Raw genomic sequence first — 56,250 nt, 5'->3', positions numbered from 1 at the left:
GCCGCGACGGCGCTGTCGGAAGGGCGCTGGTCGCTCGCCCGGCACGAAGCCCCGGTGGACTGGCGCCCGCGCGCGCCGCATTTCGCCAACGCCGCCAGGGTGTTCGGCTTTTACGCGCCCGACGACGCGATGGCGCCGCGCTTCATGGCCGGCGAGATCGTTTGGGTGGATCCGGCCCGGCCGGCCAGGCCCGGCGACGACGTTCTGTTCATCGAAAAGCGTCGCGGGGCAGGACCGGAAACGGTGATTCTCGCCGCGCTTCTGGCCGCCGGCCCCATCCGGCTCGAAGGGCGCCAGCACCGCGCGGGCGCCGCCGTTCGCCTCGACGCGCGCCGCTGGTCGGCGCTGCACGTCCTGCCGCGCTATTGATCGCGCGGCTGGCGCGGCTTTCGAATCGTTGAAATCGGCTGGCGGAGGGAAAGGACTCTTCGACAAACTCGCTCGAAGTATGCCCCACAGCGCGCCAGAACGCCTTCGTATTCTTAAGTGAATCTTCGCCACCGCAGAAATTCTCTGTTCAAGAATGGCAGCGCAGCGCCCTGTGTTTGGCGCTCCGGACAGTATTACCTTGATAGTGTTTTCCGCCCACGCCTTCGTCGTGTCGCAGTCAAACTGGCCTGAGCGAAAGGAAGCGGAAATGAAGGAAACTCATTTGAACCAACTTGAACTGGCAGTTCGCTGGAGGATCAGCCATCGCACACTTGAGCGGTGGCGTTGGACCGGTGAGGGGCCGAAGTTCCTCAAGGTGGGCGGCCGGGTGGTCTATCGCCTGTCCGACGTCGAGGAATACGAGCAGTCGATTATCCGTTCCAGCACCTCCGACCCTGGCCAGGCTCAGCAAGCCGACGCTTGACCGAGCTGGATGATGGCGGCCTCACCTGCGCCTGGGGGCCGTCATCATCAGCCGAAACACTCCATCAGCCATCCGACCAAATACAAGAAAACCGGGTCAAATCAGACTTCTTTTGGTTTACTCCTGCTTGTGTCGGTGAGATACTGGATGCTTGAATCATGCTGGCTGAAAGGGCCGCACCATGTCCGATCGCTGGGTCTCCGTGGAGGAGATCGCTGAATATCTCGGTGTCAGCAAAGACACGGTCTACGGCTGGATCGCGAAGAAGGACATGCCGGCCCACAAAGTCGGGAGGCTTTGGAAGTTCAAAACCGACGAAGTTGATGACTGGGTGAGGCACGGGAAAGCATCGGACGATCAAAAGGAAGGCGAGGCGGCCGAGGCCGATTCACAGAAGGGGGCAAATGCGGGGGGAGAGAAAGCTGATGGCTGATGTCGCGTGCGTCGACTTGTTCTGTGGAGCCGGCGGGCTTACGCATGGCCTGATCTCGGAGGGCGTTCGGGTCGTCGCGGGCATTGACGTCGATGAAGCCTGCCGCCACCCATTTGAAGCCAATAACGCAGCGCGCTTCATCAAGGAGGACGTGGGTCGCCTTGCTCCCAAGCGCCTCAACGAGTTGTTCGGCGACGCCGAAATCCGGGTGCTGGCCGGGTGCGCCCCCTGCCAGCCATTTTCCACCTACGCCCAGCGCTACGATGTCGTTGGAAGCCCTCGATGGGGTCTTCTCTATCAGTTCGGGCGGCTGATCAAAGCTACGCGTCCCGACCTGGTCACTATGGAGAATGTGCCTTCGGTGGCCAAACACACTGTGTTCGATGACTTCGTCGAGACTCTCCAGAAATCGGGGTACCACGTCCACCAAGCGATAGTCGATTGCTCCCTTTACGGATTGCCGCAGAACCGGCGGCGCATGGTGCTATTGGCCTCTAGACTCGGGCCAATTGAGCTGTTCGCCCCGACACACAGTCGCCCGAAGACCGTGCGCGAGGCGATCGGCATCCTCGCGCCGATCGCTCAGGGAGAAGCCCATCCCAAGGATGTGCTGCATGCCGCATCAAAGCTCTCAGACCTAAATCTTCAAAGAATTCGCGCCTCTCGACCGGGTGGAACATGGCGAGACTGGCCAAAACATCTCATTGCCGACTGCCACCGGCGTGAGACGGGGCGTACCTATCCGGGCGTCTATGGCCGGATGGTATGGGATGAACCCGCTCCGACCTTGACCACCCAGTTCTACGGATTCGGGAACGGTCGGTTTGGACACCCCGAGCAGGACCGAGCCATCTCTCTGCGAGAAGGCGCAATTCTTCAAGGCTTCCCCAAGTCCTATTCCTTCATACCCGACGGGGCCCCCGTTCATTTCAAGGCCTTGGGTCGGATGATTGGAAACGCCGTTCCGGTCACTCTGGGCGAGGTGATTGGCCGGAGCATCGCTGCCCATCTGGGGATCGAGGTCCAGAAGGCGAAGAGAAAGAAGAAGGGAGCCGTGGCGGATGACGCGCGTAAGTCCCTCGTCGCATGACGCCAGTCGTCGCATGGCTCGCGTGCGACAGAAGGGCACGCGTGCGGAGATCGACCTCCGCAGGGCTCTGCATGCCAAGGGGCTGCGTTATCGCCTCCACGTTCCGCTCCTGACTAAGCCCAGGCGCGTCGCCGATATCGTTTTCCCCAGCGCGAGATTGGCCGTGTTCGTCGACGGATGCTTTTGGCACGGCTGCCCCGAGCACGCATCCTGGCCGAAGAGCAACGCCGATTTCTGGCGGGAGAAGATCGAAACCAATCGATCCAGGGATGCCGATACCGATCGGCGGCTGACTGCTCTCGGTTGGGAGACGGTTCGGATCTGGGAACACGAAGACGCCACCCAAGCCGCGAACCGTATCGCCGGACTCGTCGACGCGCGCAGAAAGAACAGGGCCCATCTATGTCGATGATCGCAGATGAATTAGTGGCCGAGGTCGCCCACGCCACTGCTCCTGAGCCGGGCCAGCTAGTCGAGGCTCGCCGCCGCCAATGGATCGTCTCCGAGGTCGAAGGCGGTTCGGTTGCCCCTGGACTTCCTAAGCGGCATCTCGTTCGGCTGGCCTCGATCGATGAGGATGCGCTGGGTGAAGAGATCGAAGTACTCTGGGAGCTGGAGCCCGGAGCGCATGTGATCGAGCGAGCCGGACTACCGCGCATGACCGGGCTGGATGACCCCTCCACGCTTCAAGCCTTCTTGGATGCGGTGGTTTGGGGGGCTGCGACGAACGCGGATCGCGGCTATCTGCAGGCGCCATTCCGCAGCGGTGTCAGCATCGAGGACTATCAGCTGGATCCGCTCGTGCGCGCGATCGACATGGCGCGCACAAATCTTCTGATCGCCGACGACGTCGGCCTCGGGAAAACCATTGAGGCAGGGCTCGTCGTTCAAGAGATGCTCCTGCGTCACCGCGCCCGCACGGTCCTGGTGCTCTGCCCTGCCTCGTTGCAGGAAAAGTGGCGCGTCGAGATGCAGGAGAAGTTCGGACTCGAGTTCCGGATCGTCGATACGGACTACGTCAAGCGTCTGCGCCGTGAGCGAGGTCTCCACGCCAATCCGTGGACGTCTTTTCCTCGTCTCATCACGTCGATGGACTGGGCCAAGCAGGGTGAAGGCTTGCGTCTTCTGCGTGACGCATTGCCCCCGCACGTCAGCCATCCCAGGAAGTTCGACCTGCTGATCATCGACGAGGCTCACAACGTCGCGCCGACCGTCGGCCGCTACGCTGTCGAAAGCCTCAGGACCCGTCTGGTTCGTCTGGCCGCGCCACACTTCCAGCACAAACTGTTTCTCACAGCCACGCCGCACGACGGTTACACCGAGTCCTTCACCGCGCTCCTTGAACTTCTCGATGATCAGCGGTTTGCGAGAAACGTCCTCCCCAGCGACCCTCAGCTCGCCCGAGTGATGGTCCGTCGGCTGAAGAGCGATCTGGTCGATGCGAACGGCGAGCGCATTTACCCCGAACGGCGGCTCGAGGCGCTGCCGGTGGAGTATGGCGAGGACGAGAGGGACGCCAGGCGGGAGCTGGAGGCATACATCAAGAGCCGCGAAGGCGGTGCTGATGGAGGGCGAGCCGTCGATCACTTCGTGCACCAGTTGCTGCGCAAGCGCCTGTCATCGTCACCTGCAGCCTTCGCAGCGACACTGGAGCGGCATATCGCGACGATCGAAGGTCGGGCGGCTAGCGATCGCAGCCAGAAGAAATTCGATGACCGCATCCTTCGGCGGGCGATAGCGAAGACCGAGGAAGACTACGCAGACGACGCACAGCGGGATGCCGCCGAGGCTGAAGCGATCGAGGAAGCGGGCAAGCATGTCCGGCCACCGACCGACGAAGAACGCCGGATGCTAGACCGATTGCGATCCTGGGCCCAACAGGCGGCTCGTCGGGCCGATGCCAAGGCCACTGCCGTGCTGGGTTGGCTGGCCAGTCACCTGAAGGACGGTGACAGGTGGACGAACGAGCGGGTGATCCTGTTCACCGAGTATCGCGCCACTCAGCAATGGATGCAGGAGATCCTCGCATCTCACGGCTTCGGGGGCGAGCGATTGGCTCTCATCTATGGCGGCATGGACCCGAAAGAACGCGAGGGCGTGAAAGCCGCGTTCCAGGCCAACCCCTCGGAATCCCCGGTGAGGATACTGCTGGCGACCGATGCCGCCTCCGAGGGCATCGATCTCCAGAACCACTGCCACCTGATGATCCACCTCGAAATTCCGTACAACCCGAATGTGATGGAGCAGCGGAACGGCCGCATCGACCGCCATGGGCAACGCGCCAGCGAGGTCGTCATCTGGCACCCGGTGGATGCCGAGGGTGGCCACGGCGACGATATCCTGCGCGCGCTTCGCAAACTGGATGCGATGCGCGCCGACATGGGGAGCGTGAACCCGGTCATCGCGCCTCAACTGCCAGACCTCCTCGAGGGGCGCCGCCGCGATCTCGACACGAGACAAGCCGAAGCCCGGATGGAGAAATCTCGCCGCTTCGTGAAGGCGGAGCGCGACCTTCGCGAACGTGTGGCCAAACTCCATGAGCGGCTGAACGAGACCCGGCACGAACAGAGCCTCGTGCCCGACCACATCGAGCGGGCGGTACGCACGGCGTTGCGCCTTGCGGACAAACCCGACTTGGAGCCCGTTTCTCTGGCCGGTGCACCAGACGGCACGGTTTTTCGAATGCCGCCGCTCTCGGGTTCCTGGTCCCGATGCCTTGAGGGTCTAGAACACCCCTACACGCAGAAGGTCCGCCCGATCACCTTCGACCACGGGGTCGCCAAGGGCCGTGACGACGTCGTCCTCGTCCACCTGAACCACCGGCTTGTCCAGATGAGTCTGCGGCTCCTGCGCGCGGAGATCTGGGCCCGTGACGACGTAAAGAAGCTTCACCGCGTGACCGTCCGGTCGCTTCCGGATGGGCGGATCGAGGGACCGGCCGTGGTGGTGATGTCGCGGCTCGTCGTGACCGGCGGGAACCATCATCGTCTGCACGAGGAGCTCACGGAGGCTGGCGGCTATCTGCGCGATGCCGGTTTCCGGCGGGAGGAACGGGTCACGGAGGTCCGACGATGGCTGGAGGAGTCGCACCCCGCGGCCCTGCCGGATGCGACGTTTGAGGCCTTGAGGACGCGCTTCGACAAACAGCGTGATTCCGTTCTGGCAGCCGTCGAGGCACGCTCGAAAGACCGGCTACGCTTCCTCGTGAACACGATCGAGACCCGGAAGCGCAAGGAGGCCGAGGACATCCGCCAAGTACTGGACGATCTCGAACGAGCGCTGAAGACCGAGATCGCGGCGGAACAGCAACCCGTGCAGCTCTCTCTTTTCTCCGAGGACGAACGCACTCAGCTCAAGCGTGACCGAGCGGCCCTCGAAGCACGCCTGGCCCGGATCCCGAAGGAGCGCGAGCAAGAGCTACGCGCGATCGAGGAACGGCACTCCAATGCCGTCGAGCATACCTTCCCCGTGGCCGTGGTGCTGCTGGTTCCGAACTCCCTCGCGACGGAGAAGCGCGGATGAGCAACGATCACGAGTGGCTGAACCTCATCGAAGTCTCTGGGCCCTTTCTGGCGGTGCCCGTGCTGCGGGAGGTCTTCCCGCAAGGCCTTGAAGCTCTGCCTTCCGGGCGGCCTCAGCGGCTTCGTAGGACCTATGAGGAATGGCGCGATGCCGTCGACATGGACGACCTCGACCTTCCAGCGCTGCACGCGGCCTGGATCGACGACGTGCTGGTCACCGCGCTGGAAATGGATGAGACGGTGCTGCGCAAGGGCGCGACACTGCCTGAGCAGCTCACTGTCTCGATGCCCGAACACGGGGTCACGGTCGCGCCCGATCTGGCCGTCGTGAATCCGACGAACTCCGACGACCCGCTTCTGCTCATCCACGTCTATCAGCCGGACACCGATCTGGACGCGACGCGCCGTTTCGATGGCCTCGCGATCACCCCGGCCGACCGGATGGTCGCTCTGCTCCGGGCGACGGGATGCTCCACTGGCATCGTCACCAATGGTGAGCGCTGGATGCTCGTCCACGCGCCCCTCGGCGCCGTGGCAGGCTTCGCGAGCTGGTATGCGCGGCTCTGGGGCCAGGAACCCGAAACGCTGCGCGCCTTCGTCAGCCTTCTGGGCATCCGCCGCTTCTTCGGACCCGAAGAAGCAAAGCTGCCGGCGCTCTATGAGCGGTCCTTGAAGCACCAGGACGACGTGACGGAGGCGCTCGGAGAACAGGTCCGGCGCGCCGTCGAAGTGCTCGTTCAGGCCCTCGACCGCGCCGATCAGGATCGTAATCGCGAACTCCTGCGCGACGTCGATCCGCGAGAGCTCTACGAGGCCGGTCTGACGGTCATGATGCGGCTCGTCTTCCTGTTGGCGGCCGAGGAACGCGCCCTGCTGCTGCTCGGCGATCCCCGTTACGACTCCTTCTACGCCATCTCCAGCCTGCGAATGCAGCTGCGCGCGGATTCCGAGGAGATCCTCGAGCGTCGCCGCTCTGCCTGGTCGCGGTTGCTCGCCCTGTTTCGCGGCGTCTACGGCGGGATCGATCATCCGACGCTGCGCCTTCCAGCGCTCGGTGGTTCGCTGTTCGACCCGGATCGATATCCGTTCCTCGAAGGGCGAAAGAAGGGCACGAGCTGGCGGAGCGATCCAGCCGAACCGCTGCCGATCGACGACCGCACCGTTCTTCTTCTGCTGGAAGCGATCCAGACCTTCGAAGGCCGCACGCTGTCCTATCGCGCACTCGACGTGGAGCAGATCGGCCACGTCTACGAGGGTCTCCTCGAACGCACGGTGAAGCGCGTCGACGACGTGACGCTCGAACTCGATAGCGGCGCGAGGGCCAAGAGCCCGCGTGTGACCCTCGGCGAGATGGAGTCGGCCCGCCTTGATGGCACGGCAAGGGTCGCCGAGCTGCTGAAGGAGCGCAGCGAGCGTTCGGAGTCCGCGATCCGCAACGCCCTCGAGCGGGCGGCCGACGATCGTCTCGCCGCGCGCCTCCTCACAGTTTGCCGCGGCGACATCGGTCTGCGCGATCGCATCTTGCCCTACGCAGCCCTTCTGCGGACGGATCCGTGGGGCTATCCGCTCGTCCACCACAAGGGCGCCTTCGTCGTCGTGCTCGGCACAGACAGGCGCGAGAGCGGTACGCACTACACGCCCAAGAGCTTGACGGAGAAGATCGTCGAGGAAACGCTGACGCCGGTTGCCTATCGTGGGCCGGCCGAGGGCAAGGCGCCCGAGGACTGGGGACTGAAGAGCGCCGAGGAACTGCTGGATCTGAAGATCTGCGACCCCGCCATGGGATCCGGAGCATTCCTCGTTCAGGCGTGCCGTTGGCTCTCCGATCGGCTGGTCGAGGCCTGGTCGGCCACCGAAGCGGCCGGAAAGAAGATCGATAGCGAAGGTCGCATCCTTGGGGAGGGCAATGGCGAAGGCTTCGAGACTTTGTCGCAGGATGCTGAAGAGCGTGCCATCCTGGCGCGGCGTCTCATCGCCGAGAGATGCCTCTATGGAGTGGACCGGAACCCGCTCGCTGTCGAGTTGGCGAAGCTCTCGCTCTGGCTGACGACGATGTCCAAGGGGCGGCCCTTCGGCTTTCTCGACCACAATCTGCGTAGCGGCGACAGCCTTCTGGGCATCCACGATCTTGATCAGTTGGTCGAGCTCGACATGAACCCGAAAGGGAAGGCTCAGCTGCGATTGTTTGGTCGAACCATCCGGTCAGCGGTCAACGAGGCTCTTGAACTGCGCGCGCGTCTGCGGGAGATCCCCATTCGCGACATACGTGATATTGAGGCGATGACGGCGCTCGATGCGCGGTCGCGTGGGGAGCTGGAGCTGCCCACACGGATCGCCAGCGGGTTCCTCGGGGTTCTCCTTGCTGAAGAGAATTCGGGAGAGCGGGCTGCTCGGATTGAGACGTTGGCCGCATTCGCTGACGCCGCCGCGAGCGGCGATGTATCAGCCAAAGGTCGGCTCCTTCGGGATGCATTAGATGACTTGGCTAAAGATGCTCCTGACGGAGCGCCGCGACGGCCCTTTCACTGGCCGCTGGAATTCCCGGAAGTATTTCTCCGCGACAATGGAGGTTTCGATGCCTTCATCGGCAACCCTCCCTTTGTCGGAGGGAGGCGAATACGGAGTACAGCTGGCGCCTCTTACAATGACTACCTTGTCGAAGTGCACTCTGGGAGCGGGAGAAACGCAGACCTCGTTGTGCACTTCTTCCGTCGTGCCTGGAGCATGCTTCGGCTACAGGGTGGCAGTGGTTTCCTGGCGACGAATTCTATTGCTGAGGGCGATAGCCGGCAAAGCGGGCTGGAATGGTTGGTACGCGACGGAGCGGTCATTTATGCGGCATACCCAAGCGAGGCGTGGCCAGGGAAGGCTGCTGTGGTGACAAGCCGCGTCCATGTGCATCGAGGCACATGGACGGGAGATCGTGTGCTATCTGGGGAAACCGTCACTGAGATTTCTCCCTTCCTGACCTCTGGTGAGCAATGGAGCCAAGTGCCACTCAAGAGAAATCAAGAACTTGCTTTTCTTGGAACCCTAACTGTCGGTATGGGGTTCGTTCTCACGGAGGAAGAAGCTGCGCGAATGATGGCAGAAGACCCCTCTAATCAGGACGTTCTGTTTCCATATCTCAACGGCCAGGACTTGAACTCTAGTCCCACCCAGAGTCCGTCCCGATACGTGATTAACTTTTGGGACTGGCCAGAGGAACGAGCCCGAGAATACGAACTCCCGTTCGAATGGATTCAAGAAAGGGTCAAGCCTGAACGACAAAGACGAAAGGCAAATGGAGATTACGCGCTGCGCCGTCCTCTCCCGCAAAGATGGTGGCAGCATGGTGACAAGCGACCGGCCCTCTATCATGCCATCGGCCGTGGACACCACTTCGAAAATCATCCGCCCGGTTGGCACGCAGACCAGGAGGCTTTGAGGCGTGTGATTATCGTGACGAGGGTCAGCAAGACCCTCGCCTTTACTTTTGTGTGTTCAGACTGGATCTACTCGGATGCAACGGTCGTATTTGCGAGCGATCAAGGGTCTACACTTGCGATTCTTCAAAGCAGTATCCACGCCGTCTTCGCATGGCAACACGCCTCAAGATTGAAGAATGATTTGCGATACTCGCCTACGGATGCGCTGGAGCCGTTCGCCTTTCCGACGTCCTCTCTGTCGAATTCCCTGGAAGCGCTAGGCAACGAACTTGATCAGGCTCGTCGCGAGGTCATGACTGCCCATGGTATTGGCCTCACGAAGCTGTATGGCCGGGTTCACTTAGAAGCCGACAGATCCAAGGAGATCAACCGGCTCCGTGAGATACAGCGAGAGATCGACCACGCACTTGCGGCCGCTTATGGATGGGGCGACCTGGATCTCGGTCATGGTTTCCATGAGGTGCCCTACCTTCCAGAGAATGACCGAACTCGATTCACGATCTCAGAGCCTGCCCGTCTAGAAGTTCTACGTCGCTTAGCCGAGCTGAATCGTCAGCGTTACCAGGAAGAGGTCGATCAGGGTCTACATGGCGGGACGGCTGGCTCAGGTAAAGCGCGCGCGCGCAGATCGCGCGCTGCTTCTGGGTCCGAATTGACACTCGACCTCGAAGACATTCTTCCGACGACCTTTGAGGGGAGCGATTGACCATGGCCGATCTGACCGCGACTACCGAGCAATCCGTCAGCGCCTGGATCGTCAAGCGGCCGTCTAGCTCACCACGCTATTCCGTGCGTATCGCCGTCGGGTCGACCACCCACGGCGCAATTGAAGAGGGTCACTGGGTCGTCGTTTTGGACGACGACGGCAACGTCGCTGAGGTGGGTCGTATCCTTCGCATTCGCTCGGACCTCGACGGCGCCACGATCCATTTTGACCATTGGCACGCCGTGGATCCATCCGTGCCGCTCGCGGCCCTCGGCCTAACCGCGCCGACTGGACCAGCCGCGCGGCTACCATGGGACGAATTCCTCCGCATCCTGCCGCCGCTCGGTGTTCCTGACCCCGCCGCAGTGCCTCGGATCGACGATGTCGTCTACACCCGCGATCTCCTGGAACTCGCGGTGCGTGACGATCTGCTCGGCCCCGCCGGTGGCCCCCATGAGCTGATCAAGGACATGAGCGTCCGCGATCGCTACCTCGTCGGCAAGCTGGCGCCGCGCCGGCCGGATGACGACCATGCGGCCGGGGTCGAACCAGCTTCCGCAGCCGAGGAGGCTGGCGACCTCGAGGACGAACGGACGGCGCCACTCCACGAGCCCGGCGCCGAGTTCGCCAGTGCATCGGGCCGAGTGGAGCCCGAAGACGACGCGCTCGACGAGATCGACACGACGAACAACCAGTCGCTGGTTCCCTCCAGCATGGGCCTTACCTTCTGCGTGGCGCCCGATGTCGGGAAGCTGGCCGTCGATGCACGGTGGGGACGCTACGAGCGGGTCCCGAACGATGAACACGACATCGTCAAGACGCGAAAGAATCGCCAGACCGGTCACCAGGAGGAGGTGAAGGTCAGGGTCTGGCAGCGCATCCCGTGTGGTGGCGTCGTCACGGTTCCGCTCGTCGACGGGCCGATCAAGCCGTCCACTCCAGACCCCGATCAACCGGACGTCCGCCTGCAGGGGACGGTTCGGACGAACAACAAAGGGGAGCGCCTGGTCACTTTGTTCCTCGTCAACGGGCAGTTGGAACCCGAAGACAACAAGGACCGCGCCTGGCTGTTCCAGCCGGAGATCACCGTAGAGGCCCCCGAAGATCACGGGGACAGGTCGGTTTTTCTGCGTCGCCCCTCCAACGAAGTGGTCGTCGACGACCCGGAACGCGACCGTCTCGCGCTCATCTATCGCAACAGGCTGGAGTTCGCGGTCGGACACGGGGTGTCCGTTCACGCCGATACGACGCCCAAGGACCCTACGAAGGCCCATCGCGTCAGAACCGAGATCATCCCGCGCTACGAAGTCGCCGTCACCGAAACGCCCGGCCTCGATCCCAGGGACCGCCCTGCCATGCGGCGCATGGTCGACGAGGGCTGGCTCGACATGACGCGGCTGGCGGAGATGGCGCCAGACGCGCTGCGCGACGCTCTCTCGTGCCTCGTCGACGATTACGCCGTTTGGATCGGCGAACAGAAAACCCGGCTGGGGTCGGAGATCGCCGGCTTCGATGATCCGGGCAAGGACGTCATTCAGCGCTGCGAGGAGATCCTGCGCCGCCTCCGAGAGGGCATGGACACTCTCTTCGCCGACCCGAAAGCGATGGAGGCGTTCCGCTTTGCCAACCGGTCCATGGCGATGCAGCGTGTCCGAAGCATCTACGCTCTGAAGCGCAGACGGAACGAAGCCGTCGACGTGACCACTTTGGACGTGCCGAAGAACAGATCGTGGCGCCCGTTCCAGCTTGCGTTCCTGCTCCTGTCGATCCCGTCGCTCGCCGATCCGACACACCCGGACCGGACGAAGCCGGTCGAGGCGTTCGCCGATCTCCTCTGGTTCCCGACGGGTGGTGGCAAGACCGAGGCCTATCTCGGTGTGGCGGCCTTCGCCATGGCCATGCGCCGACTGAAGAATGATCTCGGCGGCCTCGACGCATCACGCGGTCTCGCCGTCATCATGCGCTACACGCTGCGACTGCTTACTCTTCAGCAGTTCCAGAGGGCGACGACGCTGCTCTGCGCGATGGAGGTCATCCGTCGTGCAGACGACAAGACCTGGGGCAAGGAACCTTTCACGCTCGGTCTCTGGGTCGGCAATCGCGTGACACCGGGCACGACCGAAGCGTCTCACCAGGCTGTCGAGGCCATTCGAAACAACGATCGCAACAAGGCAGGCATTGCATCGCCTGCACAGCTGACCAGCTGCCCTTGGTGCGGTTCGGAGATCTCCGGTGGCCGCGACATCGAGGTCGACAGGATCGCCGGCCGAACGCTGATCCACTGCGGCGACAAGCTGGGCGGCTGCGATTTCTCGAAGGCGAAATCCACTGGGCAGCCTCACCCGGGGCTTCCCGTGAAAGTCGTCGATGAGGAAATCTATCACCGCCCGCCGACGATGATGATCGCAACCGTCGACAAGTTCGCGATGATGGCGTGGCGTCCCGAGGTTCGGAACCTTTTCGGCCGCGTCGAGCAGGAATGCGGACGCCATGGTTTGCTCTGGCCGAGTCACGACTGCGGCACGGGGCACCGAGCGAGGGGGGCATATCCGGCCGCCAGTGTGAAGCCGGTTCGCGCAATTCGACCACCAGACTTGATCATCCAGGACGAGTTCCACCTCATCAGCGGTCCGTTGGGCACCATGGTGGGTCTTTACGAAACGGCCGTCGACGAGCTGAGCAGCTGGGGTCTGGGCGACGAAAAGGTTCGTCCCAAGGTCGTGGCTTCCACCGCGACCGTGCGGCGAGCCGACGACCAGGTGCGCAACGTTTTCATGCGCCGCATTTCCGTGTTTCCGCCTTCCGGCCTGGACGTCGAAGACAATTTCTTCTCGGTCCAGAGACCCATCCGCGAGAAACCCGGCCGACGGTACATGGGAATCTGCGCTCCCGGCAGCTCTCGTCCTGCAGTGCTGATCAGGACCTATACGGCGTTCCTCACCGCCGCCCAGGCACTGTTCGATCGGTTCGGCCCGGTGGCCGACCCCTATATGACCCTCGTCGGCTACTTCAACTCGCTGCGAGAACTCGGAGGGATGAAGCGTCTGGCCGAAGACGACGTCCAAACGCGTTCCTTCCGTGTCGATATGAGCCTGGTGGACCGACCGGGGCTCGCGCAGCGGCGGGTCGAGGAAATCAGCGAACTGACATCGCGGGTCTCCAGTCAGGACATCCCGAGATACCTCGATCAGCTCGAGGTTCCTTTCGATGGCACCTTCGACCCGGCACTAGGCAAATGGGTGACCAACAGGAAGCCAGGGGAGGCCCGGCCGATCGATGCCGTTCTCGCGACGAACATGCTGTCGGTCGGTGTCGACGTGAATCGTCTCGGAGTGATGGTCGTAAACGGCCAACCCAAGGGAACGGCCGAGTACATCCAGGCGACCAGCCGTGTGGGCCGAACGCCGCCAGGACTGGTGGCCACTGTGCTGACCTGGGCGCGGCCTCGGGACTTGTCGCATTACGAGACCTTCGAGCATTACCACGCGACCTTCTATCAGCACGTCGAAGCTCAATCCGTCACTCCGTTCTCGCCACGGGCGTTGGACCGAGGGCTCACCGGCGCGATGCTCTCCATCATGCGTCACTCCTACGATCCCTTCGCGGCAAATGACGGCGCTGGCGCTATGAACAGTCCGAGCCGCAAAGAGATGTTGGATACGATAGGCGCCATCGCCGCTCGCACCTGGGAAGTCACGGAAGACTCGGGGAAGAAGACCCAGACCGAAGCCGAGATGAAGAGCCGCGCTGACGATTGGGCCAATGAAGCGGGCGTAGGGGGCCGCACGCTCGTCTACCAGAAGCACGGCGCAGGACCTACCGCCTATCCGCTGCTTTCGGCGCCGGGCATCAAGCCTTGGACCGACTGGACGGTCCCGATGTCCATGCGCGAAGTCGAGCCTGGTGTCAGGCTCGTGATGGAGGACGACCGTTCGACGAGTGATCCGACTTGGAGACCACGGGTGACGCAGCCCCAGGAGGATCAGCAATGAGCAGGACACCCGTAGGAGAAATTCGACCGAGCCAGTTGCTTTGGACCTACGGCCCGGGCGCCTTGATCGACCTCCCGAACATGTCGGTGGTCACGATGGGGATCGACCGCTGGGAAAAAGGCAGGTGTCAGCCGATACAAGAGGCACGGTTGCTCGCCAACGTCCGGGGCGTGCTCGGACCTCAAGTCGAATCATTGCGAATGCCGCCCGTGGGCGAGAGGGAAATCGCAGACCCATTTTCGGCCGCCGCGCTGATCGGCGTGCCCGTTAAGCCCTTCCCGCGGTGGCTGCGCTGCGTCAAATGCGGTCTTCTATCACCCTATGACGCCGGCTTGTTCAAGCTGAAGGAAAACAGATATCGCCCCGAGCTGACGCGTTTCGTCCATGAGGGCTGTCGTGGATCGAATAATGATCAAAGGGCCAGGGATGCCGATGCCGTCCCGGCACGCTTTCTCATGGCGTGTCGGGCTGGCCACCTGGACGACTTTGCCTGGCACTGGTTCGTTCACGGTGGGCCTAGCACCTGTCGTGCGACGCTGAGGTTCTTCGAGAGCGGCGCATCACTTCAAACCGAGAACCTGTGGGTCAAATGCGATGGCTGCGGCGCGTCAAAGAACATGGCGCAGGCCTTTGGTCAGGCAGGTCGAGACAACCTTCCAGCCTGCCGAGGTCGACATCCGCACGTGGATCGCTTCGAGGACGATTGCAGCGAGGAACCTCGCGCAATTCTCCTCGGCGCAACCAATAGCTGGTTCCCGGTCACACTCTCGGTTCTCGCCATTCCACAAGTGGGAAGCCCTCTGGCGCAACTGGTCGCGGATGGCTGGACATTCTTTGAAGATGTCACTTCGGCAGCGGAAGTGGCGTTCGTCGTCAAGACCTTGAAGAAGACGGCTCAGCTGCCTGGCATCGAGCAGTTCACTGACGAGCAGATTTGGTCCGCAATCGAAACCCATCGCAATGGCGGATCGGGCGTCGAACAGAGCGACCTCAAAGGGCCGGAATGGGATGTGCTTACGGCCGAAAACCCGCCCACCGACTATCCGCATTTCATGAGCAAAAAGGTCGGTATTCCCTCGGGCTTCGGTTCGTCAATCATACGTGTTCTGCTGCTGGAACGGCTTCGTGAGGTAAATGCCCTCCTCGGATTCACACGAGTCGAGTCTCCTGACGAAGGCACGGGAGATGATGCGGCCCCACGGGCCCCGCTCGCACGCGCAGCACCGAACTGGGTGCCGGCCACTCAGGTTCACGGTGAAGGCATTTTCATTCGCTTCGATGCAGATGCATTGAAGGCTTGGGCGGATAAAGATCCCGTGAAGGCTCTCGACTCGCGGCTACGACAAGGCCACCGCGGATGGCGTCACAAGAGGAACCTGGACCCCAACCAAGGTTACCCGGGCGTCCGTTATGTCATGCTACACACTCTTGCGCACATGCTGATCCGGGAACTGGCCCTGGAGTGCGGCTACAACGCCGCGAGTATTCGTGAGCGTATATATGCAGACGTCGAGGACGGCAGGGATCAAGCCGGATTTCTCATCTACACGGCTGCAGCAGATTCCGATGGAACTCTGGGCGGGCTCGTGGAACTCGGGAAGCCAGAAAATCTCGGCCGACTTCTGCGCCAAGCGCTGGATCGCGCCCACATATGTGCCTCCGATCCACTCTGCGCAGAACACGATCCGAGCAAGGACCAGTCACTTCACGGGGCAGCATGTCACGCCTGTTCATTCGTCTCGGAAACATCCTGTGAGCGGGGAAACCGCCATCTCGATCGTTCCCTCGTGGTACCCACCCTCGAAAATCCCGATGCAGCATTCTTCGAGACCGTCTGATGGAAGCGATACTGATCGCGGCCACAGACCTCGTGGCCATGTTATCTCCGTCGAGGGTCGAAGCACTCGCCGCTCGTGTCCGCGGCTCGATTCCGGTCGAGCGAGACGGAAGCCTGCACCAACTCGTGAGCACGCCGGCTGCTCGCGCAGCGCTTGATCGCTTGATCACCGCCTGGAAACAGACGGAAATATCAGGCGACGTGCTGGCCGGGATCTTGGTCGGCGCAGCCTTCGCCCGCCAACAGGCGCAGCGCGAGAACAGTCTTGAGCTCGTTTGGACGGGCCCGACGACACCATTCGTCGCCACCCGCCGAACGGAGCAGGTGCTCTTGGATCTCATCGGTCACGCACAAAGTGACCTCTTTCTCGTCAGCTTCGTTGCATACGACGTCTCCTCGGTGGTCGATGCATTGAATGCTGCAAGCAGTCGCGGCATAGACATCCGAATTCTGTTGGAGACCTCCACGAGCCATGGCGGGAGCCTGTCCGTCGATCCTATTGCTACGATGCGGCGCTGTGTTCCCTCGGCAGCGCTGTATGTCTGGACCGACCGGCCGGCACCGTTCGCCGAAGGACGGGTTCACGCGAAAGTGGCTGTTGCCGACGGCAATTCAGCGTTCTTGACCAGCGCTAACCTGACTGGGCACGCGTTGGAGAAGAATATGGAGGCCGGCGTTGTGATCAGCGGTGGACACGTCCCCGCAGGACTGCGTGCCCATCTTCATGCTCTAATCGAGACGAAGGTCATTCGGAAAATCTAGAATCACACTCGGCAACTGCGCGCCTGGTCCCGCATAACGCTATAGTTGGCCAGCATTTCGGCAATAGCCGACCCCTCCGGCAGCAGATCGAGCTCGTCGACGGCGCGCGCCTGGAACTCGCGGCTATACTCAACAACCGGCGGGCAGACGGTGGCCATGTGAGGTTCAGAAGTGGCCGTTGCGCAGGCGGTCAGCGAGATCGCTGCGATCACGAGGACGGCGAGCTGCCGCATTGAGCATCTGGCGTTGGACGTCATTGACCTTCTCCGAGGTTTCGAGGCGTTCGGCGAGGCGTCCCGCTCGCTCGCCGGAGCGCCGGAGTGAGAGCAGGAACAGGAACACCGCGAGTGCGATGGCGCCGTAGCGTAGGGCCGCCCGCATCCACGGGGCGGCGGCGATCCCGGTGAACAGAGCAGCGATCATCGACGCCCCCGCTTCCAATCGTCGATGCGGGCGTAGATCGTCACGGCAACGCCCGCGAGCGCCACGGCGATGAACACCCAGCGCAAGGTGTCGAGATAGGGGACGAGCGGCAGGATCGCGATCTGTGTCTCCGTCAGAACGCTCTGCGCCACCTCGACACCCGCTGTGCCCAGCGTGGCCACGCCAGCTGCGCCGCTGCCCTTCATCGTGCGGCTGTCTGCCAGGACCTCCCGCACGGGCGCCGTTTCCGCGGCGAACGCCGTCGCCCGCACCGGGAAACGCTCGCCCCATTGCCGAGCCGGGCCGAGATCGATGTGCATGAAGCCCGAGCGCGGATAGTAGCCGAAGCCGAGGAAGCCGACGGCTCGGGCGGCGGCCTCGAAAGCCACCGGATCGTGGTTCGCCATGGCGATGTCAAAGGCCGTGCCGTCCATGTGCTTCGAGCGTGGCGCGCCGCCGACGGCACGGTTGTGCGCCGGACTGCGGTAGGCCGAACGGACGATAAGCGGCTTGCCAAGTCGGTCGCGCAGCGCCTGGAGCTTGTCGAGCGCTTCCTCGTTTATCCGCAGGGAGCCGCTGCCCCGGCAGGCGATCTCGGCGGGGGAGAAATTCTTCCAGCGCCATGAGCGCTCGGGCACGTCGCGCCAGTGTTTGTAAGTCATGGTCGTCATCGCAGGTCTCCAGGCACAAAAAAGCCCGCTCCTCGGCGAGGGCGGGCGGTGGTTTGACAAGTCGGGCGGACGGATTAAGGCGTCGGCCCGAAGAGCTTCAGCTTTATGGCGATGCCAGCCATCAGGGCGAGCAGGACGCCGGTGGTGATCAGCCGCACGGCGGTCTGGACGGCCGTCTGTTTCGCGAGGCGGAAACCCGCGAGCAACGAGCGAAGATCGCGGATGTCCTCGGCGGCATCCTGGCCATCGAGGCCGACCTCATGCAGGGCGCGCCGCGCACCCGTCTCGGCCGCGCGCTCCAGCAGGGCTTCAAACTCAGCGGCTGGCAGCGCGATCAGCTCACCGCTGTCTGGTTCCTTGTCCATGACGCAATCCGGGAGTGATCAGAGGACCAGCGTGCCGGCCAGCGTGAACCCGATCCCTGCGAGCGTGGCGTCGGGCGTCGATGGCGCGACTACGCTGAGCACCTGGCCGGGCTCCAGCACGGTTTCGCTGGCGGCGATGAAGGTGGCGCTCGTGGCGGCGGCGGCGAAGCGCATGGTGGCGCTGCTCACGCCATCGACCCGGATGTCGAAATCCGCACTCGCGGTTGCCGCAGCCTCGGCGCTGGCATGGCTTCCGGCAAGATCGATCTTCAGCCGGGTGCGTCGCGCCACCGGCACCCGCGCGATCACCTCGTCCGCTGCCGGCTGCCCGGCCTTGTAGCCGCTGATGTCGGCCGGGGGATCGGCCGCATCCGTGGTCTCGACGACCTCGATTGCCAGCCACGTGCGCTCGAGGCCGCGCAGCTCCCCGGCCGTGCCGACATAGACGGCCAGCTCGAACCAGTCGCCCGCCGATACCGGCAGGACGGCGCTCGACAGGTTGCGCATCTGGTTGGAGTAGCCGCTGTCGCCGCGCACGATGAAGGACCCGCCGCCCAGCACGCTGTTGCCGTTCTTCCGCACCTCGACCAGCTGACTGGTCGGCGAGGTCTGCCACTCGATGTTGCCGACGATCCGGACCTTCGTCACCCCGGCGGGAATGGTCAGGCGGGAGGGCTGGCCGGCATCCCAGAATGCGTCGCTATCATAATCGGCGCTTTGCCATGGCACGGCGACGTAGACGCCGGTGGTCGCGACGCTGAAATTGGTCGAGCGTCGCAGCAGCGCACCCCGGAAGGGCAGCAGAGCGCGGTTGAAGATGCCGACGCCTGTGGCACCCCACGCGGCTCCATCGAACTGGAGGACGTCGCCATTGGCGGCGCCAGCGATGGAGACGTCGGTGAGATCCCCCAGCGCGCCAGCGCCACCGCCGACCCCGTAGAGATCGCCGCCATTGCCCTGAACCAGCACCGTCGCACCCGGAACGATGATGACCTCCGCGCCGGAGCCCGCATATTTGGCGCGAACGTCCTGGCCGCCATTGGTGGCGTTTCGGATCGCGAGCCGCCGGTGATTGGCGGGCAGCGTCAGGATCCGGGAGGCCGTCAGCGTGCCGGTGAGGATGATCAGACCGTTACGGTTGGCTTGGGTGCCAGTCAGCGTCAGGTTGGCGTCGGCCATCGCCACCGACAGTGCCTGATTCATGGCGTTGTCGAGGGCATCGACTGCGTCGTTGATCGTGACCTCTTTCTGGTTCTGGGCGGCCGCGACATGGGTCACGGCCAGATTGGGGCTGGGCATCAGTTGATCTCCAATGTGACGGTGCGCGGGAAGCCGCGGCCCGCGACGGCGCTGATCTGGAAGACGGTGACGGTCAGGGACGATGGGACCACACCGAAGTCGGCGAGAATGTCGGCATTGGCGTAGACGACGTTTGGGCTGGTCGCGGTGAGCGTCCGCTTCACCGCGCCGCCCGGGCCGGAAAGGATGTCGATCTCGTAGGCCTCGGAGGTCTCGCCGAGCGGCACGAGGCCGGTGCCGTCCTTCAACTCGCCCCCGATCCGGGTCCGCCGAACCCAGGAGAGACTGATGGTGGCCGGATTGCCGGTCAGAGTTGCCTGCACGTTCCAGGGTGCGTAGGGCTTGAGGTCTCGGCCGGTATGGCTGGCGACCAACGTTTCCGCATCCTCGAAGATCGTGCCGAACCCAACAGCCCTCCAGGACCGGGGGAGCTCGAGATCGCCGAGCGAGGTGACCATCGTCTCGACATTGTCGGGGTCGAGGAGGACAAACAACTCACCGGCCTCGTGCCCATCCACGAAGACATCGGTGCCACGTCGACCACGCAAAAGCCCGGACAGGGTGTATGAGCCGTCCGGGTTCAGCGCCACGTCGCGGAACTGAATGATCTCGGGCTCGCCGTTGGCCTTGAGGACGAGGGCCGCGTTGGCGCCGCTGAGCATCGAGTCCTGTGTGACGCTCTCAAGCCGTTCACCGCCGGTGGTCATGAACACCGTGAGGCTGTTCGTCTCATCGGTCGCGAACGGGGATGTCGGCGTGCCGAGGGCATTCGCCGTGGCGCCCCAGGCCGTCTCGCTCAGGGATCGACCGACCTGCGCCCACGCCGTGCCGTCGACGCTGCGGTAGAGAGAGGCACCGGGCCAGCCCGGGCCTCCAAAGCCGCCCATGAGGTAGTAGATCCGCGACCCCGACCCGCCGGTGTCATCGGTATCGCGCAGCAGCGGAAGGTCCGGCAGGATCAGCCGCGTCGCGGCCTGACTGCCGACGAGCTGTACCGGTTTGCCGGAGCCGCCATCGGCAGCCACGTTGGAGACGTAGGTGGCGGCAGCTTCAGAGACTCCCTTCACCGCGAGCGAGAAATCGGCCCCGACATCGAGACGGGTGATGCGGGTCCGGAAGGTCGAGCCCGACTCGAAGACCACGTCCACGACATCGGTCGGATCGAGGCGCAGCCAGTCGGCCGGTAGTTCTGCTTCGTACGCGCTGCGTTCGATCCAGGCGCTGTAGAGCGTCTTGGCGGCGATCTGCTTGGCTGTCGTCGCGTCCAGCGCAAGGGCTAGCTCTACGCTGGACTGGTTGCGCGAATGCATGGTCGGCAGCGGCAGGGATGTGCGCTTTTCGCTCTGCGTGCCCTGCTGGTAGTCGGCGCCGCGATCCATGTAGACGACGCTGACGCGTTCCGGCAGCTCGACCTCTTGCGTGCGACGCTCACGCCAGCTTTCGCCGGTCCGCTCATCCAGCGGCAGCAGAAGATCCGCGTCGATGGTCGCGGCGGGCGGTCGTCCCCGCGTCCGGAACCGCAGGGCATCGTCGCTTTCCGCAGCGTCGAAGAAATAGGCCTGCGCCAGCGGCTCGATCGCGCCTCGCACGGTGGTCTGCCGCCCGATGACATAGCCGGGAACCGTCGCCCCGAGATCGGCGACGTCTATGTCGGACAGACCAAGGCCGGCACGGGCGCAAAGGTCGGAGACGATGCCGGAGAGCGTCTCTCCACCACCGCCGCCGCGATTGAGGAAGAGCTTCACCCAGCCTTGGCTGCCGCGGACCAGATGCGTGTCGGTGACGGCATCGTAAACCTGAGCACCGCCTTCGCTGACCGCACCCGGCCAGATCTCATCGAGAACAAGAGCGCCTGTGGCGGTGTCCAGCTGGATGACGCGCGTGCCCCGCATCAGCGTCCAACGCTGCCCGCGCAGGCGGCACTGACCGTAGTAGGGTCCCTCGTAGTTGATCTGGATAGGTACAGCGGTCTTCCATACGATGCCGGCGTCTGCGCGCCACTTGATCGTGTAGATCGTCCCGGCCGAGCCCCCGTTCGAGATGCGCGCCTGAAAGATAACGCTGTCGTCGGTCGTGTCGTAGGTGAGCCCGCCCGCGCTACCGTAGAAGCCGGTGGCGCCGCTCTCGACATCCGAGGCTGCGAAGGTGGCAACCTTCTCGAAGGTGACGCCGAGGGATTGGCCGGTGAGGCCGTCGTACCCTGCCAGCGCGGAGACCCGCAGGCGATAGAGGCCGAGGCTTCCATGGTTCGTGCTCGTCCCGCTGCCGAGGATCCAGCCATCCCCGAAGCCTTCGCCAACCGCACCACCAACGACGCCCCGAATGCGAGGCTCGGTGACGCTCTGCCCGGCGCCCCAGACATAGCCCATGGTGTCGGCGCGGATGAGTCCGACGTCGTCGAAGAGCGATCCGGTGAGAACGAAGTCGACGCGGCCAGAGGGGCCGTAGGCGGAGACCATCCCCATCCACGTCGTGGCGACGAACCGCAGGGTCGAATTGGTCAGGCCGTTGCTGGTGGAGCCGAAGCGACCGACCTCCTTGAGAGCGTTCGGTTCGATGCGCAGGATCGGGCGTGAGTTGCTCGATCCGGTCACGACATAGAGGTGACCATCCTCGCCGCAGAACAGCGTGCTCGGGAAGTTGTTCGGCGCGACGCCCGTGATGTCCGTCATCCGCGCCTGGCGGTCTTCTTTCATGGTCCGCAGGCTGAAGCGGCGGATCCCGGCCTCAGCGGCGTTGACGTCGCTGTCCAGGAAGTAGCCGTATCCGCGCCGCCAATCGACGGCCAGGTCGTCGATCTGGTAGGTCCCGAAATAACCGCCTTCGCCCGTCGTGATAAAATCGAGCAGCTGGTAGGGCTGCTGAGCCGCCCGCTGGTAGGTGATCTCGGCCGTGATGTTCGGGATGCGGTTGCCAAAGTCCGCAAGCGCCAGGTCTTCGAAGACGATGGTGGCAAGACCCCGATGGGCGGGCGCACGGCCCGCGCCGACGTGCGTTTCGATCAGCGGATCGGCCAGCTGATCCTCTGTCCCCGAATGGAAACGGAACTTGAGATCGGGTTTGGCGACGTCGGGGCTCGCGCCGGTCTTGTCGTAGATGAGTTTTCCGTCCGCCCAGATCCGAAGCACGTCCTCGGCCGGCCCCTCGCCGAAGCTGAGCGCGAAGGACGCGAAGTAGGAATACGTGACCGAGGTCTGGGTGGCGCCGCCGCCGCCCTTGCCGCCCGACCGGGTCCTGGTGACGTTCTGCTGCTCGCGGATACCGGAGGACCAGATCATGTTGCCGGCCATGCGCAAGGTGCCGTAGCCGATGGCGATCGATGCGCCATAGGCGGACGAGGAAACGGTCAGGTCTCCGAGGCGGGGACCCTCGGTGGTGACGTTCTGCCCCTTGGCGGGAAACAAGAGGCTGCCGACCACCGAGCCGACGAGCCAGCCGGCTTGCCAGCCGAGGCCGACTGCGGAGCCGAGCGCGGCTCCGCCCACTGCGACGAGAATGGCCATGGGAGGTCAGGATCCGGGAGAGCGAAAGCGAAATGCGAACTTGATCTTGGCCGGCCATTCGCCGGCATAGGGTTCCTCGATCACCTGCCTGCGCGTGGCGTGCGCGTGCAGGAAATGCGGCCGTCCGAGCCGCTCCGTCAGAAAGCCGCAATGGCAGGGATAAGCCTGATCGGCGAAGACCAGGACGTCGCCGGGCCGCGCTTGCGTGACGGCGATGCCGTCCATATGGCCGCGAAAGTGTTCGACGAAGCCCTGTCCCTGCGCGCGCCGCCCATATGCCGTGCTGTCGTGGTCGGCGAGTTCGAGCGCCCGCGCCACCAGCACCACGAGTCCCGCGCAATCGACGCCGGCGCGGCTACGCCCCTGGTGCCGCCAGGGGACACCCAACCAAGTCCGCGCCTCGGCGACGATCGCATCGGCCAGATCCGCGCTCGCGCTGGCGGTTGCTGATGGTGGGCGGTCAGCGTGCATCGGGATAGCTCATCATGGCGTCCTGGCCCGGCACGTAGGGTTCGCCTCGAAAGTTCAGGACGTTGGCGAAGCGGTCGATGCAGGTGTCGAGCCGCTTGTCGCAACCGGGGTGAACGCGGAAGGCGTCGCCGGGCTCCATCGCGTATCCCAACGGCAGGAACAGCTCGATCCGCCCGCTGCCTTGGGTCCAGCCCTTGACCTCGATGGAGCGACCGGCATTGGCGCCGGTCTCCCAGGTCAGCACACCGCCAGCAAACCAGCCATCGGTGGCGCGCGGTTCATCGAGCGTGGCATTGAAGACGGCCCGGTCGGTGACTGCCGTCACGATGCCCGACCGGCTCCAAGCTTCCTCGGCCTCGAAAACCGCGCCACCGTCGGCGGTTTGCGCGCCGACGGTGGTGTCGAAACTCGGCTGCTGAGCTGCGGTCGTTCCGGCGGTCACGCACCGATAGACGCGGTTCTCGAAATCTGCGGAAGTCGGTATCGATGCCGTCGTGTCCGTGATCGTGGCCACGACGGCGTCGAAGGCCGCGTTCGACTGGCTACCGGCAGCGAGCTGGTGCAGGAGCCGGAAGCGGAGAAACCTGGTTCCCACCGGCAGCTGCGCCTGCGAAACGCCTCGCTGAACCCAGCTGTCTTCGGGCAGGATCACCTCGAAGCCCGTGTCGATCAGCGTTGAGAGCAGGTTCGACGAGCCGTCCAGAGCTTCGATGACGACCCGCCCCAGATCGTCCGGGAACGAATTCGCCCGGCTCACCGATGCGTCCAGCCGGTAGGCGTCTCCGTCGATCTGCAGTGGATCCAGCCCCGAAGCAACGAGGTCGATTGATTGGGCCAACTCCCCCGATGCCGAGCTTCCGCCCTCCAAGTAGAAGCTGCCAACCGCAGGCGATAGACCGCCGTTGCCAGCGTCATGCACGTCCCAGTCGCCCGACACCTTCGTCCATCCGGTGGGCGTGAAGCTGGAGCCGTCGCCGAGGCCGTCCGCATCGAAGCTGCTGTTGACGATCGGCAGCGCGAAACTGACCGGCGTGCCGGTCGTGCGCACGCGCACCACGTCACCGACGAGGTACGCCGTCGACCGGGCGATTTCTGGCGGATTGACCGGCACCTTGCAGCGGTGATCTCCGAGATCGGCCCGGCATTCGGGGCTATAGAGCTCGCCGATGCGTTGCTGCAGGGCTTGCGTCATGCCGCGCAGCTCGGTCCGGAAAATGCCCTGCTCGGTCAGCACGACCTCGCCGAACCAGCCGCGGCGCATCCGAAGAGCACCCATGGCGGGGTCCGCCCAGTTGACCAGGAAGATCCGCACCTCGGCCTGATCGAACAGACCCGCGCGCAGCTCCTCCTCGGTGATCGACGCGCTGTCGAAGACGCCCTCGACGTCGAGATTGTCGACGCTCAGGCCCGCATCGTTGGCGATGGCCGTGCGCGAATAGCCGGAACTCGCCTTGTAGACGTTGCCCTCGAACGACAGATCCCGGTCGTGATCCGTGAAGAAGAACTCCTTGCCGTCGATGCGCGAGATGCGCCAGCAGGTGGCGAGCGTCGTCACCGGTCCAGCGAGGTGCGCCGCGAGGGCTGCCGAAGTCGATTTCATGGTCTGATCTCCAGCACCGGGATCTGGCCCCAACTGCCGAGCTGATAGGTTTCGATCGTGAGGTCCATCTGATCGCTGTCGAAGCGGACGGGCACGTCGAACTCGAAGTCCGCCATCACCTGCACGCCGGATGCGGGGGCAACAGTGAAGGTCACGAGCCCGGCCGCCGTGTTGACGCTCCAGCCAGAGACCGCCTCGACGCCGTCGCGGTAGATCTTCACCGTTCCGGGAACGGGCTTGGTGATGACCCGTGTCTCGACCTCGCCGCCGCTCGCGTAAGTCTTCACGAGCTGGAACGTCTTGGTCACGCCGTCGCCTTGCCCGATCAGCTGGGCCAGCGCCTGATAGTCGGTCCAGTCCTTGAAGCGGAAACCGTAGGCACGCCCGCGTCGCGCGCGAAAGAAGGCGATGAGTGCGGCCACCTGATCGCGTTTCTTCAGGCCGTGCGCCACGTTCCATTTGCCCCGCGCGGCTGCCCAGTTGGCGTTGCGCCGCTCGTGTCCCGAAACCGTCGTCACCACCGTGGTCGAGTAGCCGGGACCGCCGGACGCCCCGTAGGAGATGTCCGGCGGGAACTGAACTTCGTGAAAACCGCTCATCTGTCGATCCGTCGGAGATTGCTCAATTCAGAGATTACGGCGGGCCCGCTCCATGGCGCGGGCGGCGTCGGCGGCGATCTGCCCTTGGGCGTAGCGAAAGCTGCCCGCGTCCGGGGTGGAGATGTTCATCACCACGTTGACCGGCGGACGGGTTTCGCGTGCGGCGCCGATCGAGGCGAGCTGAGCCCGCGACAGCACCATCTCACCGCGCTGCAGGATCGCGGGTACCTCGTCGGCACGAAGCCCCGCGAGACCGCCGTCGTGGAAGCGCGGCGCACCTGTAAAGGCGAGTGCCGGGACGAGCCGCTGTTGGGCGGGACCACCGGCGACGCCGCCTTGGTGGAATATGCCGGCGAACAGTCCGCCTCCGCCACCGAACAAGCCGCCGAGCAGTCCTCCGCCGCTTCCGCCGAGCACATTGGCCAGTGGCCCGAGGATCGCCGAACGAACCGCGATGCGGGTGATGTCAGCCAGAATGCTATCGGCGAGCGCCTTGAAGTCGAACTTGCCGCCGGTCACGAAGCTGGCGATGGCGTCCTCGGCGCTGCGAAAGGCGCTGGTGAGGGCGCTTCCCAGCCCCTTGCCCCAGTCCATCGCCTCGCCGGCATAGCGGGACAGCTCCTCGCGAACCGCTGCCCAGCCTGTCGCCGCCTGCGTGGCCGCCGTAGCCGCAGCCTCACCGGCGGCCCGGCTTGCTTGCGCGGCGCGTGCGGCGGAACCGGCCGAGCCCTCGCCGTCTCCTGCGGCATCGCCTCCAGCGCCGCCGATGGCTGCGAAGGCTTCATCGAGACGCTCGGTCGCCCCGGCCGCATTGTCGATTTCGGTGTTCGCGCCCGCCATAGCCTCCCGGAGCGCCGCGATGGACGCGAGGGGCGCGCCTGCCAGCTCTCCCAGCGCCGCTGCCGTTTCTCGCGCACTGTCAGCGGCGGCGCGCGCATCCTCGGCGAAGGCCGACAGACCGAAATCCGGTGCCGCGAAGGTGTCCGTTTCGAACGCGGCGGCGAAGGCATCACGCGCGGCGTTGCCAGCCCGGCTCGCGGCGCCCGCAAACTCGTTCTCGATCCGGCCGAGATCGACGTCCGGCACCAGCTCGATGGCCCGCTCGATGCCGATCGCCGACAGACCGGCATTGACGCCTTCCAGGAGGCCGTTGATGCCGTCGACCGCGCCGTTCAGCATCGACTCCAGCCCGGCGATCAAGGCGTTCGCCGCCTGGATCGTCAGATCGCCGATGGCCCGAGGCAGGTTGCTCCAGATGACGACCATCGCATCGAAAGCGCCCTGAAACGCACCGATGGTGCGATTGCCGAAGGCGACGACGGCCTCGAGCGACGCCTGTAGCGCGTCGGCGATGCTCGCTTGAATGCCGCTCCAGGCGGCGTCGATCCGCGCTTTCAGGACGCCGGCCAGCAGTCCGATCCTGTCCCAGACCTCGGCCGCCACATCGCCAAGAAGGCCGAGCGCGGCGCCGAAGCCGCCGGTCGCCTGCACCAGGCGACCGAACTGGTAGATCAGCTCACCCACAGCCACGATGAGCGCGCCAATCCCGGTTCGGATCAACGCACCGCGCAGAAAGACCAGCGCGGTGGCGAGGCCGCGTACCGAGGCCGCGGCGACGACCATCCCGGCGACCCAGCGCCCGGCGATGAAGGCGGCGAAAGCCGCGGCGATCGATGCCAGACGGCCGATGTTGTCGAACAGGAGCCGGATCGCCTGACCAAGCGGACCGGTGGTGCGCGAGATCGCCGCCAGCGCGTCGGCGACGGCTTCGAGGGCCGGGGCGGCGGCAACGGCGAGTTGGTTCGACAGCCCGCGCCAGATCAGACCGAGGCGGGAGATCGCATCGTTCGTCCGCTCGATCTGATCAGCGTCCTGTTCGGACACGACCACGCCGAAATCGCGAACGTCCTGTGTCGCCTGGCGGAGGGTCGCCGTGTCGATCCGGGAGATGGCGATGCTGCCTTCCTCGCCGAACAGCTGACCGGCCACCGCCGCGCGCTCAGCCGCGGGCACGAAGTCTTCGATCGCCTGATTGATACGACCGACACGCTCATCCAGCGGCAGGGCGAGCAAGGTCGACGCCGAGAGCCCGAGCCGTTCGAGCGCTGCGACGGCAGGACCGGTCCCGGCGGCCGCCTGGCTGAGGCGGCGGGTGAGGTCCTTGGTCGCCTGCTCGATGCCGGACATCGAGACGCCGGCCAGTTCACCGGCGCGTTCCAGAACCTGAATGCTCTCGACGGTGGTTCCGAGCGATTGGGCGAGCTTGGCCTGTGCGTCGACGACCTGAAGGCCGGAGCGGATCATGGCCGCAGCGCCCGCGGCGAAGGCAGTCGCCGCGGCGGCGGCCGCGATCTGCACGCGCCGATAAAAGGCCGCGACACGGCTGTTCGCAGCGTCCATCTCCCGCGATAGCCGACGGAAGCCTTGCTCCCCCGCGTGGCCGATGCCCTGGAGCTCGGCCCGGACTTCACGCCCTCCGACCACGGCAAGGCGAACGGAGACGCGTTTCTCAGCCATCTTGATCAGTCCTGATTTGCGCGTTCAGTCCGCGCACCATCATGCCCTCCACCTCGGGCAGCAGTTCCGCGCAGACGAGCGTGTCCACTCCAAGCGCGTGCGCGCAGGCGAGAGCGGCCGTCATGTCGAGGCCGAGGATCGCGCCGGGAACCGCGCGCAGCTGCCCCGTGAGCTTTTTGGCGAGATCCCAGATCTGCCAGCCTTCGACCGTCTGCGGACGGTTCAGGACGGCGGGGCATTCGCCGCAAATGCTGCGGCAGGATCGGCAATACTGGTCGCCCCCGCTGAAGTGCCATTCGGCGAGGGCGCGGAGCCGTTTTTTTCCGCTTCCAGCAACAGGCCCTTCGACACGTAGCGGAGCTGGAAGGCCTCGAAGATCGGCAGGATGTCCAGCAGCGCGTCGATGCCTTCCGGCGTGACGGGCACAGGATTGCCTTCTGCGTCGCCCACCCCCTCCCATTCCAGCACGACCAGCCGCGCCAGGGCTTTGGCCATGGTGACCGCGATGGTCTCGTTCGACGCGCCTTCGGGCAAGGCAGCCACCGCCGGATCACTGCGGGCGGCCGCCATCAGCGAGGTGGTCAGGGGAGCGACGCGCACGCGCACGTCATGTCCGAGGTCGAGCCAGTTCGGCTCGCGCGACAGGTTCAGGCGGATCATGGGAATGGCCTCAGGTGTAGCTTGTGACGTCGTTCAGGAGGTGGGCGCGCAGCATCGTTCCTTCGCTGTCATCGTAGGCGGCGCGCCAGTCGAAGCTTGCCTCGACTCCGCCGGGGCCGGAGACGGCATATTTCGGTTTGGGCAGAAAGACCCGCGGCAGCTCGAAGCGGAGCGCGTAGCCTTCCGGGAAGGTGAACCCGTATTCGAGTCCGACAGGATCGCCATTGGCGGCCTCGGCCACGAGCGTCGCGCCATCGAAGCGTACCGACATCGATCCTTCCGCCGAGGCGAAAGTGGGATCGGCCGCCTCGATCTTGCCGTCCTCGCGGATGACCCGGACGCGTTCGAGATTGTTGGAGAAGGTCAGGCTGCCGCCCGTGACGCCCGCGAGCGCCGCACCGCCGCGTCGGATGAAGCCGCGCCCCTGGCTGAAGCGGCGGAGCGCGTAGGCCGTCGGATTGGCGTCGACCGTCGCCGAGAAGCGTTCCTCGCCTTGGGCCACGAGCTGGAGACGGGCGTTTGCCGGTCCCTCCTGGCCCATCTCGAAGTTCAGGCTCTCCATCACCGTGCCGAGGTGACGGAAGAACACCGGCGTCGTGAGCTTCGGATGGCCGACCTCGATCGTGTAGCTCGGGATGTCGTCGGCGCCGCTCTCCCAGACATGCGAGTAGCCGCCGCCGGTCAGGGTCGGTGAAGAGACACTCGCCGCCGATGCAGCGATGGTGAAGCCGTTGCCGGACGGGCCTGCCGTGTCGAACGCGATCACCAGCGTCTGCGTGCTGGTAGGCCGGGAATACATGCACTTGGCGATTTCGGGATCGGCCGATGCGTTGAGGTCGCTGACCAGCTGATCGACGGTCTGTGTGGCCGTTCCCTGGATCTGCGTCTCCTGCGCGCCGGCCGTACCGGAGACGAACGTCCAGACCGTACCGTTCAAGGTGATCGTGTCGCCCGCCGTGGGATTGACGGCGAAGACGATCGAGCCGCTGGCGCTCGTGGGCGTGGTCACCGGGTCTCCGAAAAGGCCCGTCAGCCAAAAGCCCGTTCCACGCAGGTCGAGCGGGATGTCGAGCTGGCCCTCGTCGGTGATGAGGCCGCGATAGGGATCCTGCGCGTTGCGCCCGCGTCCGAGCAGCGGGTCGTCCCCGAGCGGCTGGGCCGAGGAGAGATCGGTCGATTTGAAGTCGAGGCTCTGATAGCCGGTGAGCGGCGCGACCCCGTAGCTTGCCTCCCGGCACGCCTTGAGGGTGGCGTCCGCGCCATATGCGCGCGCCTTGGGCATGGATGACTCCCGTCTTGTCCGTGATTGGGTCGTGGTTGGGTCAGGCGGTGAGCGGATCGCTCACCAGGTATTCGATCGTGACGATGATCCGCGCGGTCAGCATCGGCGGCGCTCCTTCGAGAGCGAGCGCGCCCGTCTCCGCGGCCGACGGCGTCAGGTTCTCGGCGAGGCCGCCGAGCGTCTCATCGACACGCAGGGCCGCCCCGATCGCACCCAGCAGCTGATCGAGCGCCGCTTCGCCGCCGCCGCTGGGATCTCGCGGCACATAGACTTCGAGCTCGACCCGGTGCGCGTAGAACTCGGTGCGGGGATTGAGGGTGATGTCGGGTTCGCCGGGTTCGCCATCGCGCAGGATGACGAGACCGGCAGCGGGCACCTTCTCGGGCAGCACCTCGTTGCGCCGCACCGGCGCCGCCAACTGCCCCGCGAGAACAACCGAAAGCGCGGCGAGAATCTGTTCACGTCGAGACATCAGCGGCTCCCGTCCTCATCAGAAATCCAGTTGCGCACGACCAGGCTGGGTAGCCGGCTCACCCAGCGCTCGGCGGCGCCGGCCACCTCGAGGCGCTTCCGGACCGTGACCTGCGGAACCAGGATGAACATCGGCACGGTCACCAGTCCTCGGCCCGTCCGGAGTGCGGAAGCGCTCGCGCGAGAGAAGCCACCACGCTTACCTGTCCGGGCACGCATCCCGTCGGCCACGAGGAGAGAGGGACCGCGGCGTCGGTAGACGAAGCGCAGCCGTTGCCCGGTCCGTCGCTCCCATCCACCCGGCGTGATCTTCCGGCCGCCATCCCCGTACCGGCCAGCGGCCGCCGTCGGGATCGCGAGGAAGAAGCCGTTCTTCGAGCGAATGATCGCGCCGTCCTCGTAGATGCGGATGATGCCCGGCGCCTTGGACCAGACGAGACCCGCCGCCCGGATGCTGTCTTCGCCCTTGGGGTAGACTTGTCCGCGCCAGGTGCGCGCCAGTCTCGGACCCAGCCCCGCCGAGGTGACCTGCGTCCGGAGCTCGGTCTTCAAGCCTTCGGTGGCCTGTGAGATCCCGGCCGTGACGGCCTTCTCGGCGGCCTTGATCTCGTCGCTCATCAGCTTGCCGAGATCGCCGATCGTGTTGACCGAGAACCTCATGCCTCGCGCAGCTCCGCCGTCCAGATCAGTCGCTCCGCGTCGCGGCTCGGCTCTCCCTGGACGACATAGGAAACGCCGTCGAACTGGAACCCGTCGCCTTCGGCGAGGCTGGGAGCATCGGCGATGCGAATGTCGAGCAGCGTCGTAGCGGCATGCAACCGTGTCTCTCCGAATTCGAAGACACGGTCGGGCCGGCGCAAGACGACCCGGACGGAGACGGCGCTGCCGCCCTTTGGCGTGAAGGTCGCGTCCCGCGCCATGTTCGGGTCGGCGAACAGTGACTGGAACGCAGCGGCGATGGCCGACATCAGAAGCTGCCATTCAGGCGAACCCGCCCGATGACGTCACCGGCGCCACCGGCGACGGCTTCAATCGCAACGCCGATGAGCGTGTTGGCGGTGGCGGTCTTCGTCGCCTCTTTGTTGGTGTTGTCCCAGTAGACCTTGTCGCCCGCGACCCACGCCTGCGAGGCGACCTTCTTCAGGTCGAAGACGCCTACGAGCGACGCCTCGACGGTCTCGCCGAGGGCAGCGCTGCCCGCCGCCACGCCAAAGATGGAGCCGACGAGCAGGCCGTCGCCGGAAACGACCGCATAGGGCGCGGTCAGGGTGATGGTGTTGCCGGGCTGGACGTAGTTCTTCATGGGCTTGATCCTCTTGGAAAGACGAAGGGCGGCCCGTCAGGACCGCCCGCATGTCAGGATTCAGGATGGGTGCGTTACGCGCCCGGGTTCTTGTAGAGGCCGCGCCAGTCGATGGCCTTGGCACCGAAGTCGAGGCGGCACTTGATCTCGACCCCGTCGACATCGAAGCCATTGCGCGTCTCGATGTAGGCGCCCTGTTGGCCTTCGAGATAGGCGTACTCGATCGTGTCTATCTGGTTGGGGCTGGCGGCCAGATACCAGGCGGTTTCGCTGGCGGCATCGAGCCGGGGCTCGGCGATGGGGCTAAGCGTGCGGATCGACTGCGGCACCACGTTGCCGCTCGACGCAGGCACAAGGTTCTGCGCGACCAGCTGCTCGGCCTTCAGTTCCAGAGATGCCGGCACGATCAGGAAGGCGGGGCGGATGTTGAGCACCGTCTTCTTGTCGAGCCCGGTCTGCTTGGCCATCGCCGCACGAGCCGCACCGACGCTGGTGACATCGAGCGCCGCGCCAGTGCCCGCGAGGTTCTTGTGAGTCGTGTGGAATAGCGCATTGCCATCGGCCATGGCCGGGTTCGAGGTGATGATGCCCCAGACCACGTCCGACTCCAGCTGGGCGATGGAGTTGCCGTACATCGCCGGGATCCGGGTGAAGGCGTCCAGATCGTCGTTGATCAGCACCTGCCGGGTGATGGCGACGACCCGGCCGTAGGTCTTCACGCGGTAGCTTTCCTTGCTCTCGCCGAGCGTTCCGCGCTTGAACTCGCCGCTCTCGCCCACTTCCAGGAGCTGCGGCGCCTCGCCGAGCTGCACCCGGTGCATCGCCTTGAAGTCGGTCGCCAGAACCTGACGGCAGAAGAGTGCGAAGGTCCGCGGATAGGCCTCGTAGGCCTGGCGCAGGGTCTTGTTGGTGACGGCCGCGAGGATTTCGGGGAAGTCCGAGGTCGAATGCAGCGCGCGCGTCGCCACCTCGTCACGCGAGAGGCCGCGCGTGTTCACCCCGGCATTGCCGAGGCTTTCGCGGGCGAGTTCCAGCAGCGTCATGCCGCGATACTGACGGGCAGCGTCCTCAAGCGGGAACAGCGTCGGGCTGTACCGGTGCAGCAGCGCATTGGCCACGGCATCGCGGCGGATGATGCGCTCATCCCGGCCACCGAGCGGGACGGAGACTTGGCCGAACGTCCGCGTCTCCTCCGACTTCGCTGCGACCTGATCGAGGATCAGGCGACGCGCCTCGTCGAGACCGGTGCCGCGCTTGACCAGATCCTCGGCGAAGCCGCGCTCGAGGTTCAGACGACCAGCCAGATCGTAGATGGTCGAGACACGCTCACGTTCGGCTTCGCGGGCGCGGTTCGCTGCGGCATCGGGATCCGGGGTATCGGGCTTGGCGGTCTTCGGACGCGCGCGAGTCTGCGTGTCGGCCGCGCTCGGGGGCGTGTCGGTCATGGTGGTCTCCTCGGTCGCTGCCGTTTCGCTCATCTGGTCGGTCTCGACCTCTTCAGTCGGGGCCGGGGTCTTGGTCTTCTCCGTCATCGGGGATGCTCCTTGCGGGTTGGGGGGCGCGTCCCGGCGGTGAAGGACGCAGGTTTCAACAGGGCTCTGGCTGCGGAAGCCCGCGGCGGGGTCGGCCCCGACCGGGACCGCTGAAATCTCGAACGGGGTCCAGTCCACCGCCCGCCAGAGCTCCCGCCCGCCGTCGGGCTTGGAGATGTCGAAGCGATGGACCTGGTAGCCGATGGAGACCGCGCGGATGTGCCCGGCCTGGATGTCGCGCCAGATCGGCTCGACATCGGCGCGCTCGCTGATGCGGACCTGCGCGATGCCGCGGCCGTTCTCGATCCGCGCCGAGCCGGGCACCACCGAGCCGATGACGGCGTCGAGCGTGTCGATCTCATGGACTTTCAGGAACGGCGCGCCCGCGTTCAGCCGGTCGAGGCGCACGTGGTCTGGCTCGAGGCTGAGTTCCTCGTCGTAGGGCTCGCCGAAGAAGCTCGCCCGCCGCACGCGCGCGCCCGCCGACCAGATCACCTCGACCGTGCGTGCGTCGTTGTCGACAGTGTTCGGCGCAAGCTCCGCCGACCGGCGAAGCGCCGGCAGTTCGATCATCGTGTCCATGAAGTCAGTCCTGTTGGGCGGAGTCCGGCTGCCCCGGGTCGGGTTCCGGATTGGTTGCCGGGTCGCTCGCCTGCGCGCTGCCGGTCTTGGTGACGCGGCGGGGATCGCTATCGAGCACCAGCCCGAGCGCGTCGAGCTTGGCGTTGGTCGCGGCGATCTCGGCCAGCACGGCGTCGGGATTGCGGCCCTGCTGTGCGATCACCTCGGCCAGAGTCATGGTGCCCGAGCGGATCGCCAGCAGGTTCGCCATCGCATCCTTCTGCGGATCGACTGCCTCGAATTTCGGCGGCGACCATTCGACCGGCACATCCGGTACCGGGATCTGGCCTGCCGCCCAAGCGGCCTCGATGAACCAGCGCCAGACCGGGGCGCAGAGCATCGGGATGAAGAGCTGCCACTGCACCGCGTCGATCATCCGGCGGAACTCGACGAGCCCCGCCCGGATCGAGGAATAGTTCACCTGGCTCAGATCCCCGGTCAGCAGCTCGTAGGGCACCCGGAACCCGGCCGAGATGGTGTGCAGGCTCGCGCGCTTGTATTCGCCGTAGCCGCCTGTGGCGGAGGGCTGGTTGAACCGGATGTCCTTGCCGCCGCGTGCGTATGCGATGAGGCCCGGTTCGAACTGCTCAACCCGGTTGCCATCGGCGTCGACCACGGCGGGCGCGATGCCCTGCTGCGCCTCGTCATCCCCGAAGACGATGGCGGTGACGCAGGCCTCGGTCTTCTTGCGCACGATCTCGGCCACCTCGTAATCGTCGAGATCACGCAGCGCCCGGATGACCGGCGCGCCCCATGGAACGCCGCGCGCCTGCGTGCGCTGCTTCTCGTAGACATGGGCGATATCGGTCGCCGGAACCGGGCGCGATCCGAGCCCACCGTTCAGCGCACCCCACGCGTTGCCCGGGTGCTCGGCATGGAGCCAGTAGGCCCGTCGCTTGCCGACCGGGTCGAACTCGATCCCCTGCACCAGCCGCCCGGCGCCGAGGGCGCCGGATTTGGTGGCGTCGAGGAAATCGGCCTCCAGCACCTGCAATTGCAGCGGGACGGCAAGGCCGTCCACTTCACGACGCAGGCGACGGCGCACCAACACTTCGCCGGCCTCGACCATCTCACGGCAGATCAGCGTCTGAAGCCCGTAGAAGTCGAGCTGGCCATCGGCGTCGCACTCCGCCGTCCAGCGCTCGAACAGCGCGTCGACGCGACGGTCCAGCGCCTCGTCCCCGCTGGCGGCACGCGGCATGATGCCCGCGCCAATGATGTTGTTCACCAGCACCGCCACCGCCTTGGCTGCATGCGGGTTGTTGCGGACGAGGTCGCGCATGCGGTCGCGCAAGAGCGCCCCGGCCACGCCGATCTCGGTGTCGGCCGAGGATCCCGGGGCACGCCAGCCCTCCGTGCGGCGTCCTCGCGCGGCGCCCTCGTAGCCGCGCGCGAGCGTCTCGAACGCCTGTCGCGCCATGACACGCCGCGCGGCAACCCGAGGGGCGACCGAAGCGATGGCGCGGTCGAACCAGTTCGCCGCCATCAACGATCCCCGCGCGAGAAGCCCGCGAGCCCGGCGACCGGAAGCGGCCGCCCCACACTGGCAATCGCGCGCTCGATGGTGCGGATGCGGGCGAGCAGATCCTCCGCCGAGCCGTAGTCCACGGACTTGCCGTCATAGCTGACGCGGGTCGTGCCACTGGCATAGGCCCGGCGCAGTGCCGAGAGCTCGGCTTCGGTCCAGTCGGTCATCTCAGAACCATCCTTCCCGCCGCCCGATCCAGTCAGAACGGCGCTTGCCTTGGGTTATCTGTCCCGGCCTGTGGATCTGCCCGGCGGGATCGCTGTCGGTGGGCGTCGCCCCGAGCTGGTCCTCGAGGTCGCGCCATTTCTCTTCGGGCCAGCGGTCGGCGCCCGCGATCCAGGCGGCCGCGCGGGCGTAGACCCGGCAATCGAGCGCCTCGTTGCGCTCGCGCAGCTTCTGCCATTCGAGCTTCGCGAAGCCACGCTTCGTGCGCACCGTCACAAGCTGCTCAGCCACGACCTGCTTCAGCCACTCGCTCTCGACCCATGTCGGCAGGTGGATCGTGCCGGGCGGGAACGCCGCGCCCTCGTCACGTTCCTCGGCCGTCGGGCGCTCCAGCCGCAGGAAGCGGTAGGTTTCGGCCTTGAAGGTCGAGACCGCCACCGTCCAGAGCCGGGCGCCGCGGCGCAGGCGTTTCCCGCCCTCGGTCGCATCGACGAAGGTGGGGCCGGAGACCGGACTAGAGCGATTGAAGCCTTCGAGACCCTTGACCGGCGCGACCTGCGCGAAGCCGACTTTGCGCGACCAGGCGTAGACGGCCGGGGCTTCGTAGCCCGTGTCGATGGCGAGCCGCGCGATCCGAAGGTGCGCGCCGTTTTCATGTGGCCACGACCGGTCCAGGAGTTCCGTCAACTGGTCCCAAGCGTCATGCCGATCCGGCCCGCCCTCGAGCACGACGTGATCGACGAGCCAGCTCTCAAGCCCTCGGCCCCAGGCCCAGACATCGACCTCGATCCGGTCCTTCTGGACATCCGCGCCCGCAGTCAGGAACAGCCCGCCCGCTGGCACCGTGCCTGGCCGCCACGCCTCTCGTCGATCGTAGAGCCGCTGCCAGTCCGGCGCCTCGCCGGTTTCGACCCATGTCTCGCCGAGAATGGTGTTGCGGAACGCCTTGATCGCCTCGTCGGAGCCTTGCGCCGCCTCCCAGCTGCGCACAATCCGTGACCAGCTGAGCCAGCCGACAGGCGAATAGAGCGCCGAGAGGTGGTAGCCGACCGTCGTGGGATCAGCGGCGACAGCGGTCGCCCGCCATTCGCCGCGCCCCAGCATCGCCGTCTTGTGGTGCTCCGCGATGGGTTGATCGCAGCTCTCGCAGAGATACTCCGCCGTCTCCGGCTTGCCCTTCTGCCAGCGCAGCCGATCGAACTTCATCCACTGCATCGCCCCGCAATGCGGGCACGGCACGAAGTAGCGCCGCTGGTCGGACGCCTCGAATTCCCGCTCGATCCGGGAGAGCCCACGGACCGTCGGGGTCGAGACCAGGAATACCTTGCGCCGGTGGGCGAAGGTCAGCGACCGTGCCTCAGCCAAGGTCACCGGGTCGCCTTCCTCGTCGGCCGAGGCCGGATAGGCATCGACCTCATCGAGGAAGATGTAGCGCGCCGGGGTCGAGCGCAGCCCGACCGCCGAGTTCGCGCCGGTCATGATCAGTATGCCGCCCGCGAATTCCTTGGACAGCATCGTGTTGCCGGCATCGCGCGACCGCGCGGGCTTCACCCGCTCGCGCAGCTCGGGGCTCTCGTCTATAAGCGGGTCGATCCGCTGGCGCGAGTTGCGCTTGGCCAGTTCCACGGTCGGCTGGACCGCGAGCATGGGGCCCGGCGCCTGGTGGATGGCGAAGCCGATCCAGTTGTTGCCGGCTTCCGTCGCCCCGACCTGCGCGGCCTTCATGAACACGATCCGTTGCGCCGCGTCGCCGGGCGACAGCCGGTCCATGATCTCCCGCATGTAGGGCGTTCGCATTGTGCGGTAGCGCCCCGGTTCGGCCGAAGCGCGGGACGCCAACATCCGGTGCCGGTCCGCCCATTCCGAGACAGTGAGGTCGGGATCCGGTCGGATCCCGTTGCCCCAGGCGCGCAGGATCTCAGCCGCGCCTTCGAAATCCCTCAGGCCATCTTTATCATCGGAATTCGGGCCGGACCTCGGCGAGTTCGTCGAGGTGGGCGCGTACATGTTTCTCCAAGGCCTTCTGCATGGCGGCCGCCTCCACGCCGAGTTCGGCCGCCATCAGCGCCGCCGCGCGCGCCGGCCAGTTCACCCAGGCATCACGCTCCTCGCGTGCCAGCCGGAACACGACCGCAACCGCCCGGGCGCGGTCGACGAGTTCTCCCTTGAGCTTCTGAAGCCGGATGCGCCGCTCCTGGGCCTTCAGCACCTCATTCGCGGTTTTGGCCTGCAGGAAGGTCGTGCCGCTGCCGACGGGTGGCGCGGCAAGCCCTTGTTCCCGTAGAGTGTCACCAACGGCGGACACGGCCGCGTCGGGGACAGGCTTCAGCTTCGGCGCGGGCGGTTTCCGGGTCTTGGACGGGTCCGTCATTGCCGCCCGGCGTGCATCGCTCGCCTCTGCGTCGATGCTGCCATCCTCATGGAGGACCAGCCGCTCGGCAGTCTTCGCCTTTTGGATTGCGCCGCGCGACAGTCCGACATGGGAGGCGTACTGGCGCTCGCTCATGCCTTGCATCTACGGCTCCGATTATCATTCAAGATCATGTGCTTATCGAGTTGATAAGCGTCGCGGACAGAGGGAACGTGTCGTTGAGAAGGACGATGCAACTCATCAAGGAGCCACCCCGATGACCCGCCGCGCGACCGACAACACGAAAGCCCTCGACGCCTTCATCGCCGCGAAGATCGAGATCGACGCGATGCTGGAGCGGCTCGCCACCCTCAGCGCGGACCATTTCGAGACCCACCCCGACGAGATCAACTGGGGCCATGTCGGCACCCTGAACCACTACCGCGCCAAGCTGCGCGAGATCACCGACATGGCCTTCAGCGAAGGCGAACACGCCGAGTGAGACGACCCGCTCCCGGTCCTGCTCGCCGAATGGCGGGCTCGACCTCGTAGAAGGGCCCGCATTTCGCGCGCCCCGATACGGGAGACGACGATGACCAAGCTTTCCGACACCCAAGCCCTGATCCTGAGCGCCGCCGCCCAGCGGTCCGAACACATCGCCCTGCCGCTGCCCGAGAGCCTGCGCGGCGGTGCCGCCACCAAGGTGGTCGGCGCGATGCTCGCCAAGGGCTTCCTCGAAGAAGTCGATGCGAACATGCGCAACGGCGAGCCCGTCTGGCGTGAGACCGGCGACGGCCGCGGCACCACGCTGGTCGCCACCGACGCAGGTCTTGCCGCCATCGGCATCGAGCCCGAAGACGCGGACACCGCACCTGCGGGCGCGACGGACGCGCAGACCGAGGAACCTGCGCTGGACACCCCGACCGAAACCAAGGTCGCGCCCAAGGCGCGCAGGCCGCGCGAAGGCACCAAGCAAGCTCAGCTCATCGCCATGCTGCGCGCGCCGGAGGGTGCGACCATCGACGAGATTTCCGCCGCCCTGCAGTGGAGGCCTCACACGACGAGGGGCGCGATGGCCGGGGCGCTGAAGAAAAAGCTGGGGCTCGAAGTCACCTCCGAGAAGGTCGAGGGGCGCGGACGGGTCTACAAGTTGCCCGCCGCTTGACGCACGCGGACCCGACGAGAGAACGACCGCCGTCCCTCGGGGTCGGCGGTTGCTCATCTGGCGCTCCGCATCCGGATCGCCTCGAACAGACGCCGCAGCAGGAACCCACGTGCCAGAGAGATGCCGACGAACGCAAGGCCGATGGTCAGATGCTCACCGAGGCCGGTCTCGATCCCGAACCACGGGAACACGACGATCTGCGTGGCGATGGCCAGCACATAGCCGATCACGACATTCGTCACGGATTCGGCCAAGGACATCAGGCGGCTCTGCTGCATCGCAATCCCTCCGACAGGCATTCCAGAAAGGCCGTCACGAACTCCGCCGCGAGCGGCGGCACGATCGCATTGCCGTAGCCCCTGAGCAGCCCCATGCGGCCGGGTATCCCATCAGCCAGCGGGAATGTTCCGGGCTCAACCGGTCGCCAGCGTCCGTCCCGGCAGCGGAGCCAGTCAGGGTCTCGCCAGACGCCGTCCGTCGCGCCGGCCCCGGCGGGATTGACGAGGGGTCCGTCCAGGTCAACAACTTCACCGTCCTGCGGCTGGCATCGGTGTTGCCGGCCGCGTTGTAGCGCTCCGTGGCCGGTGTCCCTGCCATCGGTGTCGGCCAGCCTGCCAGCCAGACCTGCCTCCCCAGCAGCGCGTTGATCGGCACCGCCGGACATTCCGATCCGTCCTTGTGGTCCCGCGCCGAGGCCGTGGCCCAGCCAGCCATCGCTGGGTTCCATTGCGACGGCGCCGAAGAACAGCCGCTGGCGGATATGCGGGGCGCCGATGCACGCAGCCGGCAGATCGGCCGCCGCGACGGCGTAAGATGCCGCTTCCAGGTCAGTCGCCAGAGCGTCGAACCACGCCCAGTCAGCCGTGCCCTCAGACGCTGTTCCAGCCGTTCGGCCAGATGGGCCGAGCACCGCCGCGCTGGCGACCTGCTCGCCGAAGACGAGGTCCGGACGGCAGGCGGCAACAAGGCGCAGGAATGCGGGTGCGAGGTGGCGGTCATCGTTCTGTCCCTTGCGCTGCCCGGCCTGGCTGAACGGCTGGCAGGGCGGCGATCCGGTCCAGACCGGCCGGTCCTCGGCCACGCCGGCAAGGCGCAGCGCATGGGGCCAGCCGCCGATCCCGGCGAAGAAATGGCATTGCGTAAAACCCCGCAGGTCGGACGGCTCCACGTCGAGAATGGATCGTTCGTCCACCTCGCCAGCCGGAAGGTGGCCGGCGGCGATGAGGTCCCGCAGCCAGGCGCAGGCGGCGGGGTCGGAATCGTTGTAATAGACGGCCATCAGGCGGCAGCGTCGGTGTTTGTGTCCTCGCCCAGCCGCTCGGCCCTTACGGCTGCGAAGCTCCGGCCATCGCCATCGAGGATCGCCTCGCGCCCCGTGTCTGCCTGCCAGCGTTCGACGGCGACATCGACATAGGCCGGGCTGATCTCCATCGCGAAGACGCGGCGGCCATTGGCCTCGCCCGCCATGATCTGCGAGCCGGAGCCCGAGAACGGCTCGTAGCACAGCCCGCCGCGCGCCACATGCTGGCGCATCGGGATGCCGAAGGCGTCGAGCGGTTTCGGGGTCGGATGGTCGGGCCGCTCGTCCTTGGCGAAGCTGGGCATTTCCCAGGTCGAGGGCAGCGTCTGCTCGGCCACCTTCGGCGGGCGGTTGGGGCGGCGCCAGCCCATGAAGCAGGGCTCGTGCTTCCAGAGGTAATGGGAGCGGGTCAGGACGCCGCGGTCCTTCACCCAGATGATCTGCTGGTGGACGAAGGCCCCGGCCTTTTCCCAGCAGGCCTCGAGCATCGCCTGTCGGCGCGAGGCGTGCCAGCAGTACCAGGCGGCATCGTCGGTAATGGCCTCGGCGACGGCGGCGGCGATGAAGCCGTCGTAGAGTTCCGCCCCTTGGCTGCTGTCGTCCCAAGTCGTGCCATAGGACGCGGACCAATCCTTGTTGCGGGTCGGGTGGTTCGAGCCGTCGTAGTCGACGAGATACGGCGGGTCGGTCGCGAACAGGATCGCCCGCTCGCCGTTCATCAGGCGGCGCACATCGTCGTGGCTGGTGCTGTCGCCGCAGAGCAGCCGGTGATCGCCGAGGATCCATAGATCGCCCGTGCGCGAGGCCGGATTGCGCGGCGGCTCGGGGATGGTCACGGGCGGCACCGAGCCGCCAACCCCGCCGTCTTCATCGTCCGCGTCCGGATCGAGCGCGAGGAGCTTGTCGAGTTCGCCGTCGGAGAATCCGACCAGCGACAGATCGAAGTCCTCGGCCAGCAGTCCCTGCAGCTCGGCGGACAGCAACGCCTCGTCCCAGCTTCCGAGTTCCGTCAGCTTGTTGTCCGCGATGCGGTAGGCCCGGCGCTGCGCCTCGGTCAGATGACCGAGCACGATCACCGGTGCCTCCGTCAGCCCCAGCTGCGTCGCGGCAAGCACGCGCCCATGGCCTGCGATCAGCTCCCCGTCCTCGGCCACGAGGCAGGGCACGGTCCAGCCGAACTCGGCCATGCTGGCGGCAATCTTGGCGACCTGGTCCGCGCCGTGCACCTTCGCGTTCTTGGCGTAGGGCTGGAGGCGCGCAAGCGGCCAGGTCTCGATCCGCTCGGGGGCGAAGCTCAGCGTCATGGGTCGGATGGGTCCGTGGATCGAAGTGGACACCTGTGGTCCTGGACTCCGGAGACCGCGCTGGACTCCGTGCGGAGTCCAGCGGGCGCGACGGGCGTCCGGCCATCAGGCGCGTGTTCGTTGGTGGTTTCTCGGGATTGGCGTGGATCCGGATACCGGGTGGCTTCCCAAAAATCCGGCCCTGTCGCTGGCGATCCATCGCGCCTCGCCCGCCAGCATACGATTTCCGCCAGGAAGGACCCGCGAACGCGTCTGGAAGCGGGACCAAGGCCGCGACGCGCGCGCCTCTCCCGAGGATAGCCAAAAACCTAGCCCGATCCGCCGTTTCTGTCCGTTCGAAAACTGTCCGGCGGACACCTTCCTCGCCACCACTCACCGCTGCGACGCGCCAGCCAGCTCGATCACTTTCCGCTTCGACAAGGTGCGGTTCAGCCGCCGCCCGTTGAGGCGGAACGCGATCATGCAGAGCGCGTAGAGCCAGTGCTCGTGCGCCGCCGACCGCTGCAATCCCACGGTCCAGCAGATGGCCTTCCAGCGCTCGCCATAGGCGCGCAGCCAGACGATCTTGCCGTCGATCGGATCGAGCCCCACCGTCCAGCTGAGCGTCTCCTCCATCCGGCTGATCGCGGCGGGTGACGGGATGACGCGCATCGGCTTCGGCTCCTGTCCGACCTTGTCGGCGAAGCTGTGGATGACCTCCGGCCAGACGCTGAAATATCCCTGCCGCCGAGGTTCGGGCAGGCGCTTGAGCACGAAGGCCGCTTCCGCGAGACGTTCCTCGACGAGGCTCGGTGTCCACTGGGTCATCGACGCGCCTCCTTCGCCTGATCGCGGCCGCCATAGAGCTTCTCGCCGAGTTGCCGGACGAGCTCACGCTCGGGCCAGGTCAGCCGGTCGTCATCGAGAGAGACCGCGAGGACACGCTGCTCGCGCCAGCCATCGCGCTTGACTTCATCGGGGGTGCGGCGCTGGCCGCCATATCCGCGTGGCGTCCACCTCACAGCACACCTCCTCGGGTCTCCATCGCCCAGAGCAGGATCGCGATTGCGTCGGCCTCGTTGTCGTCGGCGGGTTGGAACCCGCGCTGGCGCATCGCGGCGAGCACGGCATCCTTGCCGGCGTTGCCCTTGCCCGTGGCGAAGCGTTTGATGGTGCCGACAGGAACGCCCTGATAGGCGACGCCCTGACGCTCGCACCAAGCGGTCAACGTCGCCAGGAAACCGCCGTAGAGATGTGCGGCATCAGTGCCGACATGTCGCCGGACCTCCTCGAAGTAGACCGAGGCCAGGCCGCCACAGTCGTTCGCCAACTGGCCAAGCCAGTGCTGGAAACGCAGGTACCGCATGCCGCCGCCGTCGTAGCGGCCTGAGCGGAAGCTGGCGGTTCCGCTGTGCACGATCCCGCCCGCCAGGCTCGCCCAGCCCGTGGTGGTGCCGAGATCCAGGGCGAGAATGGCGCTGCCCGCGGATGTCGCGATGACCGGGGCCGGATGGGGCGCGCTCCTGGGGATGGGTGACGGGCACTGGCTCATGGTGGTGGGTCCTTCTCGTCTGATGTCGGTGAGGGGCTGGACGGCACGGCGACCGCGCGCGCGAAGCCCCTGGGGGTGGGAGTGGGAGAACCCGCTCGGCGCGGTTCTCCCCCACCCCCGAAGGGGGTGGCTTTCACCCCCACAACTTCGAGAGCGCATCAACGCGTTGAATCTTTTGGAGAAATCGAAGTTGGGACGGCCCATGGCGTGGGTCGCGTTCCCAACTTGAATCTGCGAAAGGCCGCGCAGCGGAGCGCGCGCGAGCCAAGGTAGTTGGGACGAGCTTTCCCAACTTGAATGTGCGCGGGATGGCTGGGCGGAGCGCGGCGGCGCGAAAGGCGACGAAAGTAGTTGGGAAGCTGGCCGCCCAGCTCGCCGCAACTTGCCACAACTTGATTCTGCGTAAGCCCGCGTAATCGGGATGAGCTGCCGCATCACGAGGTCTCCTCCGTCTGATAGACCCAGACCAGGGGGTTCTCGACCGGCAGCGCCGCGCCGCTCTGCGGGCATTTGTAGGTGCTGGGAAGGACCTGGACCCGGACGGGCACGACCTCGCCGGTGTCGGGGTCTGCCGTCTCTTCTCCAGTCGGGAACGTCATGCCCTCAACGCAGAGATAGCCGAACTTCGAGCGCGAGGTCGGCAGGCCAAACGGTGCGCCGTCCCGGACGAACTTGATGAAGCCCTTGGTGGCCAGCACGCTGATCCGCTCGCGGATCGTATCCTTGCCGCCAAGCCCCGCCTGGTTCTCGAAGCTCTCGGCGAACTGCAGGGCCGTGTAGAGCCTGCCGGCTTCGGCCTCATCGAAGAGTAGCTGTAGGATGACGTCGTGCTTGCGCACGCGCTCGGCATCGAGCTTCTCGCCGAATTCGCGCCGCACGATCCGCTCCCCGGAACGGTCGATTTCTACCCAACGGCCATCGGCCTTATCGACGATCATCGGCTCGATGCCGGGACCGTTGCGAAGCTCGAAATGCAGCATCCGCTCCGGCCGGTCCTCGTCGGGCCGGTGCATGATCACGCCGGAGGTGTAGAAGCTGCGGAGGCTGCCCGCGCCCGAGAGCGCCATGAACGGGTCCTCGACGAGCTGCTTCTTCGTGATCTTGCGGGTGTGATGGCAGAGGATCAGGCCGGCATCCGGGGCTACGGCGTCCCGCAGGGCCTCGACCCGCTCCTGCAGGAAGAAGAGCATCGCGGTGTTGTCGTTCTCCCCGCCGCCGTCCGGACCCCCATCGAAGAGATTGCGGATCGGGTCGATGCAGAGGATGTCGGGCGCGCCATGCCCGTAGTGGGCGCGAACCGCGGCGATGGTCAGGCCCACGCCGCCGGCGTCGAGCAGCATGCGGACCTTCGGCGTGGCGACGAGATTATCGCGCGCCGCGGCCAGGAGCGCCGGCTCGATCCGGATGGCCTGAAGGCGCTCCCGGAGGTAATGGTACTGGATCTCCGCCTGCAGATAGAAGATCCGAAGCGGCCGGCTTGGCGCAAAGCCGAGGAAGGGCACCCCCGCCGCCATGTGGACAAGCAGACTGATTAGGAAGTCGCTCTTGCCGACCTTGGGGGCGCCGCCGAGCACCAGCATCCCGCCAGGCGTCAGCAATCGCGGCGCGATGATGTCGTCGGGCATCGGGCTCACGTCGTCGAGCAGTGCGCCGAGCGTGAAAACCGGAAGCGCGGACATCGGCGGCACGGCGATCCTTTCGAGGGCCGGCCCATGGCGCTCTTCATGAAGCCGCCAGAGGCGCTGTGCTTCCGAGGCGAGACGTTCGAGCGGCCAGCTCGGACGGAGCTGGGCGGCGTTGTACTGGCAGATCGCCTCCCAAGCGTCGTCGCGGCTCATGCGGCCCTCATGCGCCATGCGGACGTAGTGGCCGATCGCGGCGCTCGCCCCCTGGAAGCGGGTCCAATCGTCCGATCCGCCTTCGCGGACCGGCATCGTCAGGACATCGGTGATCGACGGTTTGTCGGTCGAGGGGCCTGGCTCGGTTCCGACCCCGGCAAGCGGCGGCATGTCGGCGACTGCTTCCGCGAAGTCGCGCAGATGGACCTCGGTCCGGGGGCTGTGGCGGCGGATGTTGACCAGCCGCTTGAACCCGCCCTTGTGATAGACGGAGCCGGCCAGACGGATCGGCTGGTGGGCCGATCGGAAATGCGTGTCGCCGCCGACCTTGACCGCAATGTCGCCGCGCAGCCGACAGAGAAGCGCGATGTCCTCGCCCTCGGCCGGTTCGCTCAAGCGCCACCAGACATGCAGCTTGTCGAGACCGTCCGGCGTCCGGCCGCCACTTTCGACGAGCAGTGTCGGGTCGCCGAGATGACGGACGAGGTGGTCAAGCTTGGCCACGATGTCTCCGGCGTCGAGGTCGACCAGGACCGTCTGCATCTGCTGGACATCGGCGGCCTTGGCCTTGCCGGTCTCGGCGACCGTTCCCGGCACCACATAGAAGGCCGCCCCTTCGCGTGCTGCCCAACCGGCAAAGGAAACCGCCTTCTCCAGCAAACTGTCGTCGATCTCGATCCAGGCGTTGTGGGGTCGGCCGTCGATGCCTTGGCCCTTGTCCACAAACCCGCGCAGGGGCACCCAGCCCTCGCAGTAACCGAAGACGACGTCGAGAAAGACGGCGATCTGCTCTGGATCCGGCTCGATGTCGAACGGATCGGCCTGCGGCGCGGCGTCGTTGAAGTCGCGCCAGGCATCGAGGGAGATGACCTTGTTCCCGCTCATGCCGGCAACCCCCAGCAGCGTTCCGCCCACGGGCACATTCGGCACTCGTGGAAGTCACGGGTCGTGGCGATGCGCGGCAGCAGATCCCCTGCATCCGTCGCTTCAAGGATCCGCACGGCGCGATCGCTCATGCGTTGGGCGAGCCCCGCGTCGAACGGCACGAGTTCGTGGTGCAGTTCGGCGGTGTCCTTGTTGATGGCGGTGAAGAGCGCGGGATTGTCGGAGATGCCGGGGACCTGCGCTTCCATATAGGCTTGGTAGAGGGCGATCTGGGACGCGTAGACGGGCTTCGCGACAACCACGCCCTTGGCCACGGTCTTTCGCCAGTTCCTGGCGTTCATCGTCTTGCATTCCCAGAGCGCGGGAACGCCGATGCCCAGCAGCTGGGGTGCGGCGGCGATGATCCCATCGACATGACCGCGGATGCGGCCACCAGCGACCGAGAAGCCGAATTGCTCGCCATCTGGACGGTTGCCCTTGCGGGTATAGAGATCGAACCCGGCACCGCGCAGCCAGCGGATGGCAAGATCTTCGAGCGCGTGTCCGATCTCGAAGATCCGCAGAGTCTGGCCAGAGAACTCCCGGCCCTCATCCTTCGGCGCACCCGCGAACTCGAATTGCAGAGCGCGCTCACAGCCGTGTCCAAGGCGGGAGCCGCCGAGGTAGGTCCTGGGCGCAACCGCCGCGCGTTCAGCGGCGATCGCCTTGTCGATCACCGCATTGATGCGTTCGGCGCAGGTGGGGCGGTGGTTGTAGTCGAGCATCAGAACGGCACCTCCGCGTCGGCGTCGGCTGCCATGGCGTGCATGGCGTCCTGGAAGCCGCCGACGGCGACCTCGATGAGCGTGAGCACCTGCGCCTCCGTGAGGTCGGAGAAGCGCGCCTGCCAGCCGATTTCCTCCATGATCTCGGCGACCGGCTTCATGGCGGCGCGGATCGCCGCCTTCTCCTGTTCGGTGAGATCAACCATGGCCCAGCGCTCCCGCGCCAAGCGCGTCCAGAAGCCTTGGCAGGCCATCGAGCAGAACCAGACCGAGGGGCGCGGTTGCTTCGACCGCACCGGGTCGAACCAGCCAAAGCCACGGGAGGGTCGCCGGCAGACAGCACAGAGCGTTCCACGCGGATGCCAGAGCCGCCGCCGGTCCTCGGCCGTGGTGGGGGAAACAGATGCCATGGCTCATGCCGCCCTCCCTATGGCTGCTTCGGGCGCGGCATCGGCCGCCCCGAAGACGAGGGAGCGGATGGCGTCGCGGTTGAAGCGGAAGGCCAGCAGCGCCGATGCCTGGTAGCGGGTGAGCCCGAAGTCCTGCCGGTACTCCGGCGGCAGGAAGGCGAGCTGCCGGTCGGTGGGCGGCTGGTTCAACCAGCGGCGCGTCTTGTGCGCGCTCTCGTCGCTCTCATGCTCGTTGAGCCAGTCGTCCGCCGCCGCCAGACAGACAGTGCGCTCGCCCATCGCCAGCAGATGAGGGCGCTGCTTCTGCAGACCGCCGATGCCGTACCAGCGGCCGTTCAGGAAGAAGACGCCGCCCCACGCGTTGAAGCCGTTGGCGATGAGCGCGGCATCGTCGCCGAAGAGGTCGCACCAGCGGAAACTCGACCGCTTCAGGAGGTCGATCTCGGACATCACGAAGTCACCGAGCGGCGCTGCTTCGCCGCCGTCGGGACGCTCCCAGAGGTGCCCACACAGCGGGCATTCGGTGGTGGCGAGCGGCACGATGGCGCCGCAGTCGGGGCAATCCTTGGTCGGCGCCTCGCCGGAGCGTTCGCGACCGTCCAGGTCGACATCCTGCTCCAGCGAACCGTGCAGCAGGGTCGAGGTGCCGAAGTCGAGCACGATGCAGTCGGTCTTGATGACGCCTGGATGTTCCTCGGGCGAGACCGTGCGCAGACCGCGCCCGACCATCTGAATCATGGTCGACTTGTAGGAGCTCGGCCGCAGCAGCACGACGCAGCCCGTCGGCGGATGATCCCAGCCCTCGGTCAGCACCGCGACATTGACGACGACCCGCAGCTCTCCGGCGGCGTAGGCGTCAAGGGTCGTCTTGCGGTCGGTATCGGCCATGTCGCCGTGGATCAGCCCAGCGGCGACACCGGCCGCGTTGAAGGCGGCTGTCACGTTGCGCGCGTGGTCCACGGTCGAGCAGAACACCACCGTCTGGCGCTCGCCCGCCTTTTCCCGCCAGTGGCGGATGACGGCGTCCGTGACCGGCGACCGGTTCATGATCGCGTCGACCTCGGCCATGTCGAAATCGTCGGCCGTGCGGCGCACCTTGGTGAGCTGGTCCTGGACGCCGACATCGATGACGAAGGTGCGCGGCGGCACGAGATGGCCGGAGGCGATCAGTTCGCCGATCCGGATCTGATCGGCGACGTTGGAGAACACCGGGCGCAGACCGCGTTTGTCGCCCCGGTTGGGCGTCGCGGTGACGCCATAGATCCGGCACATGGCATTGCGCTGGAGCGCGGTGTCGATGATGCGCCTATAGCTGTCGGCTGCCGCGTGATGCGCCTCGTCGATCACCAGGAGGTCGAGCGCGGGCAGCTGGTCGAGATTGCCCGCGCGCGCCAGCGTCGGCACCATCGCGAAGGTGACCTGTCCAGCCCACGACTTCTCCTTCGCATCGACGACCGAGGTCGTGATCTTCGGGTTCACCCGGCCGAACTTGCTGCGGTTCTGCGCGGTCAACTCGTCGCGGTGGGCGAGCACGCAGGCCTTGGCGCCCGTGCTCTTCGGGGTTTCGCCGACCATGCGACCGACGACCCCCGAGAGCATGATCGTTTTGCCGGCTCCGGTCGGGGCCACGCCGAGGGTGTTTCCGTGCTCGTCGAGCGCGCGGACGCTGCGCTCGACGAACTGCTTCTGGCGGGGACGCAGCAGCATGGCCGCCTCACTGCGCCCAAGACGGGCGCGTGCCCGCCGCCGGTGCTGAAGAGTGCGGCATGGAGGGCTGGGAAGGCTGAGCCTGCGGCTGCGGTGCCGCACCGGGCACGCCCATGAGGGCGGCATAGTCCTTGTGATCCGGCGTCACGGCTGCGCGGATCTCGTTTTTCTCCTCGCCGTTGGTGTCGGTGCCGATGTCGATCCGCGCCACGAACTCGAGGCCGTCGAGATCGGCAAAGCCGCTGATGCGACGCGCGGCCTGGGCCTGAGCGGACGTGTCCTTGTCCGAAATGCCGCGCGCGGAGTTGAGCATGCCGCGGATCAGGCTGCGGCCCATGTTCGCCCAGTCCGGCCCCTTGGGGCTGTAGAGCCCGATCAGGGTGAAGATCTTGCGCCGGGCGTAGGGCCCTTCGAGAACCGTGAACTCGCCCGAGAGATAGACCGAGCCGGTCGTCCCCCGCGTGGCGTATCCGCCGGTCCAGCCCTGCGCCGGATCGTCGAATCCGCCCGGACGGATCGTCAGGCGCACCTTGGCCAGCGTGCCCTTGGGGATGATGTTGCTGTTCTGCTTGGCGTCGTTGAAATCGTTCCAGGATCCAGTCATGGCTGGGGTCTCCTCGTTCAGGCGTTTTCGGAATGGGTGGGGGCGTCGGAGGTCGGCGCCGTCGCGGCCGGGGGCGGGCTGCGATAGGCCAGCCGCTCGGAGGCGGGCTTCACGGGGCCGCGGATCTTGGCCATCAGGCGGCCGAGATGCGGCTCCTCGATCAGGTCGAGACGGCCGGATCGATCCTTCGCCGGGAAGTTCCAGGGGTTGATCGTCTGGCAGACGAAGGCACGGTACGGCGCGCCGGACTCGTCCTTGATCTCCGCCATCGTCAGGACTTCATCGACGATGCCCGGCAGCTCGAGGCCGGTCTTCGAGCCGTCGATCTGCGGCTGGAAGATGCGTCGATTGAAGTCGTCGAGCTTTTCGTCGAGGATCCCGACGAACCAGACGTTCTTCGCCCGCGTGTGCTGCAGATGCGTGAGCCACGCGACCATCTCGCGGCCGTGCAGGCCATAGGCGCCGCGGACATCGGGCTTGCCGGTCTTCTCCGAGAACGCCTCGGGCTGCCCCTTGCACCATTGGAAGCAGAGCCGCCCGGCGACGGTGATCGAGTCGATGAAGACCGTGTGATAGCGGTCGAGCGAAGCCGGATCGCCGAAGCGCTCGCACACCGCCGCGAAGTGGGCCTCGCTGTAGACCTGGTCGTCCCGCAGCGCCGGATTGGGGCCGCCGATGAAGACCGCGAAGTCGCGGCACTCGGCCCATGTGCGCGGCCGGACGCTGTCGCCGGACCATCCCTCGATGGCGAGGTCGCCCGCCTCCAGGTCGATGAACAATGTAGTGGCGGGGTCGAGCGTCCAGAGAAGCGAGGTCTTGCCGATCCCGGACTTGCCGAAGATCGTGCCCTTGATGCCGCGCGGCTCGGCGAGCCGCTGATCGGCCGAGATGATTGGCAAGAGGCGAGGAAGGCCGGAGGCCTGACAGGGAGAGGCAGGAATCGCCATCACTTGCCTCCCTTCGCCGCGATCAAGGCGTCGACCGCGATGTCCGCTCCCAGCGCGCCGGCCTTGCGGGCCTCGTCGTGGAGGGTGCGCACCGCGTCGATCTCGCGGTAGAGAGCCGATGCCTGCTCGTTCAGCCCGATGAGGGCGAAGGCCAGGTCGTCGATCGAGGCCGCCCCGACCGGCTTGACGGTCTCGTCGTGACGCTCGCCAAGGGCCGGCACCCGGATGGTCTCGGGCAGCTTGTCCAGCCCGAAATGTTGCTCGCGGAGCATCGCGAGCTTCTTCGTGATGCTCATGACGTCACCTCGGTGTTCAGGGAAAGACGGAAGCTGGGCTTGCCGGTGCGGACGGTGCGCGCGTCCTCGAAGGCGGAGCGGATGTGGCTCGGCCAGGCCGCGTACTTGCGCTCGGACACCTTGATCGCGACATCGACGTATTCGGTGGGGTCGTCGCCCTCGGCCCGGATGCGTTCGACGAGAGCGGTGAGCTTGTCCTGGTCCCAGTCGACGCGCTTCGGCAGGTCGGCGATCACGGTGACCGCGCCGTCGTCGAAGCGGATGGTCCCGGTGTCTTTGCCGGCGGCCTGCCGTGCGGCGTGGGCACGATCGCCGTACTTCAGCGCGACGGCCCCATCGAGCCAGTCGCAGACGGTCTTGGCGCGGCGCAGAGCGTCGGCGGCCTCGTCCTGCAGGAGGGCGAGCTGCTCGGCGGACAGAGCGGCGATGTCGCCGACAGCCATGCGCCGGAGCTCATCGAGGGAGATGCGGTTGGAGATCGTCATCACCACCACCTCATGCTGCAGGCTTGCTGGGGTGGTCGGCGGTGCTCGCCCGGATCTGCTCGCGCTCGTACTCCTCGACGTCTTCGAGGCGATACACGACGCGACCGCCGAGCTTGACGAAGCGCGGGCCTTCGCCCGTCCAGCGCCAGCGCTCAAGCGTGCGGTGACTGATGTTCCAGCGCGCAGCCAGGTCGATCTGGTTGAGGTGTTTCGTAGCCATTTGTGTCTCCTTGGGTTCCTGTCGAAAACCTGCGGAGAGGATGGCTGCCGGGCGGGTAGGAGCCGGGAAGGAGCCAGGTAGGGCTCAAGGTAGGAATCGGGGAAAGCGGCTCAGAAATGAAGAAAGCCGCCCACCGGGCGGCCTTTCAGATGAGAGAGTTCAGGTCATCAGAGGAACATCCAACAGCGGCCATGCTCCTCGCTGATGAAATCACGCCAGTCAGGTCTTCCGGAGAAAGCCTTCGCCAGCGTGTTGACGCTGGTGCTGTATCCAGCGATCTCCAGAACCTCGGCAGTCAGGAGTTCCGGGTTACCCGATTTCCAAGCGTCATATAGTTGCCTGATGATCGCGCGCTGCTTTGATCCAGAGAAAGAATAACGTGCTCCGCGAACGGTGAGGGATGCTCCGTCGGCCGCCATGGTGATCAAGTCGTCGTTCAGCTGTGAGCCCGTCGCGACGCGGGCGGCCAATAGCTCGGGAGCGATGGCAAGACCGTTGTGATCGGCAACGTCTCGAACGGCGATGAGCGTATGACCGAGGTGCACGTCAGTCGGCAGGCGATTTCCAGCTGTGAAGCTCAGGACAACTCGCAAACCGGGCGCCGGACGCATGCGGGCAGCATCGATGAAACGTTTCCATATCGTCGGATCGCCTAGCCGACGGCCAATCCAGACAGATGTACGTTTGCTGCGTCCTGGGAGGCGCGCGTCGCCGATCTCCCACAGAAGGTCGGGTACGAGTTCGACAGGGCCGGTTCGCGGGGAGAAATCCAGCCGCTCGAACAGCTGATCGAGCAACATGCTGAAGTTGACGCGGTACGTTGCCAACTGATTTCCGGGGACGCTCACCCAACCCGCTGACGGGCTGAAATACCCATATACCCGATGTTCAGGTGACCAGATCAGATTGACGGGCTCGTCCTCGTGGTCGACGAGTGAAACGGCTGCCCGCGAGTGATCTTTCGGCTGAAGGATCCCAGCCCCTTTCAGCACTGGCGAAATCGGGCCATAGTAGCCGTCGAGGACCGAGCCGCTGATAACTGCATCCGGCGTCTCGATCACCGACAGCAATAGGTCCGCCGCCCTCAGATCAATCAACGACGACACCGCCGTCTCCGGAAAGGATGCCCCAGCGCCGGAGATACTTCTCGCCGATCAGCTGCTCCTTTTCGGTCTGGTCCTTGAGATTGCAGCCATGCGGCATCGTGATCGTCAACGGCAGCGTCCGACCGCGTTTGGCATCGCCCTTGGGATGGAATTTGATGGAGAGTTTGGCCTGTGTCGCCACCCAACCGCCAGCCAGCGGATCGTTGGCGCCGAACCGCTCCGCCGACATGCTCCAGATGGTGCGGTCAGCCTTCCGAAGACATTCCAGCGTGACGCGCTCGCCCACATTGTCGATGGGCATCAGACGCAGCTGCTTTACCTCGACGGACTCGATCCCATCCTCCGGGTCGGTCGGAAAATCGAAAGGATGAAGCAGAACCGCGAGGTCGTAGGTGCGGAAGGGTACCTTCTCGCTTTGGAACTCGATCCCCAGCAGGTCGCGCGCCATGAAGCGGACCATCTCCTCGCGGCTCTCGCGGTCGTTGGCGACGACTTCGATGACGCCGGTCGCCGGTTCATAAGTCATGGCCGCCTCGAACACGGGACGGCGGGCGCGGCGGACGAGCGTTCCCGCGTCATCGAACGCCAGGAAATCGTCGAGGAGGCCTTCGCGGTAAATCGCGATCTGGACAAGCTCGCAATCCTCGCCGTCGAAGGTCGGCCGGTAGCGCTCGAAGATATCGATGTGGATGTTGTTGGAAGCGAACCGTTCGCGCAGCGCCGCCTTGAAGGCATCGATGGATGCCTCGTCCCGGCGCAGATCGAGGTTCGGCTCGCCGATGAACCCGTCCCAGCTCCGACCACGGCGCCGCTCATCGGTGTAGCGGACCTCCTCGGCATGGCGGAACCGAACCGGTTCGTTCAGGAACATCCAGAGCGAACGCGCATGGCCATTTGCCAGATCATCGAGCACCGTGCGGTCGTCGATCACGCTGTAGAGTGCGGTCTGCCCCGCATCATTGGCCAGGGCGCTCACACGCTCGGCGTCATTGACGATCCGGGCGCGGGCTTCGTCGTCCAATTCGTCGACGGCTCGCAAAGTGACGCGGGCGACTTCCGGCTCGGGCGCCTCCCAATCGACCTCGGTCGGAAGCTCGATGCCGGTGTGGTGGAAATAGGCCTGCAGCGACGAGGCAGGCATGTTGCGGATGAAACTCGTCACTGAGGCCATGATCGGTTCTCCTTAGCCCTTGATGTTGCGCGGGTCATTCCCGTGCGAATCGGACTGGCCGATCCGGCCGTCCTGATTGTAGATCTTGAACTCCGTCCCAGCGTTGCGGCTGATCTCCCGCCCACGGTCGATCGCCTCCCGCTTCGTGTCGAAGTGTCCGCTGGCGCGCTCGGCGCCGCCACGGCGGACATCCCATCCGCCATTGGGATTGGGGACCGCGTGGTGGGTGCCCGAACCTTTACCTGCTTTAGCCATGACGGCCTCCTGTATCGTGAAAGCGCGAAAGTGGGTTCGTTACTACGAACTTGTGCGCAAGATAGGTATTGCAGGTGCGGCGTGTCAAGGACTAGATGTATCGCGATAACGAACCTGACGGACAAACAGGAGAACACCCGGTGCCAACACCCTTGGGAGAGCGCGTTCGCGAGCTCAGACTGAAGCGAGGATTGACCCTGGAGGCGCTGGCCGAAAGGGTCGGATCCAGCAAGAGCTACATGTGGGAGATCGAGAACAAGGACGTCGCGCGCCCTTCGGCTGAGAAGCTTCACCAGATCGCGGCCGCCCTGGAAACTACGACCGATTACCTGATTTCTGCCGACGAAGTCACCGAAGCGGACGCGACGGACACTGCCTTCTTTCGCAAGTATCAGAAGATGAAGCCGAAGAGCAAAGAGAAGCTTCGCGAGATGCTCAAAATCCTGGACGATGAAGATGAATGAGCAATAGCGGCAGAAAATCGCCCCAAAGGGCCGCAAACGATCTGACTGTGCTTCTCCGCACCGTGCTGGGAGAAGACCGGTTCCCTGTGGACGTGGAGGCGCTGGCGCTCGAAGTCTCCCGAAACCACGAAGACCCGATTACGGCAGTGAAGGGCATCGACATCGACGGCTTCGAGGGCATGCTCCGGGCACGGCGCAAGAAGCCCGGTTGGCAGATTCTCTACAACACTCAGCCCCGCTACCGCGGACGCGAGCGCTTCACGCTCGCTCATGAGTTCGGGCACTACTTGCTGCACCGGCGCCCGCTGACCGCAGAGCACTACCGTAACGGCGAGCTCTCGGACGATTTCGACTTCGAGTGTCTTCCACTGCAAGCCAACGGCTGGAAGGACGGGGAGAAGCAGCGTGAAGAAGAGGCCGATACCTTCGCCTCCTTCCTGTTGATGCCGATCGACGACTATCGGAACCAGGTCGGCAGTCAGGAGGTAACTCGCGACCTCCTTGGCCATGTGACTGACCGATACGGAGTTTCGCTTCTTGCGGCCGCGCGCAAGTGGATCGAATTCACCGACACCCGAGCGGCCATGGTGGTTGCGCGAGACGGATTCGCGTTGTGGGGCAGAGCGAGCACGCGCGCCTACAGAAGCGGTGTCTTCATTCAATCGGGCATGCCGATTCCCGACGGCTCCATCATGGCCATGGGTTCGGCGTCGCAGCACACCAGTTCTCAGCGCCCGGTGGCTTTGCCCGCCGGCATTTGGACATTTAGTCGGGGCTCCGAACCAGTCCGAGAACTGACCTTCTTCTCTGACCGGCTCGGTTTGGCGGTGTCTCTTCTGCAGTTCGATCCCGCCGACTACCGGGCTGAGATTGAAGATGAGGAGCCTTGGGACAGCTACGACCAGTTCGTTTCGTTCGGGCAACGCTGAGCGGGAACATCGAACGTCGGGCACAGCGTAGCAAGAGACTGCCCCAGCCTAAAAGGCACCCGCGAACAGAGCGACGGTCAGGATGAGCCCTAGCGCCAGCCGGTAAATGACGAAAGGAGTAAAGCTGGCGCGCTTGAGCCAAGCCATCAGCCCGGCAATCGCGGCAAGTGCACTTGCAAACGCAAGCATTCCGGCAAGCACTGCGTCGCTCTGAAGCGCGGCATCCCCGGATCGAGCGAGATCATAACCTCCAAGTAGGCCCGCCGCGGCGGTAGTGGGGATGGAGAGCAGTAACGAAAAGCGCGCCGCCTCCGGACGGCTCTGTCCCAAGAACAATGCGGCCGTCATGGTGATCCCGGACCGGCTCACGCCTGGCACCAGAGCCAGAGCCTGTGCCGCGCCGATGATCATGGCGTCGCGCCAGGTGAGACCGGCGATGCCCCCCTTCGCTTGGTCGGCGTGCCGGTCCGCCAGCCAAAGCACCACGCCGAATATGATCGTCGTCGCAGCGATCAGCGCAGGGCTTCGCCAGTCGTTCGCGATCGTGTCCTTCAGCAGAAACCCTGCCACCACGACTGGGAGCGTGGCAGCGATCACCTGCAGGCAGAGCCGCGCGTCCGCCGTCATGATACCCCGGATCGCGTCAAGGCCACCGCTCGCCAGACGCGCCACATCCTGCCTGAAATAGAGTATCACGGCGAACAGGGTGCCCATGTGCATGGCCACGTCGATGGCCAGCCCCTGATCGGCCCAGCCGGTAATCGCCGGCACGAGAATGAGATGCGCCGAGGAACTGATGGGCAAAAACTCGGTGATGCCTTGAACGACCGCCAGGACGATCAGGTGCAACAGCGGAACGCCGGCTTCACTCTCTCCCATCACGCAGC

55 protein-coding genes and 1 pseudogene (2 of these 56 running past the window's edge) are annotated in these 56,250 nt (G+C 65.6%); 14 read left to right on the top strand and 42 right to left on the bottom strand.

What is annotated here, in order from left to right:
* The 10 genes and pseudogenes from CHB64_RS11615 to drmC all read left to right on the top strand — a co-directional run.
* Positions 1-369: the 3' portion of a LexA family transcriptional regulator gene (locus tag CHB64_RS11615; RefSeq protein WP_143266010.1), read on the top strand. 291 nt of this gene lie to the left of the window's left edge; 369 of the gene's 660 nt are visible here — the last part of the coding sequence; its start codon lies off the left edge, out of view; the stop codon is at positions 367-369.
* 268 nt (positions 370-637) lie between these two features.
* The gene (locus CHB64_RS11610; protein WP_028032132.1) at positions 638-853 is read left to right on the top strand and encodes a helix-turn-helix transcriptional regulator; all 216 of its coding nucleotides are present in this window, start codon (positions 638-640) and stop codon (positions 851-853) included.
* A 181-nt stretch (positions 854-1,034) separates the two neighbouring features.
* Positions 1,035-1,220: pseudogene (mads1, locus tag CHB64_RS11605) on the top strand (methylation-associated defense system helix-turn-helix domain-containing protein MAD1); the annotation flags it as partial.
* Between the two features lie 58 nt (positions 1,221-1,278).
* Positions 1,279-2,376, top strand: a complete 1,098-nt coding sequence (locus tag CHB64_RS11600; RefSeq protein WP_089412780.1) for a DNA cytosine methyltransferase — start codon at positions 1,279-1,281, stop codon at positions 2,374-2,376.
* Positions 2,348-2,788, top strand: a complete 441-nt coding sequence (locus CHB64_RS15795) for a very short patch repair endonuclease (RefSeq protein ID WP_200815352.1) — start codon at positions 2,348-2,350, stop codon at positions 2,786-2,788. Before CHB64_RS11600 ends, CHB64_RS15795 begins: the two co-directional genes overlap by 29 nt.
* A complete protein-coding gene (gene drmD / locus CHB64_RS11590) occupies positions 2,779-5,898 on the top strand; it encodes a DISARM system SNF2-like helicase DrmD (RefSeq protein WP_234993353.1) in 3,120 nt (1,039 codons plus the stop codon). The genes CHB64_RS15795 and drmD overlap by 10 nt, the downstream gene beginning before the upstream one ends.
* On the top strand, positions 5,895-10,031 hold the full coding sequence (locus tag CHB64_RS11585; RefSeq protein ID WP_183234047.1) for an Eco57I restriction-modification methylase domain-containing protein: 4,137 nt from the start codon (positions 5,895-5,897) through the stop codon (positions 10,029-10,031). The genes drmD and CHB64_RS11585 overlap by 4 nt, the downstream gene beginning before the upstream one ends.
* A 2-nt stretch (positions 10,032-10,033) precedes the next feature.
* Positions 10,034-14,023 (top strand): DISARM system helicase DrmA, encoded by a 3,990-nt coding sequence (gene drmA, locus CHB64_RS11580; RefSeq protein ID WP_089412779.1) that lies wholly within the window; start codon positions 10,034-10,036, stop codon positions 14,021-14,023.
* Positions 14,020-15,861: a DUF1998 domain-containing protein gene (gene drmB, locus CHB64_RS11575; protein ID WP_089412778.1), complete on the top strand. Its 1,842-nt coding sequence runs from the start codon at positions 14,020-14,022 to the stop codon at positions 15,859-15,861. Before drmA ends, drmB begins: the two co-directional genes overlap by 4 nt.
* A complete protein-coding gene (drmC, locus tag CHB64_RS11570) occupies positions 15,861-16,622 on the top strand; it encodes a DISARM system phospholipase D-like protein DrmC (RefSeq protein WP_089412777.1) in 762 nt (253 codons plus the stop codon). The genes drmB and drmC overlap by 1 nt, the downstream gene beginning before the upstream one ends.
* Before the next feature lie 2 nt (positions 16,623-16,624).
* Here the strand turns inward: drmC and CHB64_RS15405 are convergent, their stop codons facing one another.
* From CHB64_RS15405 to CHB64_RS11465, 22 genes are all read right to left on the bottom strand, one after another.
* A complete protein-coding gene (locus CHB64_RS15405) occupies positions 16,625-16,780 on the bottom strand; it encodes a hypothetical protein (RefSeq protein ID WP_200815351.1) in 156 nt (51 codons plus the stop codon).
* Between the two features lie 7 nt (positions 16,781-16,787).
* Positions 16,788-17,045 (bottom strand): hypothetical protein, encoded by a 258-nt coding sequence (locus tag CHB64_RS11560; RefSeq protein WP_089412775.1) that lies wholly within the window; start codon positions 17,043-17,045, stop codon positions 16,788-16,790.
* Positions 17,042-17,716, bottom strand: a complete 675-nt coding sequence (locus tag CHB64_RS11555) for a YcbK family protein (RefSeq protein WP_089412774.1) — start codon at positions 17,714-17,716, stop codon at positions 17,042-17,044. Before CHB64_RS11555 ends, CHB64_RS11560 begins: the two co-directional genes overlap by 4 nt.
* A gap of 74 nt (positions 17,717-17,790) precedes the next feature.
* Positions 17,791-18,081, bottom strand: coding sequence for a DUF6127 family protein (locus CHB64_RS11550; protein ID WP_089412773.1), 291 nt, complete (start codon positions 18,079-18,081; stop codon positions 17,791-17,793).
* 18 nt (positions 18,082-18,099) lie between these two features.
* Entirely contained in the window at positions 18,100-19,380 is a 1,281-nt protein-coding gene (locus CHB64_RS11545) for a hypothetical protein (protein ID WP_089412772.1), read from the bottom strand.
* The gene (locus CHB64_RS11540) at positions 19,380-22,883 is read right to left on the bottom strand and encodes a phage tail protein (RefSeq protein ID WP_089412771.1); all 3,504 of its coding nucleotides are present in this window, start codon (positions 22,881-22,883) and stop codon (positions 19,380-19,382) included. Before CHB64_RS11540 ends, CHB64_RS11545 begins: the two co-directional genes overlap by 1 nt.
* Before the next feature lie 6 nt (positions 22,884-22,889).
* On the bottom strand, positions 22,890-23,354 hold the full coding sequence (locus tag CHB64_RS11535; RefSeq protein ID WP_089412770.1) for a C40 family peptidase: 465 nt from the start codon (positions 23,352-23,354) through the stop codon (positions 22,890-22,892).
* The gene (locus CHB64_RS11530) at positions 23,344-24,954 is read right to left on the bottom strand and encodes a baseplate hub domain-containing protein (protein ID WP_089412769.1); all 1,611 of its coding nucleotides are present in this window, start codon (positions 24,952-24,954) and stop codon (positions 23,344-23,346) included. The genes CHB64_RS11535 and CHB64_RS11530 overlap by 11 nt, the downstream gene beginning before the upstream one ends.
* A complete protein-coding gene (locus CHB64_RS11525; protein WP_089412768.1) occupies positions 24,951-25,553 on the bottom strand; it encodes a DUF2460 domain-containing protein in 603 nt (200 codons plus the stop codon). The genes CHB64_RS11530 and CHB64_RS11525 overlap by 4 nt, the downstream gene beginning before the upstream one ends.
* Positions 25,554-25,580: 27 nt before the next feature.
* The gene (locus CHB64_RS11520) at positions 25,581-28,070 is read right to left on the bottom strand and encodes a phage tail tape measure C-terminal domain-containing protein (RefSeq protein ID WP_089412767.1); all 2,490 of its coding nucleotides are present in this window, start codon (positions 28,068-28,070) and stop codon (positions 25,581-25,583) included.
* Positions 28,063-28,209, bottom strand: coding sequence for a DUF7697 family protein (locus CHB64_RS15840; protein ID WP_432430779.1), 147 nt, complete (start codon positions 28,207-28,209; stop codon positions 28,063-28,065). The genes CHB64_RS11520 and CHB64_RS15840 overlap by 8 nt, the downstream gene beginning before the upstream one ends.
* 83 nt (positions 28,210-28,292) lie before the next feature.
* Positions 28,293-28,730 (bottom strand): hypothetical protein, encoded by a 438-nt coding sequence (locus tag CHB64_RS11515; RefSeq protein WP_089412766.1) that lies wholly within the window; start codon positions 28,728-28,730, stop codon positions 28,293-28,295.
* Between the two features lie 10 nt (positions 28,731-28,740).
* On the bottom strand, positions 28,741-30,012 hold the full coding sequence (locus tag CHB64_RS11510; RefSeq protein ID WP_089412765.1) for a phage tail tube protein: 1,272 nt from the start codon (positions 30,010-30,012) through the stop codon (positions 28,741-28,743).
* A gap of 40 nt (positions 30,013-30,052) precedes the next feature.
* Positions 30,053-30,484: a hypothetical protein gene (locus CHB64_RS11505; RefSeq protein ID WP_200815350.1), complete on the bottom strand. Its 432-nt coding sequence runs from the start codon at positions 30,482-30,484 to the stop codon at positions 30,053-30,055.
* On the bottom strand, positions 30,484-31,143 hold the full coding sequence (locus CHB64_RS11500) for a DUF6441 family protein (protein WP_089412763.1): 660 nt from the start codon (positions 31,141-31,143) through the stop codon (positions 30,484-30,486). The genes CHB64_RS11505 and CHB64_RS11500 overlap by 1 nt, the downstream gene beginning before the upstream one ends.
* Complete coding sequence (locus CHB64_RS11495) at positions 31,140-31,451, bottom strand: head-tail joining protein (protein WP_050474458.1); 312 nt, start codon at positions 31,449-31,451, stop codon at positions 31,140-31,142. The genes CHB64_RS11500 and CHB64_RS11495 overlap by 4 nt, the downstream gene beginning before the upstream one ends.
* Positions 31,451-31,786: a DUF2190 family protein gene (locus CHB64_RS11490; RefSeq protein WP_089412762.1), complete on the bottom strand. Its 336-nt coding sequence runs from the start codon at positions 31,784-31,786 to the stop codon at positions 31,451-31,453. Before CHB64_RS11490 ends, CHB64_RS11495 begins: the two co-directional genes overlap by 1 nt.
* Positions 31,787-31,860: 74 nt before the next feature.
* A complete protein-coding gene (locus CHB64_RS11485) occupies positions 31,861-33,900 on the bottom strand; it encodes a prohead protease/major capsid protein fusion protein (protein ID WP_089412761.1) in 2,040 nt (679 codons plus the stop codon).
* 4 nt (positions 33,901-33,904) lie between these two features.
* Positions 33,905-35,425 (bottom strand): phage portal protein, encoded by a 1,521-nt coding sequence (locus tag CHB64_RS11480; protein ID WP_089412760.1) that lies wholly within the window; start codon positions 35,423-35,425, stop codon positions 33,905-33,907.
* Positions 35,425-35,634, bottom strand: coding sequence for a phage head-tail joining protein (locus CHB64_RS11475; protein ID WP_050474461.1), 210 nt, complete (start codon positions 35,632-35,634; stop codon positions 35,425-35,427). Before CHB64_RS11475 ends, CHB64_RS11480 begins: the two co-directional genes overlap by 1 nt.
* A gap of 1 nt (position 35,635) precedes the next feature.
* The gene (locus CHB64_RS11470; protein ID WP_183234046.1) at positions 35,636-37,639 is read right to left on the bottom strand and encodes a phage terminase large subunit family protein; all 2,004 of its coding nucleotides are present in this window, start codon (positions 37,637-37,639) and stop codon (positions 35,636-35,638) included.
* Complete coding sequence (locus CHB64_RS11465; protein WP_089412759.1) at positions 37,587-38,147, bottom strand: hypothetical protein; 561 nt, start codon at positions 38,145-38,147, stop codon at positions 37,587-37,589. The genes CHB64_RS11470 and CHB64_RS11465 overlap by 53 nt, the downstream gene beginning before the upstream one ends.
* Positions 38,148-38,259: 112 nt before the next feature.
* On the opposite strand from CHB64_RS11465, the gene CHB64_RS11460 reads away from it, so the two are divergent.
* Both CHB64_RS11460 and CHB64_RS11455 read left to right on the top strand, forming a co-directional pair.
* The gene (locus CHB64_RS11460; RefSeq protein ID WP_089412758.1) at positions 38,260-38,484 is read left to right on the top strand and encodes a hypothetical protein; all 225 of its coding nucleotides are present in this window, start codon (positions 38,260-38,262) and stop codon (positions 38,482-38,484) included.
* A gap of 90 nt (positions 38,485-38,574) precedes the next feature.
* Positions 38,575-39,147 carry a DUF3489 domain-containing protein gene (locus CHB64_RS11455; RefSeq protein WP_089412757.1) on the top strand — a complete coding sequence of 191 codons (573 nt, stop codon included), beginning with the start codon at positions 38,575-38,577 and terminating at the stop codon, positions 39,145-39,147.
* 53 nt (positions 39,148-39,200) lie between these two features.
* Here the strand turns inward: CHB64_RS11455 and CHB64_RS11450 are convergent, their stop codons facing one another.
* The 18 genes from CHB64_RS11450 to CHB64_RS11365 all read right to left on the bottom strand — a co-directional run bounded on the left by CHB64_RS11450 (position 39,201) and on the right by CHB64_RS11365 (position 53,970).
* Positions 39,201-39,425 carry a DUF7220 family protein gene (locus CHB64_RS11450; RefSeq protein WP_089412756.1) on the bottom strand — a complete coding sequence of 75 codons (225 nt, stop codon included), beginning with the start codon at positions 39,423-39,425 and terminating at the stop codon, positions 39,201-39,203.
* Complete coding sequence (locus CHB64_RS11445) at positions 39,407-40,426, bottom strand: DNA cytosine methyltransferase (protein WP_089412755.1); 1,020 nt, start codon at positions 40,424-40,426, stop codon at positions 39,407-39,409. The genes CHB64_RS11450 and CHB64_RS11445 overlap by 19 nt, the downstream gene beginning before the upstream one ends.
* Positions 40,426-41,751 (bottom strand): site-specific DNA-methyltransferase, encoded by a 1,326-nt coding sequence (locus tag CHB64_RS11440; protein WP_089412754.1) that lies wholly within the window; start codon positions 41,749-41,751, stop codon positions 40,426-40,428. The genes CHB64_RS11445 and CHB64_RS11440 overlap by 1 nt, the downstream gene beginning before the upstream one ends.
* Before the next feature lie 372 nt (positions 41,752-42,123).
* Positions 42,124-42,558: a DUF6362 family protein gene (locus CHB64_RS11435; protein ID WP_089412753.1), complete on the bottom strand. Its 435-nt coding sequence runs from the start codon at positions 42,556-42,558 to the stop codon at positions 42,124-42,126.
* Entirely contained in the window at positions 42,555-42,752 is a 198-nt protein-coding gene (locus tag CHB64_RS11430; protein ID WP_089412752.1) for a hypothetical protein, read from the bottom strand. Before CHB64_RS11430 ends, CHB64_RS11435 begins: the two co-directional genes overlap by 4 nt.
* Entirely contained in the window at positions 42,749-43,282 is a 534-nt protein-coding gene (locus CHB64_RS11425) for a crossover junction endodeoxyribonuclease RuvC (RefSeq protein ID WP_234993351.1), read from the bottom strand. The genes CHB64_RS11430 and CHB64_RS11425 overlap by 4 nt, the downstream gene beginning before the upstream one ends.
* Positions 43,283-43,716: 434 nt before the next feature.
* The gene (locus CHB64_RS11420; RefSeq protein ID WP_375790380.1) at positions 43,717-46,005 is read right to left on the bottom strand and encodes an AAA family ATPase; all 2,289 of its coding nucleotides are present in this window, start codon (positions 46,003-46,005) and stop codon (positions 43,717-43,719) included.
* Complete coding sequence (locus tag CHB64_RS11415; RefSeq protein WP_089412750.1) at positions 46,002-46,769, bottom strand: PD-(D/E)XK nuclease family protein; 768 nt, start codon at positions 46,767-46,769, stop codon at positions 46,002-46,004. The genes CHB64_RS11420 and CHB64_RS11415 overlap by 4 nt, the downstream gene beginning before the upstream one ends.
* Positions 46,769-46,975 carry a DUF6511 domain-containing protein gene (locus CHB64_RS11410; RefSeq protein WP_045449869.1) on the bottom strand — a complete coding sequence of 69 codons (207 nt, stop codon included), beginning with the start codon at positions 46,973-46,975 and terminating at the stop codon, positions 46,769-46,771. The genes CHB64_RS11415 and CHB64_RS11410 overlap by 1 nt, the downstream gene beginning before the upstream one ends.
* 207 nt (positions 46,976-47,182) lie before the next feature.
* Positions 47,183-48,886: a DEAD/DEAH box helicase gene (locus CHB64_RS11405; RefSeq protein WP_089412749.1), complete on the bottom strand. Its 1,704-nt coding sequence runs from the start codon at positions 48,884-48,886 to the stop codon at positions 47,183-47,185.
* A gap of 7 nt (positions 48,887-48,893) precedes the next feature.
* Positions 48,894-49,490 carry a hypothetical protein gene (locus tag CHB64_RS11400; protein WP_089412748.1) on the bottom strand — a complete coding sequence of 199 codons (597 nt, stop codon included), beginning with the start codon at positions 49,488-49,490 and terminating at the stop codon, positions 48,894-48,896.
* Between the two features lie 17 nt (positions 49,491-49,507).
* Positions 49,508-50,437, bottom strand: coding sequence for an ATP-binding protein (locus CHB64_RS11395; RefSeq protein ID WP_089412747.1), 930 nt, complete (start codon positions 50,435-50,437; stop codon positions 49,508-49,510).
* On the bottom strand, positions 50,437-50,733 hold the full coding sequence (locus CHB64_RS11390) for a hypothetical protein (protein ID WP_045449928.1): 297 nt from the start codon (positions 50,731-50,733) through the stop codon (positions 50,437-50,439). The genes CHB64_RS11395 and CHB64_RS11390 overlap by 1 nt, the downstream gene beginning before the upstream one ends.
* Positions 50,730-51,218, bottom strand: coding sequence for a hypothetical protein (locus CHB64_RS11385; RefSeq protein ID WP_045449929.1), 489 nt, complete (start codon positions 51,216-51,218; stop codon positions 50,730-50,732). The genes CHB64_RS11390 and CHB64_RS11385 overlap by 4 nt, the downstream gene beginning before the upstream one ends.
* Positions 51,219-51,228: 10 nt before the next feature.
* Positions 51,229-51,438, bottom strand: coding sequence for a helix-turn-helix transcriptional regulator (locus CHB64_RS11380; RefSeq protein ID WP_050474479.1), 210 nt, complete (start codon positions 51,436-51,438; stop codon positions 51,229-51,231).
* A 167-nt stretch (positions 51,439-51,605) separates the two neighbouring features.
* On the bottom strand, positions 51,606-52,544 hold the full coding sequence (locus CHB64_RS11375; protein ID WP_089412817.1) for a hypothetical protein: 939 nt from the start codon (positions 52,542-52,544) through the stop codon (positions 51,606-51,608).
* Positions 52,528-53,715 (bottom strand): hypothetical protein, encoded by a 1,188-nt coding sequence (locus CHB64_RS11370; RefSeq protein WP_089412746.1) that lies wholly within the window; start codon positions 53,713-53,715, stop codon positions 52,528-52,530. The genes CHB64_RS11375 and CHB64_RS11370 overlap by 17 nt, the downstream gene beginning before the upstream one ends.
* 12 nt (positions 53,716-53,727) lie before the next feature.
* A complete protein-coding gene (locus CHB64_RS11365; RefSeq protein ID WP_089412745.1) occupies positions 53,728-53,970 on the bottom strand; it encodes a DUF2188 domain-containing protein in 243 nt (80 codons plus the stop codon).
* Positions 53,971-54,065: 95 nt separating this feature from the next.
* Between CHB64_RS11365 and CHB64_RS11360 the strand changes: the two genes are divergently transcribed.
* Both CHB64_RS11360 and CHB64_RS11355 read left to right on the top strand, forming a co-directional pair.
* Entirely contained in the window at positions 54,066-54,434 is a 369-nt protein-coding gene (locus tag CHB64_RS11360) for a helix-turn-helix domain-containing protein (RefSeq protein WP_089412744.1), read from the top strand.
* Complete coding sequence (locus CHB64_RS11355; RefSeq protein WP_089412743.1) at positions 54,431-55,363, top strand: ImmA/IrrE family metallo-endopeptidase; 933 nt, start codon at positions 54,431-54,433, stop codon at positions 55,361-55,363. Before CHB64_RS11360 ends, CHB64_RS11355 begins: the two co-directional genes overlap by 4 nt.
* Positions 55,364-55,411: 48 nt before the next feature.
* Here the strand turns inward: CHB64_RS11355 and CHB64_RS11350 are convergent, their stop codons facing one another.
* Both CHB64_RS11350 and CHB64_RS11345 read right to left on the bottom strand, forming a co-directional pair.
* Positions 55,412-56,242 (bottom strand): undecaprenyl-diphosphate phosphatase, encoded by an 831-nt coding sequence (locus tag CHB64_RS11350; protein ID WP_089412742.1) that lies wholly within the window; start codon positions 56,240-56,242, stop codon positions 55,412-55,414.
* A protein-coding gene (locus tag CHB64_RS11345) for a calcium/sodium antiporter (protein ID WP_089412741.1) crosses the window boundary here: on the bottom strand, positions 56,242-56,250 show its 3' portion. 957 nt of this gene lie beyond the right edge of the window; the window shows 9 of its 966 coding nt (coding positions 958-966); the start codon falls outside the window, past its right edge; its stop codon occupies positions 56,242-56,244. The genes CHB64_RS11350 and CHB64_RS11345 overlap by 1 nt, the downstream gene beginning before the upstream one ends.

The sequence above is a fragment of the Amphiplicatus metriothermophilus genome (assembly GCF_900199215.1).
Lineage (GTDB): Bacteria > Pseudomonadota > Alphaproteobacteria > Caulobacterales > Parvularculaceae > Amphiplicatus > Amphiplicatus metriothermophilus.
The sequence above is the reverse complement of the archived record's forward strand: the minus strand, read 5'-3'. Positions and strand labels throughout refer to the sequence as shown.

Coding starts and splice junctions, on each gene's coding strand:
- CHB64_RS11610 (WP_028032132.1), top strand. CDS start 638: ATGAAGGAAACTCATTTGAACCAACTTGAACTGGCAGTTCGCTGGAGG.
- CHB64_RS11600 (WP_089412780.1), top strand. CDS start 1,279: ATGGCTGATGTCGCGTGCGTCGACTTGTTCTGTGGAGCCGGCGGGCTT.
- CHB64_RS15795 (WP_200815352.1), top strand. CDS start 2,348: ATGACGCGCGTAAGTCCCTCGTCGCATGACGCCAGTCGTCGCATGGCT.
- drmD (WP_234993353.1), top strand. CDS start 2,779: ATGTCGATGATCGCAGATGAATTAGTGGCCGAGGTCGCCCACGCCACT.
- CHB64_RS11585 (WP_183234047.1), top strand. CDS start 5,895: ATGAGCAACGATCACGAGTGGCTGAACCTCATCGAAGTCTCTGGGCCC.
- drmA (WP_089412779.1), top strand. CDS start 10,034: ATGGCCGATCTGACCGCGACTACCGAGCAATCCGTCAGCGCCTGGATC.
- drmB (WP_089412778.1), top strand. CDS start 14,020: ATGAGCAGGACACCCGTAGGAGAAATTCGACCGAGCCAGTTGCTTTGG.
- drmC (WP_089412777.1), top strand. CDS start 15,861: ATGGAAGCGATACTGATCGCGGCCACAGACCTCGTGGCCATGTTATCT.
- CHB64_RS15405 (WP_200815351.1), bottom strand. CDS start 16,780: ATGGCCACCGTCTGCCCGCCGGTTGTTGAGTATAGCCGCGAGTTCCAG.
- CHB64_RS11560 (WP_089412775.1), bottom strand. CDS start 17,045: ATGATCGCTGCTCTGTTCACCGGGATCGCCGCCGCCCCGTGGATGCGG.
- CHB64_RS11555 (WP_089412774.1), bottom strand. CDS start 17,716: ATGACGACCATGACTTACAAACACTGGCGCGACGTGCCCGAGCGCTCA.
- CHB64_RS11550 (WP_089412773.1), bottom strand. CDS start 18,081: ATGGACAAGGAACCAGACAGCGGTGAGCTGATCGCGCTGCCAGCCGCT.
- CHB64_RS11545 (WP_089412772.1), bottom strand. CDS start 19,380: ATGCCCAGCCCCAATCTGGCCGTGACCCATGTCGCGGCCGCCCAGAAC.
- CHB64_RS11540 (WP_089412771.1), bottom strand. CDS start 22,883: ATGGCCATTCTCGTCGCAGTGGGCGGAGCCGCGCTCGGCTCCGCAGTC.
- CHB64_RS11535 (WP_089412770.1), bottom strand. CDS start 23,354: ATGCACGCTGACCGCCCACCATCAGCAACCGCCAGCGCGAGCGCGGAT.
- CHB64_RS11530 (WP_089412769.1), bottom strand. CDS start 24,954: ATGAAATCGACTTCGGCAGCCCTCGCGGCGCACCTCGCTGGACCGGTG.
- CHB64_RS11525 (WP_089412768.1), bottom strand. CDS start 25,553: ATGAGCGGTTTTCACGAAGTTCAGTTCCCGCCGGACATCTCCTACGGG.
- CHB64_RS11520 (WP_089412767.1), bottom strand. CDS start 28,070: ATGGCTGAGAAACGCGTCTCCGTTCGCCTTGCCGTGGTCGGAGGGCGT.
- CHB64_RS11515 (WP_089412766.1), bottom strand. CDS start 28,730: ATGATCCGCCTGAACCTGTCGCGCGAGCCGAACTGGCTCGACCTCGGA.
- CHB64_RS11510 (WP_089412765.1), bottom strand. CDS start 30,012: ATGCCCAAGGCGCGCGCATATGGCGCGGACGCCACCCTCAAGGCGTGC.
- CHB64_RS11505 (WP_200815350.1), bottom strand. CDS start 30,484: ATGTCTCGACGTGAACAGATTCTCGCCGCGCTTTCGGTTGTTCTCGCG.
- CHB64_RS11500 (WP_089412763.1), bottom strand. CDS start 31,143: ATGAGGTTCTCGGTCAACACGATCGGCGATCTCGGCAAGCTGATGAGC.
- CHB64_RS11495 (WP_050474458.1), bottom strand. CDS start 31,451: ATGTCGGCCATCGCCGCTGCGTTCCAGTCACTGTTCGCCGACCCGAAC.
- CHB64_RS11490 (WP_089412762.1), bottom strand. CDS start 31,786: ATGAAGAACTACGTCCAGCCCGGCAACACCATCACCCTGACCGCGCCC.
- CHB64_RS11485 (WP_089412761.1), bottom strand. CDS start 33,900: ATGGACACGATGATCGAACTGCCGGCGCTTCGCCGGTCGGCGGAGCTT.
- CHB64_RS11480 (WP_089412760.1), bottom strand. CDS start 35,425: ATGGCGGCGAACTGGTTCGACCGCGCCATCGCTTCGGTCGCCCCTCGG.
- CHB64_RS11475 (WP_050474461.1), bottom strand. CDS start 35,634: ATGACCGACTGGACCGAAGCCGAGCTCTCGGCACTGCGCCGGGCCTAT.
- CHB64_RS11470 (WP_183234046.1), bottom strand. CDS start 37,639: ATGTACGCGCCCACCTCGACGAACTCGCCGAGGTCCGGCCCGAATTCC.
- CHB64_RS11465 (WP_089412759.1), bottom strand. CDS start 38,147: ATGCAAGGCATGAGCGAGCGCCAGTACGCCTCCCATGTCGGACTGTCG.
- CHB64_RS11460 (WP_089412758.1), top strand. CDS start 38,260: ATGACCCGCCGCGCGACCGACAACACGAAAGCCCTCGACGCCTTCATC.
- CHB64_RS11455 (WP_089412757.1), top strand. CDS start 38,575: ATGACCAAGCTTTCCGACACCCAAGCCCTGATCCTGAGCGCCGCCGCC.
- CHB64_RS11450 (WP_089412756.1), bottom strand. CDS start 39,425: ATGCAGCAGAGCCGCCTGATGTCCTTGGCCGAATCCGTGACGAATGTC.
- CHB64_RS11445 (WP_089412755.1), bottom strand. CDS start 40,426: ATGGCCGTCTATTACAACGATTCCGACCCCGCCGCCTGCGCCTGGCTG.
- CHB64_RS11440 (WP_089412754.1), bottom strand. CDS start 41,751: ATGACGCTGAGCTTCGCCCCCGAGCGGATCGAGACCTGGCCGCTTGCG.
- CHB64_RS11435 (WP_089412753.1), bottom strand. CDS start 42,558: ATGACCCAGTGGACACCGAGCCTCGTCGAGGAACGTCTCGCGGAAGCG.
- CHB64_RS11425 (WP_234993351.1), bottom strand. CDS start 43,282: ATGAGCCAGTGCCCGTCACCCATCCCCAGGAGCGCGCCCCATCCGGCC.
- CHB64_RS11420 (WP_375790380.1), bottom strand. CDS start 46,005: ATGAGCGGGAACAAGGTCATCTCCCTCGATGCCTGGCGCGACTTCAAC.
- CHB64_RS11415 (WP_089412750.1), bottom strand. CDS start 46,769: ATGCTCGACTACAACCACCGCCCCACCTGCGCCGAACGCATCAATGCG.
- CHB64_RS11410 (WP_045449869.1), bottom strand. CDS start 46,975: ATGGTTGATCTCACCGAACAGGAGAAGGCGGCGATCCGCGCCGCCATG.
- CHB64_RS11405 (WP_089412749.1), bottom strand. CDS start 48,886: ATGCTGCTGCGTCCCCGCCAGAAGCAGTTCGTCGAGCGCAGCGTCCGC.
- CHB64_RS11400 (WP_089412748.1), bottom strand. CDS start 49,490: ATGACTGGATCCTGGAACGATTTCAACGACGCCAAGCAGAACAGCAAC.
- CHB64_RS11395 (WP_089412747.1), bottom strand. CDS start 50,437: ATGGCGATTCCTGCCTCTCCCTGTCAGGCCTCCGGCCTTCCTCGCCTC.
- CHB64_RS11390 (WP_045449928.1), bottom strand. CDS start 50,733: ATGAGCATCACGAAGAAGCTCGCGATGCTCCGCGAGCAACATTTCGGG.
- CHB64_RS11385 (WP_045449929.1), bottom strand. CDS start 51,218: ATGACGATCTCCAACCGCATCTCCCTCGATGAGCTCCGGCGCATGGCT.
- CHB64_RS11380 (WP_050474479.1), bottom strand. CDS start 51,438: ATGGCTACGAAACACCTCAACCAGATCGACCTGGCTGCGCGCTGGAAC.
- CHB64_RS11370 (WP_089412746.1), bottom strand. CDS start 53,715: ATGGCCTCAGTGACGAGTTTCATCCGCAACATGCCTGCCTCGTCGCTG.
- CHB64_RS11365 (WP_089412745.1), bottom strand. CDS start 53,970: ATGGCTAAAGCAGGTAAAGGTTCGGGCACCCACCACGCGGTCCCCAAT.
- CHB64_RS11360 (WP_089412744.1), top strand. CDS start 54,066: ATGTATCGCGATAACGAACCTGACGGACAAACAGGAGAACACCCGGTG.
- CHB64_RS11355 (WP_089412743.1), top strand. CDS start 54,431: ATGAGCAATAGCGGCAGAAAATCGCCCCAAAGGGCCGCAAACGATCTG.
- CHB64_RS11350 (WP_089412742.1), bottom strand. CDS start 56,242: ATGGGAGAGAGTGAAGCCGGCGTTCCGCTGTTGCACCTGATCGTCCTG.